Annotated in this window: 59 protein-coding genes (1 of these 59 cut by a window edge); 30 read left to right on the top strand and 29 right to left on the bottom strand. The window is 50.5% G+C overall.

The window, feature by feature from the left end:
- Together EVJ29_RS14095 and EVJ29_RS14090 are read left to right on the top strand one after the other, a co-directional pair.
- Positions 1–834 carry the 3' portion of an aldo/keto reductase gene (locus EVJ29_RS14095; RefSeq protein WP_236633558.1) on the top strand. The gene continues 111 nt to the left of window position 1, outside the view, so the window shows 834 of its 945 coding nt (coding positions 112–945); the start codon falls outside the window, past its left edge; the stop codon is at positions 832–834.
- 275 nt (positions 835–1,109) lie between these two features.
- Entirely contained in the window at positions 1,110–1,703 is a 594-nt protein-coding gene (locus EVJ29_RS14090; protein WP_236633561.1) for a DUF4230 domain-containing protein, read from the top strand.
- Positions 1,704–1,788: 85 nt separating this feature from the next.
- Here the strand turns inward: EVJ29_RS14090 and EVJ29_RS14085 are convergent, their stop codons facing one another.
- Entirely contained in the window at positions 1,789–2,154 is a 366-nt protein-coding gene (locus tag EVJ29_RS14085) for an NUDIX domain-containing protein (RefSeq protein WP_131490467.1), read from the bottom strand.
- A gap of 133 nt (positions 2,155–2,287) precedes the next feature.
- On the bottom strand, positions 2,288–2,551 hold the full coding sequence (locus EVJ29_RS14080) for a hypothetical protein (RefSeq protein WP_131490469.1): 264 nt from the start codon (positions 2,549–2,551) through the stop codon (positions 2,288–2,290).
- An 82-nt stretch (positions 2,552–2,633) separates the two neighbouring features.
- On the opposite strand from EVJ29_RS14080, the gene EVJ29_RS14075 reads away from it, so the two are divergent.
- Positions 2,634–3,104, top strand: a complete 471-nt coding sequence (locus EVJ29_RS14075) for a peptide-methionine (S)-S-oxide reductase (RefSeq protein ID WP_131490626.1) — start codon at positions 2,634–2,636, stop codon at positions 3,102–3,104.
- A gap of 33 nt (positions 3,105–3,137) precedes the next feature.
- Here EVJ29_RS14075 and EVJ29_RS14070 read toward each other — a convergent pair whose 3' ends face one another.
- A complete protein-coding gene (locus EVJ29_RS14070) occupies positions 3,138–3,380 on the bottom strand; it encodes a hypothetical protein (RefSeq protein WP_131490471.1) in 243 nt (80 codons plus the stop codon).
- Between the two features lie 18 nt (positions 3,381–3,398).
- A complete protein-coding gene (locus EVJ29_RS14065) occupies positions 3,399–4,031 on the bottom strand; it encodes an HNH endonuclease family protein (protein WP_131490473.1) in 633 nt (210 codons plus the stop codon).
- A 255-nt stretch (positions 4,032–4,286) separates the two neighbouring features.
- Between EVJ29_RS14065 and EVJ29_RS14060 the strand changes: the two genes are divergently transcribed.
- The gene (locus EVJ29_RS14060; protein ID WP_131490475.1) at positions 4,287–5,480 is read left to right on the top strand and encodes a DUF4317 domain-containing protein; all 1,194 of its coding nucleotides are present in this window, start codon (positions 4,287–4,289) and stop codon (positions 5,478–5,480) included.
- Positions 5,481–5,779: 299 nt separating this feature from the next.
- On the opposite strand, the gene EVJ29_RS14055 is transcribed toward EVJ29_RS14060, so the two are convergent.
- Complete coding sequence (locus tag EVJ29_RS14055; protein WP_131490477.1) at positions 5,780–7,225, bottom strand: DEAD/DEAH box helicase; 1,446 nt, start codon at positions 7,223–7,225, stop codon at positions 5,780–5,782.
- A gap of 290 nt (positions 7,226–7,515) precedes the next feature.
- Here EVJ29_RS14055 and EVJ29_RS14050 point away from each other — a divergent pair, with 290 nt between their 5' ends.
- Together EVJ29_RS14050 and EVJ29_RS14045 are read left to right on the top strand one after the other, a co-directional pair.
- A complete protein-coding gene (locus tag EVJ29_RS14050; protein ID WP_201739022.1) occupies positions 7,516–8,598 on the top strand; it encodes an alpha/beta hydrolase in 1,083 nt (360 codons plus the stop codon).
- Positions 8,595–11,372 carry a glycoside hydrolase family 3 C-terminal domain-containing protein gene (locus tag EVJ29_RS14045; RefSeq protein ID WP_131490480.1) on the top strand — a complete coding sequence of 926 codons (2,778 nt, stop codon included), beginning with the start codon at positions 8,595–8,597 and terminating at the stop codon, positions 11,370–11,372. Before EVJ29_RS14050 ends, EVJ29_RS14045 begins: the two co-directional genes overlap by 4 nt.
- Before the next feature lie 90 nt (positions 11,373–11,462).
- On the opposite strand, the gene hepT is transcribed toward EVJ29_RS14045, so the two are convergent.
- The gene (hepT, locus tag EVJ29_RS14040) at positions 11,463–11,870 is read right to left on the bottom strand and encodes a type VII toxin-antitoxin system HepT family RNase toxin (RefSeq protein WP_131441330.1); all 408 of its coding nucleotides are present in this window, start codon (positions 11,868–11,870) and stop codon (positions 11,463–11,465) included.
- The gene (gene mntA, locus EVJ29_RS14035) at positions 11,863–12,270 is read right to left on the bottom strand and encodes a type VII toxin-antitoxin system MntA family adenylyltransferase antitoxin (RefSeq protein WP_131441329.1); all 408 of its coding nucleotides are present in this window, start codon (positions 12,268–12,270) and stop codon (positions 11,863–11,865) included. Before mntA ends, hepT begins: the two co-directional genes overlap by 8 nt.
- Positions 12,271–12,399: 129 nt before the next feature.
- On the opposite strand from mntA, the gene EVJ29_RS14030 reads away from it, so the two are divergent.
- The 4 genes from EVJ29_RS14030 (at position 12,400) to EVJ29_RS14015 (ending at position 16,336) form a co-directional block, all read left to right on the top strand.
- Complete coding sequence (locus EVJ29_RS14030; RefSeq protein ID WP_131441328.1) at positions 12,400–12,891, top strand: LURP-one-related/scramblase family protein; 492 nt, start codon at positions 12,400–12,402, stop codon at positions 12,889–12,891.
- Between the two features lie 13 nt (positions 12,892–12,904).
- Complete coding sequence (locus EVJ29_RS14025; RefSeq protein ID WP_131441327.1) at positions 12,905–13,447, top strand: NUDIX hydrolase; 543 nt, start codon at positions 12,905–12,907, stop codon at positions 13,445–13,447.
- The gene (locus tag EVJ29_RS14020; protein WP_131441326.1) at positions 13,419–13,727 is read left to right on the top strand and encodes a DUF1349 domain-containing protein; all 309 of its coding nucleotides are present in this window, start codon (positions 13,419–13,421) and stop codon (positions 13,725–13,727) included. Before EVJ29_RS14025 ends, EVJ29_RS14020 begins: the two co-directional genes overlap by 29 nt.
- 218 nt (positions 13,728–13,945) lie before the next feature.
- Entirely contained in the window at positions 13,946–16,336 is a 2,391-nt protein-coding gene (locus EVJ29_RS14015; protein ID WP_201739021.1) for a carbohydrate binding domain-containing protein, read from the top strand.
- 47 nt (positions 16,337–16,383) lie between these two features.
- Here EVJ29_RS14015 and mprF read toward each other — a convergent pair whose 3' ends face one another.
- Positions 16,384–18,882 (bottom strand): bifunctional lysylphosphatidylglycerol flippase/synthetase MprF, encoded by a 2,499-nt coding sequence (gene mprF, locus EVJ29_RS14010; RefSeq protein WP_236633556.1) that lies wholly within the window; start codon positions 18,880–18,882, stop codon positions 16,384–16,386.
- Between the two features lie 259 nt (positions 18,883–19,141).
- On the opposite strand from mprF, the gene EVJ29_RS14005 reads away from it, so the two are divergent.
- A complete protein-coding gene (locus EVJ29_RS14005; RefSeq protein WP_070327997.1) occupies positions 19,142–20,005 on the top strand; it encodes a DegV family protein in 864 nt (287 codons plus the stop codon).
- A gap of 47 nt (positions 20,006–20,052) precedes the next feature.
- Here EVJ29_RS14005 and EVJ29_RS14000 read toward each other — a convergent pair whose 3' ends face one another.
- Positions 20,053–20,595 (bottom strand): histidine phosphatase family protein, encoded by a 543-nt coding sequence (locus EVJ29_RS14000; protein WP_070327998.1) that lies wholly within the window; start codon positions 20,593–20,595, stop codon positions 20,053–20,055.
- Between the two features lie 36 nt (positions 20,596–20,631).
- Complete coding sequence (locus tag EVJ29_RS13995; protein ID WP_131441323.1) at positions 20,632–21,093, bottom strand: DUF2691 family protein; 462 nt, start codon at positions 21,091–21,093, stop codon at positions 20,632–20,634.
- A 192-nt stretch (positions 21,094–21,285) separates the two neighbouring features.
- On the opposite strand from EVJ29_RS13995, the gene mqo reads away from it, so the two are divergent.
- The 3 genes from mqo to EVJ29_RS13980 all read left to right on the top strand — a co-directional run bounded on the left by mqo (position 21,286) and on the right by EVJ29_RS13980 (position 24,098).
- On the top strand, positions 21,286–22,785 hold the full coding sequence (gene mqo, locus EVJ29_RS13990; protein WP_131441322.1) for a malate dehydrogenase (quinone): 1,500 nt from the start codon (positions 21,286–21,288) through the stop codon (positions 22,783–22,785).
- 114 nt (positions 22,786–22,899) lie between these two features.
- Positions 22,900–23,388: a hypothetical protein gene (locus EVJ29_RS13985; RefSeq protein ID WP_131441321.1), complete on the top strand. Its 489-nt coding sequence runs from the start codon at positions 22,900–22,902 to the stop codon at positions 23,386–23,388.
- Between the two features lie 14 nt (positions 23,389–23,402).
- A complete protein-coding gene (locus EVJ29_RS13980) occupies positions 23,403–24,098 on the top strand; it encodes a hypothetical protein (RefSeq protein WP_131441320.1) in 696 nt (231 codons plus the stop codon).
- A gap of 30 nt (positions 24,099–24,128) precedes the next feature.
- On the opposite strand, the gene EVJ29_RS13975 is transcribed toward EVJ29_RS13980, so the two are convergent.
- The 3 genes from EVJ29_RS13975 to adhP all read right to left on the bottom strand — a co-directional run bounded on the left by EVJ29_RS13975 (position 24,129) and on the right by adhP (position 26,384).
- Entirely contained in the window at positions 24,129–24,653 is a 525-nt protein-coding gene (locus EVJ29_RS13975; protein ID WP_016510581.1) for a CarD family transcriptional regulator, read from the bottom strand.
- A 104-nt stretch (positions 24,654–24,757) separates the two neighbouring features.
- Positions 24,758–25,192 (bottom strand): MarR family winged helix-turn-helix transcriptional regulator, encoded by a 435-nt coding sequence (locus EVJ29_RS13970; RefSeq protein WP_070328004.1) that lies wholly within the window; start codon positions 25,190–25,192, stop codon positions 24,758–24,760.
- A gap of 160 nt (positions 25,193–25,352) precedes the next feature.
- Positions 25,353–26,384 carry an alcohol dehydrogenase AdhP gene (gene adhP / locus EVJ29_RS13965; protein ID WP_070328005.1) on the bottom strand — a complete coding sequence of 344 codons (1,032 nt, stop codon included), beginning with the start codon at positions 26,382–26,384 and terminating at the stop codon, positions 25,353–25,355.
- Between the two features lie 192 nt (positions 26,385–26,576).
- On the opposite strand from adhP, the gene EVJ29_RS13960 reads away from it, so the two are divergent.
- Positions 26,577–27,320 carry a hypothetical protein gene (locus EVJ29_RS13960; RefSeq protein WP_131441319.1) on the top strand — a complete coding sequence of 248 codons (744 nt, stop codon included), beginning with the start codon at positions 26,577–26,579 and terminating at the stop codon, positions 27,318–27,320.
- A 48-nt stretch (positions 27,321–27,368) separates the two neighbouring features.
- Here EVJ29_RS13960 and EVJ29_RS13955 read toward each other — a convergent pair whose 3' ends face one another.
- A complete protein-coding gene (locus tag EVJ29_RS13955; RefSeq protein ID WP_131505307.1) occupies positions 27,369–29,153 on the bottom strand; it encodes an SLC13 family permease in 1,785 nt (594 codons plus the stop codon).
- 190 nt (positions 29,154–29,343) lie between these two features.
- Here EVJ29_RS13955 and EVJ29_RS13950 point away from each other — a divergent pair, with 190 nt between their 5' ends.
- The 3 genes from EVJ29_RS13950 to EVJ29_RS13940 are packed head-to-tail and all read left to right on the top strand — an operon-like array spanning position 29,344 to position 31,586.
- A complete protein-coding gene (locus EVJ29_RS13950) occupies positions 29,344–30,090 on the top strand; it encodes a methionine ABC transporter ATP-binding protein (RefSeq protein ID WP_131505306.1) in 747 nt (248 codons plus the stop codon).
- The gene (locus EVJ29_RS13945) at positions 30,083–30,745 is read left to right on the top strand and encodes a methionine ABC transporter permease (RefSeq protein WP_071398721.1); all 663 of its coding nucleotides are present in this window, start codon (positions 30,083–30,085) and stop codon (positions 30,743–30,745) included. Before EVJ29_RS13950 ends, EVJ29_RS13945 begins: the two co-directional genes overlap by 8 nt.
- Before the next feature lie 25 nt (positions 30,746–30,770).
- Positions 30,771–31,586, top strand: coding sequence for a MetQ/NlpA family ABC transporter substrate-binding protein (locus EVJ29_RS13940; RefSeq protein WP_070328009.1), 816 nt, complete (start codon positions 30,771–30,773; stop codon positions 31,584–31,586).
- Between the two features lie 12 nt (positions 31,587–31,598).
- Here EVJ29_RS13940 and EVJ29_RS13935 read toward each other — a convergent pair whose 3' ends face one another.
- From EVJ29_RS13935 to EVJ29_RS13920, 4 genes are all read right to left on the bottom strand, one after another.
- Positions 31,599–32,000, bottom strand: coding sequence for a DUF4304 domain-containing protein (locus tag EVJ29_RS13935; RefSeq protein WP_161567367.1), 402 nt, complete (start codon positions 31,998–32,000; stop codon positions 31,599–31,601).
- 73 nt (positions 32,001–32,073) lie between these two features.
- Complete coding sequence (locus EVJ29_RS13930) at positions 32,074–32,910, bottom strand: aldo/keto reductase (protein WP_131505305.1); 837 nt, start codon at positions 32,908–32,910, stop codon at positions 32,074–32,076.
- Positions 32,911–33,000: 90 nt separating this feature from the next.
- Complete coding sequence (locus EVJ29_RS13925; RefSeq protein WP_131505304.1) at positions 33,001–33,963, bottom strand: HAAS signaling domain-containing protein; 963 nt, start codon at positions 33,961–33,963, stop codon at positions 33,001–33,003.
- On the bottom strand, positions 33,950–34,297 hold the full coding sequence (locus EVJ29_RS13920; protein ID WP_035386661.1) for a PadR family transcriptional regulator: 348 nt from the start codon (positions 34,295–34,297) through the stop codon (positions 33,950–33,952). The genes EVJ29_RS13925 and EVJ29_RS13920 overlap by 14 nt, the downstream gene beginning before the upstream one ends.
- A 143-nt stretch (positions 34,298–34,440) precedes the next feature.
- On the opposite strand from EVJ29_RS13920, the gene EVJ29_RS13915 reads away from it, so the two are divergent.
- The 6 genes from EVJ29_RS13915 (at position 34,441) to EVJ29_RS13890 (ending at position 39,166) form a co-directional block, all read left to right on the top strand.
- Complete coding sequence (locus EVJ29_RS13915; RefSeq protein WP_131505303.1) at positions 34,441–34,842, top strand: hypothetical protein; 402 nt, start codon at positions 34,441–34,443, stop codon at positions 34,840–34,842.
- 154 nt (positions 34,843–34,996) lie between these two features.
- A complete protein-coding gene (locus tag EVJ29_RS13910) occupies positions 34,997–36,061 on the top strand; it encodes a FecCD family ABC transporter permease (protein ID WP_131505302.1) in 1,065 nt (354 codons plus the stop codon).
- A 26-nt stretch (positions 36,062–36,087) separates the two neighbouring features.
- Positions 36,088–37,059: a FecCD family ABC transporter permease gene (locus EVJ29_RS13905; RefSeq protein WP_236633560.1), complete on the top strand. Its 972-nt coding sequence runs from the start codon at positions 36,088–36,090 to the stop codon at positions 37,057–37,059.
- A 19-nt stretch (positions 37,060–37,078) separates the two neighbouring features.
- Complete coding sequence (locus tag EVJ29_RS13900) at positions 37,079–38,032, top strand: ABC transporter substrate-binding protein (RefSeq protein WP_035386809.1); 954 nt, start codon at positions 37,079–37,081, stop codon at positions 38,030–38,032.
- A 24-nt stretch (positions 38,033–38,056) separates the two neighbouring features.
- Positions 38,057–38,761 (top strand): hypothetical protein, encoded by a 705-nt coding sequence (locus EVJ29_RS13895; protein ID WP_131505301.1) that lies wholly within the window; start codon positions 38,057–38,059, stop codon positions 38,759–38,761.
- A gap of 93 nt (positions 38,762–38,854) precedes the next feature.
- On the top strand, positions 38,855–39,166 hold the full coding sequence (locus tag EVJ29_RS13890; protein ID WP_131466070.1) for a hypothetical protein: 312 nt from the start codon (positions 38,855–38,857) through the stop codon (positions 39,164–39,166).
- 36 nt (positions 39,167–39,202) lie between these two features.
- On the opposite strand, the gene ahpF is transcribed toward EVJ29_RS13890, so the two are convergent.
- Together ahpF and ahpC are read right to left on the bottom strand one after the other, a co-directional pair.
- Complete coding sequence (ahpF, locus tag EVJ29_RS13885; RefSeq protein WP_131466072.1) at positions 39,203–40,726, bottom strand: alkyl hydroperoxide reductase subunit F; 1,524 nt, start codon at positions 40,724–40,726, stop codon at positions 39,203–39,205.
- A 12-nt stretch (positions 40,727–40,738) separates the two neighbouring features.
- On the bottom strand, positions 40,739–41,302 hold the full coding sequence (gene ahpC, locus EVJ29_RS13880; protein ID WP_016510347.1) for an alkyl hydroperoxide reductase subunit C: 564 nt from the start codon (positions 41,300–41,302) through the stop codon (positions 40,739–40,741).
- Between the two features lie 324 nt (positions 41,303–41,626).
- Here ahpC and EVJ29_RS13875 point away from each other — a divergent pair, with 324 nt between their 5' ends.
- Complete coding sequence (locus EVJ29_RS13875) at positions 41,627–42,313, top strand: BglII/BstYI family type II restriction endonuclease (protein WP_131441307.1); 687 nt, start codon at positions 41,627–41,629, stop codon at positions 42,311–42,313.
- Between the two features lie 13 nt (positions 42,314–42,326).
- On the opposite strand, the gene EVJ29_RS13870 is transcribed toward EVJ29_RS13875, so the two are convergent.
- Positions 42,327–42,773, bottom strand: coding sequence for a very short patch repair endonuclease (locus tag EVJ29_RS13870; RefSeq protein WP_131505300.1), 447 nt, complete (start codon positions 42,771–42,773; stop codon positions 42,327–42,329).
- A gap of 55 nt (positions 42,774–42,828) precedes the next feature.
- The gene (locus tag EVJ29_RS13865; RefSeq protein ID WP_131466074.1) at positions 42,829–44,199 is read right to left on the bottom strand and encodes a Sau3AI family type II restriction endonuclease; all 1,371 of its coding nucleotides are present in this window, start codon (positions 44,197–44,199) and stop codon (positions 42,829–42,831) included.
- Positions 44,200–44,342: 143 nt separating this feature from the next.
- On the opposite strand from EVJ29_RS13865, the gene dcm reads away from it, so the two are divergent.
- The 3 genes from dcm to mgtA all read left to right on the top strand — a co-directional run bounded on the left by dcm (position 44,343) and on the right by mgtA (position 48,350).
- A complete protein-coding gene (dcm, locus tag EVJ29_RS13860) occupies positions 44,343–45,677 on the top strand; it encodes a DNA (cytosine-5-)-methyltransferase (protein WP_131441304.1) in 1,335 nt (444 codons plus the stop codon).
- Positions 45,678–45,829: 152 nt separating this feature from the next.
- A complete protein-coding gene (locus EVJ29_RS15515) occupies positions 45,830–46,291 on the top strand; it encodes a cation-transporting P-type ATPase (protein ID WP_201739020.1) in 462 nt (153 codons plus the stop codon).
- Positions 46,281–48,350: a magnesium-translocating P-type ATPase gene (gene mgtA / locus EVJ29_RS13855; protein ID WP_201739019.1), complete on the top strand. Its 2,070-nt coding sequence runs from the start codon at positions 46,281–46,283 to the stop codon at positions 48,348–48,350. The genes EVJ29_RS15515 and mgtA overlap by 11 nt, the downstream gene beginning before the upstream one ends.
- 31 nt (positions 48,351–48,381) lie before the next feature.
- On the opposite strand, the gene htpG is transcribed toward mgtA, so the two are convergent.
- Together htpG and EVJ29_RS13845 are read right to left on the bottom strand one after the other, a co-directional pair.
- Positions 48,382–50,250 (bottom strand): molecular chaperone HtpG, encoded by a 1,869-nt coding sequence (gene htpG, locus EVJ29_RS13850; protein ID WP_131466076.1) that lies wholly within the window; start codon positions 50,248–50,250, stop codon positions 48,382–48,384.
- Positions 50,251–50,551: 301 nt separating this feature from the next.
- Positions 50,552–51,178: a TetR/AcrR family transcriptional regulator gene (locus EVJ29_RS13845; protein WP_131466078.1), complete on the bottom strand. Its 627-nt coding sequence runs from the start codon at positions 51,176–51,178 to the stop codon at positions 50,552–50,554.
- 122 nt (positions 51,179–51,300) lie between these two features.
- On the opposite strand from EVJ29_RS13845, the gene EVJ29_RS13840 reads away from it, so the two are divergent.
- On the top strand, positions 51,301–52,050 hold the full coding sequence (locus EVJ29_RS13840; RefSeq protein ID WP_131466080.1) for an SDR family NAD(P)-dependent oxidoreductase: 750 nt from the start codon (positions 51,301–51,303) through the stop codon (positions 52,048–52,050).
- A 33-nt stretch (positions 52,051–52,083) separates the two neighbouring features.
- On the opposite strand, the gene EVJ29_RS13835 is transcribed toward EVJ29_RS13840, so the two are convergent.
- The 4 genes from EVJ29_RS13835 to EVJ29_RS13820 all read right to left on the bottom strand — a co-directional run bounded on the left by EVJ29_RS13835 (position 52,084) and on the right by EVJ29_RS13820 (position 55,448).
- Positions 52,084–52,410, bottom strand: coding sequence for a hypothetical protein (locus tag EVJ29_RS13835; protein WP_131466081.1), 327 nt, complete (start codon positions 52,408–52,410; stop codon positions 52,084–52,086).
- A gap of 168 nt (positions 52,411–52,578) precedes the next feature.
- Entirely contained in the window at positions 52,579–53,289 is a 711-nt protein-coding gene (gene rluF / locus EVJ29_RS13830; RefSeq protein ID WP_071398733.1) for a 23S rRNA pseudouridine(2604) synthase RluF, read from the bottom strand.
- 59 nt (positions 53,290–53,348) lie between these two features.
- Positions 53,349–53,996, bottom strand: coding sequence for a C39 family peptidase (locus EVJ29_RS13825; RefSeq protein ID WP_131466083.1), 648 nt, complete (start codon positions 53,994–53,996; stop codon positions 53,349–53,351).
- Positions 53,997–54,071: 75 nt separating this feature from the next.
- Positions 54,072–55,448, bottom strand: a complete 1,377-nt coding sequence (locus EVJ29_RS13820; RefSeq protein ID WP_131466085.1) for a YjiH family protein — start codon at positions 55,446–55,448, stop codon at positions 54,072–54,074.
- 275 nt (positions 55,449–55,723) lie between these two features.
- On the opposite strand from EVJ29_RS13820, the gene EVJ29_RS13815 reads away from it, so the two are divergent.
- Positions 55,724–56,716 carry an MsnO8 family LLM class oxidoreductase gene (locus EVJ29_RS13815; RefSeq protein WP_131466087.1) on the top strand — a complete coding sequence of 331 codons (993 nt, stop codon included), beginning with the start codon at positions 55,724–55,726 and terminating at the stop codon, positions 56,714–56,716.
- 66 nt (positions 56,717–56,782) lie between these two features.
- Here the strand turns inward: EVJ29_RS13815 and EVJ29_RS15705 are convergent.
- The coding region (locus tag EVJ29_RS15705; RefSeq protein ID WP_131440828.1) for an IS3 family transposase at positions 56,783–56,863 on the bottom strand (81 nt) is incomplete at its 5' end.

Here is a 56,863-nt window from a genome sequence, read left to right as displayed (position 1 = left end):
GAAGAAGCGATCCATTTAGTGGAACAAGCAATGGATGAAGATTGCACGTTTTTTGATACGGCACCAAACTATGGAACCGGGAAAAGTGAAGAGTTGATCGGAAAAGCCGTTAGAGGAAAACGAGATCAAGTCGTCATTAGTAGTAAGGGCGGCCATCATTCAAATGGAGAGCTGAACTTTGAACCAGAGCAGTTACGGTTATCTGTCGAAAGTAGTTTACGCAGATTACAGACCGATTATTTAGACTGCCTCTTACTACATAATCCTCCGTTCTCAGCGCTAACTAGTGAATCTCCGCAGTTTGAGTTACTAGAACAGCTAAAAGCTGAAGGGGAAATTAAAGCGTATGGGGCTTCGGTTGATACGGGAAAAGAAATGACCGAATTAATCAAGCATACCGACAGTCAGGTGATTGAGGTCATGTTCAATATGTTTCATCAGGAACCAGCCGAGTCAATCAAGCTGGCATACCAACAAGGCGTCGGAATCATTGCCAAGATTCCACTCGATTCAGGTTGGCTAACTGGAAAGTATGATCGTCATAGTAAATTTAGCGGGATTCGGGACAGATGGAGTGAAGAAGAAATTCAGAGAAGAGCTCGATTGGTAGAAAAAGTTCGTCTCATTCTTGGAGAAGAACGCTCGATGGTACAAGCGGCACTCCAATATGTTCTCTCTTTCGAAGAAGTGTCTACCACCATTCCTGGGGCGAGAAATATTGCACAACTGCAACACAATATTTCTGCATCAGAAGGTGAGCTGTCGATGAAGGTGTTAAATGAGCTCCATAAACTATGGGAAGAAGAAATAAGTGGTTCGAAGCTGCCGTGGTAATTGAAGAAGGTCGGCGGATGTGTCGGTCATATCGGATCAATCGGAATGAATCATAGCATAAATAAACGAAATGGCGGACAGATTTACAATTACGATATCGTAGATCTGTTTTGGCTGTTTTTAGCTAAAGAATAATTCTGCATTGATTTAAACAAACCTCATAAAATCTATTTTAACTTATTAAAATTTGTATTTATTTATAAAAGATAAAAAATGTATACTTGATATAAGGATAAAAATTACATATTTTATGAGGAGATATGAACGTGAAAAAAATGATGGTAACGAGTCTGGTTTTAGTGCTGATTATTGTAATAGCCGGTTCGATTATTCTATTCCAATTTAAACCGTTTGAACTCACAACGAATAAGAGCTCTGATACATCTTTAGTTCAGGACAAAATCGTAGAATTGTCAGAACTGGCAACATTGAAATATGAATATAGCCAAGTCATTGTGAGTCGAACTAATAGAGAGGTTTCTCTTGTGGGATTATCGGACATAAAATTTGCTGAAGCAATTAGGCTAATTGAGTATTCTGGGTATTTGAAAGCAGGGACTGATTTCTCCAATATTCAATTGTCATACGACGATGCAGATGACCGCATGTTAGTACGAGTTCCAAAATCTAAAATTCTTGATAACGTTGCCGAAACTGAGAAAGCTAAAGTAGAAGATGTAAAAGGTAATATTTTTTCAGACTATCCTACTCAGACGATATTTGATGAGATCAATGCTGAGAAAGAAAAGGTTGAAAAGAAAAAGGTTGATCAGGGATTCTTAGAAGAGGCAGACAAAGCAGCGGAAAAATTATTGACTTCTTTTTTGAACTCTAACGGATATGAGAATGTTACGGTTAAGTTTTATTAAAATACAAACTAACTTCATAAATGTATTAATGCTCACGCTAAAAGGGAAATCTACGTTGTAAGTGTAGATTTCCCTTTTTTATCTATCATTTTTCATCTACTAAGAGCGCCAACAATGGAGCTGTAAAGTTATCAAATTTAGCCTTGTCATTAAGTGAAATCCAGGCTACATCAATAATGTCGTTATTAACTTCATTATCCAAGTCAATGCAAAGGTCTCCGCTAATAATTTCCGCAACGAAAGTGTATTTGCTTGAGTTTTTAAATAGTAGTCTATTTATTTTCACATCGTATCCTGTTTCTTCTTTTACTTCTCTGATACAAGCTTGTTCATGAGTTTCAGTTCGTTCAACACCACCGCCAGGAAAATTCCAAACAATATCTCCTCTTTGAACGTATTGCTTGACCATCAAAACTCTATTTTCTTGTATTACAACGGCTTGAGCAATCATCATATTATCTCCTTTTGGCGAGCAAGTTTTAACCGATTTACAGTTGTATAACTTGATTTTTGACATGCTGAAATAAGATTTTCTCGACTTTTCTTTAATTAAGTAGCACAGTTCTTCCATATTTATTTGATGTTTAACGGACTCGTCGGATGTTTTGAACCGTAATCAATCCAAGTACTATGATGGCAGTGAGACCGAAAAACGTTAACATGAAATAGAGAGGAGCTCCCGTCGTTCCGATAACGACCTCGTTTTGAAGCATTTCGACGTTGTTCGCTTGTGACACGATGTCAGGCTCATACCGGGCCGTCCGAATGAGTCCGATTGTGAACGTTCCAACGAAGTAAAGCAGGTGGAGCAGGGTAGATATGAGAACCCCAAGTTTGATTGTTTTCAAAAGGACACTCCTTTTTGTAAAATCATGTATAACGATAGTATAGCGAGGATTTCCTGAAACTTACAGATGGGGAGTGAGGACAATCGAGACGATTTACTTAGCAGGAGGTTGCCTATGGGGCGTCCAGGCGTTCATCAAGACGCTACCTGGTGTCATTGAAACGGAAGCTGGACGTGCGAACGGGACGACGAACACGCTTGATGGGGACTATGATGGCTACGCCGAATGCGTCAAAACAACGTTTGACCCAGAAGTCGTTACGATGGATGAATTGATGGATTACTTGTTTGAGATCATCGACCCGTATAGCGTCAATCGTCAAGGCGAGGACGTCGGGGAGAAGTATCGGACCGGTGTCTATAGCGAGGATCTTCGGCATGTGGATGCGGCCCGTGCGTTTATCCACAGACGGCGTGATGTCGACCGGATTGCGCTCGAGGTGTTGCCGCTCACGAACTACGTACGGAGTGCGGACGAGCATCAAGACCGGTTAGAACGCTGTCCGGACGATTATTGCCATATCCCGCAAACGTTGCTCGATAAATACAAATAAGAGCCGACACAGCGTTGTGTCGGCTCTGTTTCGTTAATCGCGTGTGAGGACGTTGACGAGCAACTGATGCACGACGTCATGGTCGCGCACGTCATGCAGTTTGTAGTCTTTCCCGGGCAATGTGTACCATTCGGCCGCCCCGACGTATGTGATGGCGAGTTCGAGCGTGCCGTCTTCCTGACACGTCGTCCGTAATTCGAGTTCGCCGCTGATGACGCCGACTTCTTCAGTCATAACGCCATGTGAGGCTTTAAATGTAGAGGAATGTTGATTCATAGCAGACTCCTTTCTGAATCAGTAAATGCAAGCGTTGATGGCGGTTTGAAGGGCCGCTTTCTCCGACGACTGCAGGCTTAGTCCCCAACGGCTCTTCGTCTCGACCCACATCTTCGCATAAGCGCAGCGTGCCCCGGTCCGTGTCGGCTGCCATGTTGACGGATCTTGGTCACCTTTTGAGCGGTTCGAGCTAGCTGAGACGGCAATGAGCTGCGGGCCAGTTAAATCGTTGGCGAAACTTTGACGTTTCGTCGTCGTCCAACTGTTCGCGCCTGAACGCCATGCTTCAGCCAAAGGTACGACGTGGTCGACATCGAGGCTAGATGGCGACGTGAATGTCACCCCATCATAGTAACTGTACCATGACCCTGACGTGACCGGGCAGTCGCCGACGTAGGAGTCCGCGTCGCGTTTCAAGACGATTTGACGTGTATCACAACCGTTGCCTTGACCGCTCCAGTGCGGGAACAAGTCACGGCTATAACCGGTCATCGTACCTTCAGTCTTGACCGTTAACGCGTTCAGCTTCGTGAGGGCGTTCGACTTCGACGGGATGCCCGGCGGGAGCGCCGAAGCGGTCGGTGTGGTTAAGTGAAGCGACGTGACGACTAGAACGATGGCGAACAAAGAACTGATGCATTTTTTGAGCATGTTTGTGCCTCCTAGTATGTATGACGACTGGGTGAATCACATCCAGAATTGCTTGATGCACATCGAATATACATGGCGAAACATGAAGAAATACTGAAATTTACAAAAATGAATCAAAAGATTAGAAAAGTTGAGGTTTTAGACATAAGACATGACATCAGACGTCCCGGCTTTAGAACTACTGACATACGCGCGAGCAACAACTATTGGTATAATGAAGTCGGTTTGTAGTCAAGAACGAAGGAGTTGGGACAGATGAATCAAAAAGATATCGCGGCAATCCGCAAGCATTTCAAGTTGAATGCGGAAGCGGTCAAAATCGCTGAAATTTATAATATTTATATCCGCCAAGACAGTAACGAGATCTTTCACGAAGAGATGCGTTCGTTCCCGTTTTTGGAGCAAGAGCATCAGGAACTGTTTTTGACGAGTTTTAAGAAAGTACTCGGCGGCAAGCTCGACGAGAAGCTGTTTGAAGTGAAGTTCCAGACGCCGGAAGCGGGGCAGACGGACCATACGCAAACGTTGTTGTACAAAGGATTGAAAACGGAAGACACAGAAGACTGGGCAGCCTCGATGCAGAAAGTCGCATTAAAGATGGTCCAAGACGCTCCGTTTGAGAAAGATGTCGTCGTCACGTTTATTCGCTTCCAATACAATAAACCGACACGTCGTCATTCCGAAGAGACGGAAATCGACATGCGCGACGAAGTATACACGTCGCGGTTCATCCTCGGCAGCATCAACCAGACCGAACTGCCGAAACAGTCGCTCGTGTTCGACTTTATCGAGCGGGAGTACAAATCGAACGTCTTCATCAATCCTGTCATCAAACTCGACGCACCCGTCGGCGGTTTCTTGTTCCCGTGTTTCACCGACAACGCGGCCGACGTCAACCATATCTTGTATGCGGCCCAGAAGGCGCACCAACCGGACTTCCGTTTCATCGAGAATGTGTTGAACGGCACCGAGATCGTGACGGCCGTCGAAGAGAAGGCGATGTTCGAAGAAGTCGTCAAAGCTGTCATCGGCGAAGAAGTCAACTTGGCGACGCTTGCGACGGTGTATGACGAGATCAATCAAATCATCGTCGCCGAAGCCGAGCGCGAAGAGGAAGACCAGACGGTGCCGATGATGGATGCCCGCACGGTCGAGATCGTGTTGAAAGCGAGCGGCGTCGAGGACGTAACGACAGAAAAAGTCGAAGCGGCGTTCCAGCAAGTCGTCGACGACCGGCAGTACGAGATGAAGGCGAGTAGCGTCATCCCGAAATACACGTCGAAATCGATCAAAATCAATACGAAAGTGGCCAACATCGCCATTAGTCCGCAAGACTTGAAATATGTGAAGCAAGTGAACTATAAAGGGAGACCGTGTCTATTGATCGAAGTAGAAGACGACACGGAGATTGAGGGGTTCAAGTTGATCTCTGAAGAACTGCTCGACTAATTCATTCTGGTTGAAGGAAATCGATGGCTCCCGACAGATCGGATTGAACATAGGCTGGTAGCGTTCAATAGATGGATGTTCTACATTAGAGAAGATAAAGGCTCAGGCGCAATCGCCTGAGCTATTTTTATGACAATCAGGTGAGGAAGGTTGAATTCAAGACGTGTTATCGGTATGATTCTGTTGAAAGCGTTCTCTCGAAACCGTTATTTTTTTACTGTTTTCCGAAAGCGCTTTCGATAACGTGGTCAAAACACAAAAAGGCCCGGAGAAATCAAACTCTCCGAGACCTGGATTGGTTATTTATGTGCTTTACTCACTTTTAGCTTTTTGCCTTTAATCGGTGTCGACTCCATCGCCTGGAGGACGACTGAGCCTTTCCCGTTTAAGATGTCGACGTACGTCATCTGATCGGTGATCGTAATGATGCCGATGTCTTCAACGGTCACACCTGGGATTTTGGCGATCGTGCCGACGAAGTCGATGGCACGGAGTTTTTTCTTCTTCCCGCCGCTGAAGTGAAGCTTCAGGATGTCTTGGTTGATGCGCGCTGTCTTGTTGTTACGGACGACGCGTCGACCGCTCAACTTCTCTTCGAACGCCGCTTTGCCGCGAGCGACTTGTGCTTCGGTCGGGGCGTCCATCGTCGGAATCTCGAACTTGATGAACGCTTCGATGGCGCGAACGAATTTACCTTCATAAGGAGTCGCGAGCGTAAGGGCTTTCCCTTTGTTACCGGCGCGGCCTGTCCGTCCGGTCCGGTGCACGTAGCTCTCTTTTTCCATCGGGACGTCATAGTTGATGACGAGATTGACGTTATCGATATCGATGCCGCGTGCCGCGACGTCTGTCGCTACGAGATAACGGAAGTTGCCCGTCTTGAACCCTTCCATGACGGCGAACCGGTCTTCTTGCTCAAGTCCACCGTGGAGCCGTTCACAAGAATAGCCGGCCTTATCGAGCTCGCCATACACGGTGTCGACATGTTCTTTCGTCCGGCAGAAGATGAGACAGCTGTCAGGATTTTCGACGACAGTGATGTTTTGTAACACCGACAACTTGTCTTCATTGCGGACTTCGATCAAGCCGTGCTCGATCGTCGAGGCCGTGACGCCAGCAGACTCGATCGAGATGCGGGTCGGCTCGTTCATGTGTTGTTTGCACAGACGCTCGATGTCGTTCGGGAACGTGGCCGAGAACACCATCGTCACGCGGTCGGTCGGTAGCTTTTGAATGATGGCTTCGACGTCGGCGAGGAAGCCGCGGTTCAACATCTCGTCCGCCTCATCGATGATCAAGTACTTGATCTGGTCCAAGACGAGCGTTTCGCGTTCGATATGGTCCATGACGCGTCCCGGTGTCCCGACGACGATATGCGTCTTCTGTTTCAAGTCTTCACGTTGTTTTGAGAACGGTTCTTTCCCGTAAACGGCAGTCGCCTTGATTCGTTTGAAGCGGCCGATGTTCGTCATGTCTTCCCGGACTTGGACGGCGAGCTCGCGTGTCGGTGTGAGAATTAACACTTGTGGTTTGTTTTCTTCCCACGCGATCATTTCAGTGATAGGAATGCCGAATGCGGCCGTCTTGCCGCTCCCGGTCTGCGCTTTAACGACTAAATCTTGGTGCTCAAGTGCGAGCGGGATGACTTTCTGTTGCACTTCTGTCGGTGCCACGTACTTCATGATACCGAGTGCGCGTTGGATGTCTTCACTTAAGCGGTAGTCCGCAAAGTTTGGTTGATTCATATGTTTACCTCGTTTTCGTGTAAGAAACTTCTGTTGTAGAAATTTTCATTAGCAATTTAGTTTACGTCTCATTATACACGAAAGGGAGCGGTTCGTCGTTCATCCGTGAAATCGAGCGAGAGCGAAGGGGGAGAGGTCGAACTGACTTTTACCGTCTAACGCTAGTTACGTCAACACTTCACCGATGATACTGTCGAATTTGAAGCCGTGTCTGAAAAAGTAAGATTTAAGTCAACAGGTAAAGTTGTCATCAGCAAGGTAGCGGTGATTGAGAAAGGAGCATTCAGTTCATGTCGACTCAAAGTAACTCATACGAACGGTTAGTTGACGAGTTAAGTGCAGTACATATTCGTGAGACGATTGATGGCGTCGAGACGACAATCAAACCGATCCCGGACTTAAACAAACAAGGCGACCTCGACCCGCGTGTGTTGGCGAACAAAAATCAACACGTAACGGGCGATGAGACACCGGCACCGTTTGACCTTGAGGCCGTCCGCGCAAGTATGGGCTGGCCGAACCGTGACGTGACGACACGTCCGATCACGACGGAATCAATCTCGATTCCAAGTCTTGAAGGCGACATCCCGGCCCGACTCTATCGGCCCGAGTCAGACGAGCCGTTACCGGCCGTCCTGTTCTTCCATGGCGGCGGCTTCTTTGGCGGGACACTCGATACGGTCGAGAACCCGTGCAAAGCGCTCGCTGAGAAAGCGAACGCGGTCGTCGTCTCGGTCGACTATCGGCTCGCGCCGGAGCATCCGTTCCCGGCTGGCTTACATGATTGCTTTCAAGCGGTCAAATGGGTATACGACCAGGCCGATGAGCTCGGGGTGTTGCGAGACAATATCGCCGTCGCGGGCGACAGTGCCGGGGGAAATTTGGCGACCGGCTGCTGTTTACTCGATCGTGCGCAACAGACGAGCATGATCAGCTTCCAGGCACTCATCTATCCGGTCGTCAATTTAGGTTCGGTCCCGACAGATGATTACGCATGGGACATCGCACAATACGATATCCGACATCATCACGACTTGATTCGCGGGATGGTGCTAGCGTTCAGCGACGCGGATTCGATGTTCAACAACATTTATTTACAAGGTGCGACCGACGTGACGCATCCGCTCGTATCGCCCTTGTTGGCGGACGACTTGAAGAACCTCCCGCCCGCGCTTATCGTGACGGCGGAGTACGATTATTTGCGCTTAGAAGGCGAGGCGTATGCGCGGAAACTCGCGCGCGACGGCGTGAAGACGAGACTGATCCAATACCGAGGGATGGACCACGCCTTCATCGATAAAATCGGGGACTATCCGCAAGCTGAAGACTGTATGAACGAAATCGCAAACGAAATGAAGGAGCTGACAACATGAAACTTTACACTTTGAACTGGGATACGTATAAACAACTGGCGCGAACGGCGGTCGCCGAAGGGGCTGTCCTCTTAAAGAACGAACAGACGCTGCCGATCCAGGCGGGGACGACCGTGTCCGTGTTCGGCCGCAGCCAATTCAATTACTATAAGAGCGGGACCGGCTCAGGTGGGATGGTCAACGTCTCCCACGTGACGAGTCCGCTCGAGGCGCTCCAAGCGAGTGAAGGCATCCAGCTGAACGAGTCGCTCCTTCAGACGTATGAGGCGTGGGTCGAAGAAAACCCGTTCGACAAAGGTGTCGGCTGGGCCGGGGAACCGTGGTCACAGCCGGAGATGGCCGTCACGGACGCGCTCGTCGCGGAAGCGGCAGCCAAGTCAGATATGGCGCTCATCATGATCGGGCGTACGGCGGGTGAGGACCGTGACAACACGGCCGACCCGGGCAGCTACTTGTTGACCGAGATCGAGCACGAGTTGATTGAGAAAGTGTCGAAGGCGTTTACGAAGACGGCCGTCGTCTTGAACGTCGGCAACATCATCGACATGAAGTGGGCGACGGACTATGAGCCGAGCGCGATTCTTTACGCATGGCAAGGGGGATTAGAAGGCGGGACGGGACTCGTCGATGTACTCACAGGCAAAGTCAGCCCGTCCGGCAAGTTGACAGACACGATCGCCCGGTCGATTGACGACTATCCGTCGACGAAAAACTTCGGTCATGCCGACAAAGGAATTTATCAAGAAGATATTTATGTCGGCTATCGCTATTTCGAGACGTTCGCGAAAGACGAGGTGCTCTATCCATTCGGTTTCGGGTTGTCGTATACAAGTTTCAGCACGGAAGTCGTTGAAGCGAGTGAACAGAACAGTTTGATTACGATCAACGTCGCGGTGACGAACACCGGGGCAGTTGACGGGAAAGAAGTCGTGCAACTGTATGTCGAGAAGCCGCAAGGCGTCCTCGGTAACCCGGCGCGCGCCCTCGTCGCGTTCGATAAGACAGGTCTGCTTGCACCAGGAGAGCGGCAAACGCTCGAATTCTCCGTCCCGGTCACGGACTTTGCGAGCTATGACGATCGTGGCGTCACCGGACACGCATCGAGCTTTGTCTTAGAAGCAGGGACGTACCGGATTCACGCTGGGACGGACGTCCGTTCAGCTGTCGCGGTCTTCGACTATGAGCTCGCCGAACTACAAGTCGTCGAGACGCTCAGCGAGAACATGGCGCCGGTCACACCGTTTGACCGCATCAAGCCGGTCGCAAGCGGTCAAGGATATGAAGTCAGCTATGAAGAAACACCGCTGCGCCAGGTTGACGTCGAGGCACGTTATCTCGCCGAACGTCCGATGCAGCGCCATCAGACAAGCGACAACGGCTTGAAGCTGACGGACGTCTATCACGGGAAAGCCGAGCTTGAGACGTTCCTCGACCAGTTGACGGATGAGGACCTCGCCTGTATCGTCCGCGGACAAGGCATGAATTCGCCTCGCGTGACACCAGGGACGGCCGCCGCGTTCGGCGGCGTGTCGGACCGTTTGAACGAGCTCGACATTCCGGCCGCTTGTTGCGCGGACGGTCCGTCTGGTATCCGGATGGACATCGGCACGAAGGCGTTCGCGTTGCCGAACGGGACGCTGTTGGCGTCAAGCTTCAACGTGGCGTTGATCGAAGACCTGTTCGAGATGACGGGACTCGAGATGCGGAAAAACCGCGTCGACACGTTGCTCGGACCAGGGATGAACATCCATCGTAATCCGCTTAACGGACGGAACTTCGAGTACTTCTCGGAAGATCCGCACGTGACGGGCAAGATGGCGATCGCCCAGTTGAACGGGATGCACCGCGTCGGCGTGACCGGTACGCTCAAACACTTCAGCGCCAACAACCAAGAAGCGCACCGCCACGACATCGACTCGGTCGTCTCGGAACGGGCGTTACGCGAGATTTATTTGAAAGGGTTCGAGATGGCGGTCAAAGAAGGCAAGGCGACGTCGATCATGACGACGTACGGTGCCGTCAACGGCGTCTGGACGGCCGGGCTATATGATCAGAACACACGTGTCCTTCGCGACGAGTGGGGCTTTGAAGGCATCGTCATGACCGACTGGTGGGCGAAAGTGAACCACCATGAAGATGAGCCGGCGAACCGTCAGAACACGGCGGCGATGGTCCAGTCGCAGAACGACTTGTACATGGTCGTCGACCGTCCGGATACGAACTCGTTCGACGACAATACGGGAGCGGCACTCGCTGCCGGTACGTTGACGCGGGCGGAACTGTTGCGGAGTGCGGCGAACATTTGCCGCTTCGTCTTGCAGTCTCCGGCGATGGAGCGTCTGCTCGGGCTTCATGACGGTTCAGTCGAAGTGATCGGACTCGACGAAGAAGCAGGACAAACGATCGATTTCGATGTGACGTATCAGCATCTTGCGAACGGAGAGAGCGTCAGCTTGATCGACGCGGACACATCGACGGGGAACACACACGTCTTCGCCGTCTCGGTCGATGAGACGGGCACGTACGACGTGACGATCACGGCCCGTTCAGAAGCAGGAGAGCTCGCTCAAATGCCGGTGACGCTATTTGCGAACAACATCCCGGGTCCGACGTTCACGTTTAACGGAACGGGCGGGGAATGGGTGACGCAGACGAAGCAACTGTTCTTCTTGAACCAACACAACTACTTGCAACTCTACTTCACACTCGGCGGTCTCGACGTGAAAGACATCACGTTCACGCTCGCTGACTCGTTCAGCATGAAGAACGGATAATTGGAAAACGCCGTCTCGGAAACGAGGCGGCGTTTTAATATACTTTTAAGGATTACTGTGGTGATTCATGGCACTGAGAAGCCACGATTGTCACACATCCAGTTGCAGGATAATTTTTGTGAACGTTTTAAAATCATCGATGTGCTTTTCGAGAATCGCTTCAAGAATTTCGAGTTGGAGTGCTTGGTAGTCGTGGACGGCGATATTACGGAATCCGACCATGTTCATGAGCGTCTTCGCTAAGGCATTATCAATGATACCTGCTTCCTCGAGCATGATGAACCCGTCCCGGCTCGCTTTGGGTACGCCCAACTTCTTTTGACTGACTAGGTACATCGCGATATCGATACTCGCTTCACAGGCGCGTTGGATGTTGAGAATGATACTGTCTTGCTTCGTGAAATCGTTTAGGTGATCTGGATTATCGTCATACACGTCATGGATTCGCTGAAGACAGCGCTCGATTGTCGTCACTTTGTTCAACACAACATCATTCATCGAATACACTTCCTCTAGCTTTGATTTCTTTCAAGACGATGTCTCGTTGTTCGTTCAATTCGGCATACATCCGAAAGGCTTTCATCTGTTGTCGCGTAAATTCGTTCTGATCTTGAATCGATAATGGAACGCCCTCTGAGAAAATTTGCATGGCAAAGACGGTGTCGACTTCACGGATATCGATCAAGTCGACGTCTCGCCCGCATAGAAGCGCTAATTCGCTCGCCAAGGCAAAGCGATTATATGGTGAGAGTCGCTTCTGACCGAAGTATGCTAAATCGACATCACTATCCTCACGATCTGTTCCTTTGGCGAATGACCCGAACAACAAGATGAAATCCGCGTCTGTTTCACGTTGAAGCGTTTCAATGATCGTTTGTCTTACTTTTTCAGAAATCATACTCTCACCTCCTCATTTCATTATACGCTCTCGAGTATAAGCCTGAACATTTATTCAATCATAAAAAACGAACCATAATCGGGTAAAGAGCCGTATAGAGAATAACACGTAAAAAATGGAGGGATGATAATGAACACGCTTTACATGAAACAGAAAGTCTTCAGCTTGCGCGGACGGTTCACGATCAAGGACGCGGATGAAAACGATATGTATTTCGTCGAAGGGAGCTTTATGAAGCTGCCGAAGTCGTTCACCATCTCGGACAAGGATGGGCGCGAGATCACGACCATTACGAAAAAGACGTTCAGTTTCTTACCGAAGTTTTACGTCGACGTCGAGGGCGAAGAGACGATGACGATCTCAAAAGAGTTCACCTTCTTCAAACCGCGTTATACGATTGACGCAGCAGGGATTGAAATCGATGGCGACTGGTGGGATATGGACTTCGAGGTGACACAGAACGGGCAAGTCATCGGCAGCGTCCAGAAGAAATGGTTGTCATGGGGCGACACGTATGAGATTCAAGTGATCGACGAGACGATGGAGGACATGCTCATCTCAATCGTCGTTGCCATCGATTGTGTGAAATCAGATCAAGCGGCAGCGAGTGCGGCCACATAAAGGAGATTGAACGATGGAGTTTTGGGACGTCTATAACGTTGACCGAGAAAAGACAGGGCGGACGTGGCAGCGGGGCAATCGTCTCGAGAATGGCGATTACCATCTTGTCATCCACGTCTGTATCTTTAACAAGCAAGGACAGATGTTGATTCAACAGCGCCAGACGTTCAAAGACGGCTGGTCAAACATGTGGGACATCACGGTCGGCGGCAGTGCCACGGTCGGCGATACGAGTCAACAGGCGGCGATGCGCGAGCTTGAAGAAGAGATCGGTCTGACACTAGACTTAAAAGATACGCGACCACATTTGACGATCAACTTTGACGAAGGGTTCGACGACATCTATCTTGTCGAAATGGATGTCGATTTGAATAAGTTGACGCTTCAAGAATCAGAAGTGCAGGCGGTGCAGTGGGCGGATGAGGCGACCATCCTCGACATGATCCGATCAGGAGAATTCATCCCGTACCACGAACCGATGATTCCACTTTTGTTCGCGATGCGAGGCCAATGGGGAGGAATCAATCATGTGGCAGCAGTACACGTGGATCAATGAGCCGAAAGCAATAAATGTACGGGAGAGACTTACCTTCGAGACAGAAGCGGACACCGATTTTTGGCGCAATACCCACTACGGTTTCAACCGGATGACGGCGCACGTCCTGTTGACGGATGTGTCGACCGAACAGTTCACGTGTCGCGCGACTGTAGAGATGAAGCCGAGCCATACATACGAACAGGCTGGCATTTTGTTGTATGTGAATGACGACCATTGGCTCAAGACGTCGATCGAATACATTCAGGATTTTCAGTCACATTTTCAGATTGGACAGTGAGGAAAACCTAAGCATCGACCTGATTATGGGTTGGTGTTTTTTATGTGTCATTTTCATTTCACTTCAAGAAAATGGTTGAATCTAGGTAGGCGAAAAAATTATAATAGACATAACGAAAGCGCTTTCGGAAAACGCTTTCAATGTTCGTGCGTTGTTAGAGGAGAGGCAGGTACGACTGGAGTGTGTCTGCCTTCATTTATGTCAAAGGAGGAATTTTGATGAAGAAATGGGTAGCACTTGCTCTCGGTACCGGACTTGTCTTGTCAGCCGCACAAGGCGCATATGCCGAAAAGCCAGAGAAAAAAGACAATACGAAATGGAAGCTAGTCTGGGCGGATGAGTTCAGCAAGAAAGAGATCGACCAGGCAAAATGGAATTTCGATACGGGGAACTGGTTGAAAGATAACGACGGCAATCCGGTCGCACCGGGTTGGGGAAACAATGAGAAGCAATTTTATACGGACAAAAACGAAAACGCTTTCGTAAAAGACGGCAAGCTCGTCATCCGCGCCAAACGGGAACAAACGATGGATGAACTCGGGACGTATGACTTTACGTCGGCGAAGCTGACGACGAAAGGCAAGTTCAGTAAAACATACGGTCGCTATGAGATGCGGGCAAAACTACCGACAGGGAAAGGCTTGTGGCCGGCGTTTTGGATGTTGCCGGAACAAGACCGGTACGGTGCCTGGGCATCGTCTGGCGAAATCGACATCATGGAATCATGGGGCAGCCAGCCTGACAAAGTCGCTGGGACGATTCACTATGGCGAGAACTGGCCGAACAACAAATATACAGGCAAAGATTATCACTTTGAAGAAGGTGACGGCATCAATCAATGGCATACATATGCCGTCGAGTGGGAGCCTGGCGAGTTGCGCTGGTACGTTGATGGAGAGCTCTATCAGACGCAAAACGACTGGTACTCGAAAGGGTTGAACCAGGCGACGAAGTACAGCTACCCAGCGCCGTTTGACCAAAACTTCTACCTCGTGATGAACTTGGCCGTCGGCGGTTGGTTTGACGGGGATGTCGATGCGACGACACCGTTCCCGGCCGAGATGGAAGTCGATTACGTTCGTGTCTTCGATTTGAAAAACCGCGATTACCGTGAAGCAGTCGAACCAGTCTATACGGACGAAGAAATCGTATTGCCGGACGGAGCGAAACAACCGTCTGAAGACGGAAACCTCGTCTACGACCAAGATTACACGGAGCCGATCACGACCGTGACGAACGGTTCGCAAGCGCTCGATCCGACGTACTGGAACTATGTGGCCTTGCCAGACTTTGGCGGCGTCGGGACGGTTGATGTCATCGAACAAGCAGGCTCACACTTTGCCGACATCTCGATCACTCAAGCCGGCAGTCAGCCATATTCGCACCAATTGATTCAAAACGTCTCACTCGGTAAAGGCGGCCACTACAAAGTGACGTTCGACGCGAGTGCCGATTCGGCCCGTTCGATCGCCGTGAAAGTCGGCGGCGGACCAGACCGCGGCTACGCGAAATATTCGGATGAAGGTTCATTCGATTTGACGACAGACGTACAGACATATTCGATGACGTTTGATATGGCGGAAGACACGGATCTCGCGGCACGTCTCGAGTTCAATGTCGGACTCAGCACGGCCGGCGTTCAAATCGGGAACGTCCGTGTCGAACAGACCGAGCGTGCAGCGCTAGACCCGAACGCTACGAAACCAGCGCTCGGCGACGGGAACTTGGTCTACAACGGAACGTTTGACCAAGGCGCGATGGACCGCTTGACATACTGGCAGTTCGACCCGGGCGCAACGAAAGGGACGGCTACAGTTGACGAGAAGTTGCGTCACTTCAAGTTCGTGACGAACCCGAAAAAGGGCGAACCGGCAACGCTCGTCCAAAACGGGATTCAACTGACGGAAGGTCATGACTACGTGTTGCGCTTTAAAGCGAGAGCGGAACGCATCAAAGCACTTCAAGTCGGTTTGAATGGAGCGGACGGCAACGCGTATCTCCCGCTTCAAGACGTCGCGTTGACGCGCGAGTTTGAAACGATCGAGATCCCGTTCACGATGGGACAAGCGACAGACCTGTTGAGCCAGCTCCAGTTCGTGCTCGGCTCGGCGAAAGGCTCGATTGAGCTTGACGACGTCAAACTGTTCGATGTGACACCGATCGCGATCGACCCGTCTCCGCTGAAGAACGGATCGTTCACGGACGGGTTGACACATTGGGGCTCTTACGTGCACTTCGATGCGCAAGCCGCGGTTGAAGCGGTGAACGAAGCCGCTCAAATCTCGATCGGGCAAGAAGGACAGGAACCTTGGAGCGTCTTGCTTGAGCAAGGCGGTCTCGAACTGCACCAGGGACAGACGTATGTCGTCCGTTTCGATGCTTCTTCGACAGTCGCGCGCAACATGGAAGTGACGGTCGAGAACGCGGCGTACACACGTTACTTGAGCCAAATCGTTCAAGTCGGACCTGAGACGAAAACGTATGAGTTTGAGCTCACGATGGGTCAAACCGATATGACAGGATTGAAATTCTTGCTCGGACGCACGGACGGTTCGCCGCTCGGCGCGCACGATGTGAACATCGATAATGTCAGTGTGACAACGAAATAATGTAAACAAGGAGCGTCTCGACATTTTCGAGGCGCTCCTTTCGCGTGTCATTGAACGTTTTTTCGACTGATGAGCCGGGCCGTGCGCAACAAGGAAGGCAGGAGCGTCCGTCGTTGCCGGAACGCCAAGTAGCGGCCTTCCCACGTCGGTTTGAACTTGTTCTTAAATTGCCTTAACCCACTGAACGGATAAATGTAGCTGATGTTCTCGAAGATGTCCGCCGCGATCCGCTCGGGCCAGTAAGCGAACGTATGCTCACCGACCGATGCGAGTGGGGCGACTCCGAGCCCGACATCGGCATACTCATTCTCCCGCGCCCACTCGATTACGTGAAGAATCAGTACTTCGATTGAGCCGGGCGGGGCGTCACAACACGAGCGCATCAAGTCAATCGATACGGTACCATGCCCGCGGAGCAGCGTGATGAAGGCGACAATTTGCCCATCGACGTCCTTCAGCAGCGCCGTCGGATAATGGGATAGGGACTGCTCGTTGAAAAATCCGAGCGAGAAGCCTTTCTCACTGCGATTACCGATCCATTCTTCGGAAATATCTTTTAACGAGGTGATGATCGCCTCGTTCGGTCGCGTGATCACGTCCACGGTAAAGCCTTTTTTTATGAACTGGTTGTTTAGGGAGCGCATGTTCGCGCGCTTTTTACCTGTCAGTGAGAACGTATCGACATTGATCGTCGCCTCTTCGCCGAGCTTGAAAAACGTGAAGCCAGCGTCATGCAGGCGCGGCATCCAGTTCGGTGTGGCTTGATAGAACAACGGGACATAGCCGAGATGATCGGTCGCCTCAATGAACTGAATCAACAGCTCGGAGGCGGCACTCGTCTCACCTTGTATGTCTCCTAAAACGATTGCGTGATTACCAGATAACGCGAACAACAGGCAGGCGTTGTCATCAGGCCCATAATAGACGCGCTTGTCATTCATGTAAGCCAAATCAAACGTGTGTGATGTCGCATGCGTCGTCTGGAACCGTTCAAAGCGCATCGGTTCGAACGCCTCACCAAGACGGGGACGCTTCAGACGGTTAAACAAGACGAACAGGACACTCAATAGCAGGCCTGATATCATAACAGCACTCACGCTTAACAGGGCAGCTTGATCCGGTTCAAAGAAAATCGTGTCGCTTTGACTGAATGACTGGAGCAAAATCGCATGTGTCCCGACATATAGACTGACGTACAACACGTTTCGGAAGAAGCGGCTGATGGTCAGGATCGAGCGATACCGCGTGTGCTGGTTTCGGGTCAGCCAAACGAACAAGGCAAATCCGACCACGACCAACGCTTCGAACAAATTGAACCCGCGTGCGAATATACCAAGCGTCGCGAAGAAGAACGACACAGCCGTGATCCACAGCACCCGTTTCGTGCGGATATACATGCCGTAGGTGCTCACTAACGTCAGGAGTCCGGCAACGAACAGACAAAGCGTCCCGATCCATTGCATCCAAGGGGCTGTCACATAAAGCGGGGCCACACTCGGGAGCAGCGTTTGAAACCAGAGGACGAGACTCGTCATCAAAGCGATCAGACTGCCGGCGATCCGACCGGTCTTGGCGAGTGTCCGCAACACGGTGCGCCAGACGACCGTCCCGATTTCATACGATGAGCCGATGATCGGTTTGTATTCGATTTGTTTGACGACCTGGTCCCCGAAGGCGATCGCGGCTAAAAACAAACCAATCATGAACGGGACGATGAAGTAGACGAACCGATAGACGATCAAGGACGACAACACAATCTCTTGGTTGATGCCGAGCTGCGTCATCCCGACCAAATACAATAGATCAAATGAGCCGGCTCCGCCTGGGACGAGTGAAACGACCCCAACGATTGTGGCGACGATGAATACGCCCAGCATACTAGCAATCGGGGCGTCCCCGCCGAGGAGATACAAGGTGTACAAGGCGACGAGTCCTGCTGTCACCCATTCCGCGAATGATGTGGCGATGTAGCCGAGTAACGTCGACCAGCTCAAGTTCGATCGTTTGCGGGTCATATAGATGTAAAGTGGCAAGACGGCTAGCGTTGCCAGCAATATGGGCCAAATCCACTGCTTCGTCGATATCAGCGTTGTAGCCGGAAATAGGCCGGAGAGGACCCCGATCGACAGTAGAGACAGTCCGCTGATCAGCGTCGGTGTCATCCAACCGATAGCCCGGAGCAGTCGCAATGTATCCGTGTACGGACGATACAGCGAGGTCCTGAGTGCGATGCCGATGACGCCGCCGAACCCGAGCATGCCGTTCATCGAGTTGGTGATCCAAGCCGCACGAAGCAGCTTATGGACCGGGATATGAACGTTCAATGAGCGGAGTAAAAAGTAGTCGTATCCGGTCATCGTCAGGACAGCGAGCAAGCCAAGAAGGATCAAGCTGGATTGTTCGAATCCTGTCAGTTTTTCTAACGCCGAGAAGGCGGCTGCGAGCGATAAGTTTTGTAGTTCTTGCCCGCTCTGATAAAGAATCAAGCCAATCAATAGGAATGGAACCAACCATTTCAGCTGCTTCCAAGAAAGTCGTTTTTGCATCATGTCTTCTCCTTACGGCTACAAGCTTAGTGTTAGCATTATATGCTGTTTTGCATGTGAGGAATAGTGAATCCTGTAGTGTATACGACCCGAATTCGCACATCGATTCAAAAACATGAATAAGTCGCACATTGAGCCTAGTAAAAAAACATCAAACCCTCTATATTTGGTACACTAAAGGTGTCCTGTCTTGACGTCTTAATCGGCGTAGTGAACTAGGACGATTCCCGTCACCTTAGGAGACAATTTGGAGGATACTATGATTAAATTACTAGCCGACTCAACTTGCGATTTATCAGACGACATTTTAGCAAAATATGATATCGGTGTAGCTCCGCTCATCATCACGATGAACAATAAGTCGTATGAAGACCGCGTCGATATTCAGCCCGATGAGTTTTACGGAATGTTGGAAGCGCTACCGGAATTTCCGACGACGGCGATGCCGAGCCCGGCGACGTTTTTGAAGCTGATGGAAGATGCCGTCACGGCCGGCCATCACGAAATTTTATGTATCTGCATGTCGAGTGGGACGAGTGGTTCGTATCAATCGGCCGTGCTCGGCAAAGAATATTTTGAAGAGGCGCATCCGGATTCGACGGTGAAGATTCATATCGTCGATTCCCGTTCGATGAGCCACGGCAGCGGTTGGTTACTTATGAAGAGCGCACAGATGCGTGAAGCGGGTGCGACGTTCGAGGAACTCGTCGACTTCAATGAGGCGTATAAGATGAAAGTGAAACACTTCTTGTCGGTCGACGACTTGGATCATTTGATCAAGAGTGGCCGTATCTCGAACGCGAGCGCGATCATCGGCAAGCTGTTGATGGTCAAGCCGATCATGAGCATGAAGAACGGGAAAGGTGCCATCGTCGCCAAAGAACGCGGAACTCGGAAAGTGCTCAAGCACTACACGGACGAGTTCATTAAACGCTACGACAAAGACGTCACAAACTTCATCATCATCGGTTATACATCGGACCAGAAAATCGCTGAGAACTTGAAAGTGAAAATCCAAGCCGAATCGGACTTCGAAGGTGAGATTTATCTGATGCAGATGGGTGTCTCGGTCGGGACTCACGTCGGTCTAGGTGCGATCTCGATGTTCTTTGTGGAAAAGTGAAGCAGTGAAGCCGTCTCGTGATGAGACGGCTTTTTCTGTGGATAACGTTATCCACAGGCAGGGTCCGACCAGACGCGTTTGACTGAAAAAAAGTTATCCACAATTTCCAACTGATAGACGTCCGGATTACTAAGATTCCGCCACGTCTCGAAATCAAACTGGTTATCCACATGTTGTAACAAGAGCGCGAGCAGATTGCCGTGTGTCACGAGAATCGTCGGACCGTTTATTTGAGTGACGACGTCCAAAATCCGAGCAGTTGCGTCTAGGCCCGACTCAGCTTCGGGTAACTTGAACGAAGGGTCGTCGAACGAGTGGCGGAGTAGGTCGAACCAATCAGCCCGCGGTTCGAGCGAGAGGATGCGCTCACGAAGCTTCGGTTCCTGTTCAATCGTTAAGTTCCGCTCGTTAGCGACAGGTGTGATTGAAGCGACGGCCCGAGTGTAATCGCTCGAGATGATGCGCTCGATCGGGACGTCTTCGAAAAAATCGCGCAAGGCGATCGCCTGGATTTGACCGGCTTCCGTGAGCGGAGCGTCCGGCTCTTGACCGGTGGCCGAACAGTGACGGACGAGGTAGATGGTTGGCATAGTGGATTCTCCTTGATCATTTTGGGTGAGCGTATTTTACCAAATTGTTAATGTTGTTCTCATATCGTTGGCATCGGTCAGGTAGGCGACTTCTTTGAATTCACATGAGAGCGCATGGTCATAAAATGATTCAATCATTCGTTGATTTTTACAATAGATGTCGACGAACGTGCTGTCGACAATCAATAGGGCAAATTCGCAAGGGCTGTCGAGGAATGCCTCATACGTTTCGACATCCGTCACCGGTCCAGCTGGAAAAGCTTTTAGATTCAAAAAGATGAGATAGTGTTGGTCTTGGCTGATTAAATCGCCAAACGCTTCTCCATCCATCACAGTCGGTTCATGGAATAACAGCTCACTTAACTCGTCATCCCTTACCGTGTAAGATTCTTCACCGAGAATGAACCACATGTAACGGCTCAATTCGATTGGTTTCAGTATTTCTAATAAATAAGTCCCGTAGTTGTTCGGTATTTTAAAACTGACGCCTCGCCTCATGGTAATTTTCTCCCTTCACGATTAATGAGCCGAATTCTTCTTAAAAGTTTCATCTCTATTTTCACTACTTAACCCTTATCTTTCATCACAAAAGCGTTATAATCAGTATAACGATTACAAAGAAACGATCGGCGAATGGGGATTTACTGAATCGTTTCATACACAAATCCAGGGGAGAAGGATGGGGTTTTCATGAGCAGTGTCCAAAAGAGAACAGACGTCATTTTGATTGGTGCGGGAATTATGAGCGCGACGCTCGGGTCGCTCTTTAAAGAGCTCGTACCGGAGTGGGAAGTCAAAGTGTTCGAGAAGCTCGCAAGCGCAGGGGAAGAGAGCTCGAACGAGTGGAATAACGCAGGAACGGGGCATGCCGCCCTCTGCGAGTTGAACTATACGACCGAGAATTCGGACGGCACGCTCGACATCTCAAAAGCGATTAACGTCAACGAGCAGTTCCAAATCTCGCGCCAGTTTTGGGCGCATCTGGTGAACAAAGGATTGATCCAACAACCGGAAGACTTTATCCGCTCGATCCCACATATGAGCATGGTCCAAGGGGAGAAAGATATCAGCTTCTTGAAGAAACGTTTGGAAGCGCTAACAAATAATCCGTTGTTCGATGGTATGGTCTTATCGGACGATCCGGAGCAGTTGCGCGAATGGATGCCGATCGTCATGGAAGGTCGCACGATCGATGAGCCGATTGCCGCGACGAAAATTGACTCAGGGACGGACGTCAACTTTGGCGCGCTGACGCGGGTGCTGTTTGACCATTTGACGAATCATGATGTCGAGGTCAACTACAAGCATAGCGTCGAGGACGTGACACGGTTGCCAGACGGGCTATGGGAAGTGAAAGTGAAGGACATCGAGGCGAATACGATCGAGACGCATACGGCGCCGTTCCTCTTTATCGGCGGCGGTGGCGGCAGCTTGCCGTTGTTGCAAAAGACGGGTATCCCGGAGTCGAAGCATATCGGCGGATTCCCGGTGAGCGGGTTGTTCCTCGTCTGTAAAAACCGTGACGTCATCGAGCAGCACCACGCCAAAGTATACGGCAAGGCGAAAGTCGGCGCGCCGCCGATGTCGGTGCCGCATCTTGATACACGTTACATCGATGGACGGAAAGAGCTCTTGTTCGGACCGTTCGCCGGCTTTACGCCGAAGTTCTTGAAGACAGGCTCGAACCTCGACCTCATCCAATCGGTCAAACCGTACAACGTCGTGACGATGCTTGCGGCCGGGGCGAAAGAGATGCCGCTCACGAAATATTTGATCGAGCAAGTGCTCTTGTCGCACGACAAGCGGATGGACGAGCTCCGTGAGTTCATCCCGACCGCGAAAAACGAGGATTGGGAAATCGTCGCCGCTGGTCAGCGTGTGCAAGTCATCAAAGACACGCCAGCAGGCAAAGGCACGCTCCAATTCGGGACAGAAGTCGTCAGTGCGGAAGACGGTTCGGTCGCGGCGCTCCTCGGTGCGTCACCCGGTGCGTCGACTGCCGTCCACGTCATGTTGAAAGTGCTCGAGCAGTGCTTCCCTGAGCAGTTGCCGGAATGGGAGCCGAAGATCAAGGCGATGGTGCCATCGTACGGCGTCTCGCTCTCAGACCATCCTGAGCTGTTCAAGACGATCCACGAATCGACGGCAATGGCGCTCGGCTTGAAAGAAAAGGGTGTCGTGCACAATTGAATCGGTTGAAGCGAGAATGCGAAAATATTCTCGCTTTTTCTTTTGAATTGCAACATTAAAAACCATATATTGGTTATAAATAAAAGGTGAATACCATCATGTAGGAGGTAGAGGATGGATAAAATCAAGCTTACACAGTGGGAAAGAAAAAAGTATGGTGCTTATCTCGAACACCTGCGAAAATATCCGGACAGTTACGAGTATTGTGTCCTCCCTCATTACGAAGACTATATGGAGACGGCGAAGACGGAATGCGTCCAAATGGGTGATTGCTATGCTGTCCTGATGAAACAAGGGGATCATTATGTTTTGGTCGCCATATTGTTTGATGTCGAGTCGGAAGTCACAGAAATATTGGAGTGGCTAGATCATACAGAAGTCCGGTGCCTTACGCCAACAACGGAGACAGTGATCGTTCGAGACGCATCCGAGATCTTGGATGAAGTAAAGTTCAAAGGGCAGCCGCTTTTGCTGATTGAGAAAGGGACTCAAACATTTTTGATTGATCCAGAAGACTTGAACGAAGTGACGGAAGCTTATGACCAGTACAACAAGATTAACAATACAGGATTAGCTGAAGATGTGACTTTACAGACTGATTGAGAGGAGACCGGGGCATGTGTTCAGTTGAAGTGTTAAAAAGTTGGGTCGAACGTGCGCCCCATCCCTACTATTTCCGACCGTTCGTCAGTAAATCCCCGAGTTCAAAAGGCAACGTCTTCATCGTTGGCATCAATCCAGCGACGCCGATGCATAAGGACGACTTTGCAAGTGCTGAAGAGTATATCGATACATTTTGTCATCGAGAGCAGTTTTTGGAGCGCGTGAAGATGATTCGCCGTTCGCAAGGGAAGACGGACTTATCACGCACGCGGATCGGCTTGAATAAATTTGTCGAAGATTTAGAGCTGAGGGCGAATGGAGAAGTTGAAGTGATTGAGACGAATATGAACGCCTATCCGACGAGACGAGCGAAAGATTTGCTTAGCGTAAATCCTGACTTGATTCAGTATGGGAATCGAGTGTTCCGAGAATTGTTATTCACCTATCGACCGAAAGTAATTATTGTCCATAGCAAACAGGCACTCGGCGAACTGCTCGATTTGCTTGAAGAGGAGCACATGGTTCCACGTCAGACTTTCAATCGAAACCTTCGACTCTGCGACTGGATTGCAAAAGGCCCGATTCCATTTACATACCGTGACGGTGGAATCGGGACGGTGCTATGCTCGAAGCATTTTATGTACCACGGGAACTTAGGGATGAGCTTCCAACCGTTGAAGGAACAAGTGTTACAGGCGTTCAAACAATAAAAAAAGACCGCTTCATATAGAAGGGTCCAATCAAGTGGCGGCAACAGGTTCAGCGCTCAAATAAGCGGCAATCTGTTGATCGATGACTTCTTCCGACAAATGAAGCGCGAGTGAAAGTTCTTTCACAAGAATCGTTTTAGCGTTTTCTAAAATCTTACGATCCTGTTCATATAACTTTTTGTTCAACGAAACTGCTTCGGTTTGTCTCCGAGCAAGCGTGTTGATGACTTGAGCGATATCGTGACGGTTGCCCGAATGAACGACATGCAAGAATTCGCGGTTCCGGTTATTCGGATGGGGATTCCATTCGACACCAGGAGAGCGGAACGATTCGAGGATCTCTTTTGCTTCTTTAGCTTCCAAGAGTGTCAACATCATGACTTTGTCACTATCGACCGGAATACTGATCTGTAGCTTCTGCGCGTTGTTGATTGGATGGAGCGTATAGTACGACTTCGTCTCACCTGCGACCGTCATATCGGAAATTTCGTCAATGCGACAAACTCCGTGGGTCGAATAGATGATTAAATCATCAATTTTGAACAAATCGATCACCTCTTCCTAATATCCATTATAGAGGTAATTGATGTAAATTGTCAACCCGGTTGACATTGAAGGCCGCACAGACGGAAAAAACCTCTTCTTATGATGAGAAGAGATCACAGTTTCCAGTCGGTTTGGAGCAACGTCTGCAATTGATTAAACGCATCGTCGCCAAGTGTCGTGGCAATTTTTTGTTCGAGATCGGCTTTTAGCGCCTCGTTTTGTTCATAACAGCGGATACCGAGGTCGGTCAGCTGAATGCATTTGTCTTTTCGGCTCGTCGGGTGGTCGGTCACCGTGACGAGCTCTTTTGTCTTCAAGTTCTTGATCAGTTTATGGATCGCCTGGCGTGACACATGGACGTTCCGTGTCACTTCGGAGATGGTCGGATTCTTTCGGTAGATGCGGGCGAGGATGTACCATTCCGAGTTGGAGATGTAAATATCATGTTGTTCGTTCCATGCCCGTTCGCTAATGCGTCGGATTTGATCGTGGCGCTCACCGAGCAAATCCAAAAGGTGCGTTGGCGTAAGTTGTTCGTATGGAGTCAAATTGGTCACTCCTATTCTGTTTTGTCGTTCCTAACTATACAAAAGCGGATAGGGCGCGTCAATGCGCTAGTATCTCAAGTTCAACTGAACAGATGATCATGTCATACGATGACCCGGTTTAGACGCCAGTAAAAAAACGAGACCAAATGGCCTCGTTTTTTTACTGGCATTCTTTATTTTTGAAATCGATGACCATTCGTCCTTGAATTTTACCTTGTTCCATCTCTTCGAAAATATCTTGGACTTCGTGGAGGCAACGTTTCTGGACGACCGGTACGACTTTTCCTTCGGCCCCGAACTGGAAAGCCTCTTCTAAGTCTTTACGTGTACCGACGAGTGATCCGACGACTTCGATGCCATCGAGGACGAGACGTGGGATATTCAAATCCATTGTTTCAGACGGAAGTCCGACCGCGACAACTTTTCCACACGCTCTTACAGCGTCGACCGCAGAGTTGAAGGCTACTTTTGAAACGGCCGTGACGACCGCTGCATGTGCGCCCCCGAGTTGCTCTTGGATGATTTTGTCCGCAGCGCCCTCTGTCACTGGATTGATGATCATATCGGCGCCGCTGTCTTTAGCGAGTTTGAGTTTGTCGTCATTGATGTCGACTGCGACGACGTACGCATTGAACACGTGTTTGGCGTACTGAATTGCCAGGTTGCCAAGACCACCGCATCCGTAGATGACAACGATTTGACCTGGCTTCACGTCAGCCACTTTAATGGCTTTATACGTCGTGACACCGGCACACGTGATACTCGAAGCTTGTGCCGGATCGAGTCCGTCTGGTACTTTGACAGTGAAATCGGCCATTACGATACTTTGCTCGGCCATCCCGCCATCAACGCTATATCCAGCGTTTTGTACGTGGCGGCAGAACGTTTCGCGTCCGGTCGTACAGTACTCACAACGCCCGCAGGCATGATACATCCAGGCGATACTGACGCGGTCTCCGACTTTCAAACTCGTTACGTCGTCAGCAATTTTTGAAACGATCCCGATGCCTTCGTGTCCGAGTACGCGGCCTTGGACATCACCGAAATCTCCCGCGGCAACGTGTAGGTCCGTGTGACATACGCCACAATACTCGACGTCGACAAGCGCCTCTCCAGAATTTAGTGGGCGCAACTCCTTTTCAACCACTTCGATATTCGCTTTGTTAGATGAATTGACTACGACTGCTTTCACTTTATCCCACGCTCCCCATCCTAATTATAGGTAATTAAAGATATGTAATTACCAAACTGACAAGAAAAGAATAGCATAAAAAAGGGAATGAAAACGCTTAACTAACGGCGGAATCTTGTCGCTTTCATGAACTTTTTTCACATAATGATTTTGGGGAACAGGATAAGACAGAACACGAAAGGAGGATGAATCGTGCCGACACGAACCGACCTGTTTCAAGCCTATAAACAGAAAATCATTGAGCTTCCTGACATGGACGAAGCGACGTTGAAGAGCGAGACGTTCCTTCTTGAGGAAGACCCGAAGAAGCAATTGACCATTTATTATGCCCCGTTCGAATACATCAATCCGAACGCCAAAGTCGTCATTGCTGGCATCACACCGGGTCTCTATCAAATGCGACAGTCGTTCGAGGCGATCCGCGACTTGGCTGACGCTTCGGATGAAGCAGCGCTCCAGGCCGTCAAACAGCGCGGCAGCTTCTCAGGACCGATCCGCAAGAACTTGGTGACGATGCTCGACGACCTGGACTTGCATCACCATCTCCAGATCGAGTCGACGCTCGACTTGTTCGGTGAGGCGAACCATCTCGTGCAGAACACCGCTGTGTTGCCTTATCCGGTCTTTTACAAAGGAAAGAACTATAACGGTTCGAGTCCGGACATGTTAAGAACGGAGCTGTTCCGTTCATACGTCGAGGGCAGTTTCGCCGACGAGATGGCCGTCCTCGAAGATGCGCTCATTTTACCGATGGGTGTCAACGTGCGTCGGGCCGTCGAGACGCTCGTCGCCCGAGGGCTCATCGCACCAGAACGTGTCGTGAGCGGGTTTCCGCATCCGTCAGGCGGAAACGGACACCGACATCGTATCTTCGCTGAGAACCGTGATGCGATGCGGTCTCATATCGCCGACCATTTCAAGCGGCACCCGATTTAAATGCACAAAAGGCAGAAAGCGTGATCGCGCGTTCTGCCTTTTCGAATGTTACATATATAATACGTAAATCATCATAACCGAGACAACAAGGAAGAGGAGGCTCATGACTCCTCCGGCCTTCATATAGTCCGCGTTGCGGTAACCACCCGGTCCCATGATGAAGGCGTTGACTTGATGGGTCGGTAAAATGAACGAGTTCGAAGCCGATATCGCGACAAGTAGCGCGAGACCGATCGGATCGATGTTGAACGTATCGGCCATCATCAGAACGAGCGGGACGAGTAAGACGGTCGCTGCCACGTTTGACATGAAGAGTGAGAAGAACATCGTGATGATCCCGATGATGAATAGAATTGCGAGCGTGCTCCACCCGCCAACGAGATTGACGATGGCATCCGCCGTATAAGCGGCAGCGCCACTCTTTTCAAAGGCTATACCGAGCGGGATGAGCCCGGCTAGTAAGAACACGGTCTTCCAGTCAATGGCTGGGTAAATCTCATCTTTCGGGATGACACCGAGTAAAATCATCAGCAGGGCTCCCGTAAAGAAGCTGAGCGACAGTGGAAAGCCGAGAAAGACGAGACCGAGGGCGACGATGATTGAAAACAAGGCTGGCTTTTTCTTGTTCTGCTGTGGTGCGAGTTCGGGTGCTTTCACATCGCTTAAAATCGCGACTTCGCGACCGTTCCGCAAATTGATCAAATCTTTCCAACTGCCGTAGACGACGAGTTGCATGCCGGCTTCGAACGGGACGTTTTCCAGTTTTGTCTGCGCACCGTCGCTTCCGACGATGGCAAGCGGCTCAAGTCGGAAATTTTTCCTGAAGCCAATATCGCGGAGCGTCTTCCCGATGAACGGCGACGTTGGCGGGATGATGATCTCAGCGAACCCGCTCTCGTCTTCGTTTTCAAGAGAAGCGAAGTATTCGAGTTCAGGTTTGATGGTCAGTTCATAATCGGCCGCGAAGCGACTGATCGCCTCGTCCGTTCCGAGGATGGCGAGCGTCTGCCCGATGGCGAGGCGAGTCTTGCGCCAAGGGCCATAGACGTGGCTCTCACCTTCGCGAAGTGCGAGAATGTTGATCCCATACGTCGACCAAATATCGAGTTGTTCAATCGTTTGTCCGGCAAGGCGAGCGTTGACGTCGAGCTCATGGATGTCGGTCGTCAATTGATGCGTTTCCTCCATGAAAGAAGCGCTCGTCGTCTGCGTTTCCCCGGACGCTTTCGGCAAGACGAGGCCGCCCGCGAAGTAGAAGTAGAGGATGCCGGTCGCGAGCAAAACGAGACCGATTGGTGTGACAGCGAACAAGTTTAAAGCGTCAAACCCGGACTCGGTCAACAAGTCGTTCAAGATGATGAGCGGGCCCGAAGCGACCATCGTCAGTGTGCCCCCGAGAATGGCGGCGAACCCCATCGGCATGATCAGCTTGGAAGCCGGGATGTTGGCATTTTTACTGATCCGCTTCAAGGCCGGTAAAAATAAGGCGGCCGCACCGATGTTTTGCATGAACGCCGAGATGAGTCCTACGGTTGTCGATGTCGTTGCCATAACGTTCTTTTCTTTGACCCCGACTCGTTTCGTGATAAATTCTGCGACGACGGTCATGATGCCGGAACGTTCGACACCGTAACCGATCAACATAACCCCGATGACAGAAATGACAGCGTTTGACGCGAATCCAGAAAATGCCTCATTAGCCGTGATGACCCCGGTCCATGGCAAGATGACCATGATCAAGACGGCGACGAGGTCGGTCCGGAGTTTATCGGTGACGAATAAGACGATCGCTAGCGCCAAGACAGCGAAGGTCAATAATATTTCGGTAGTCATTCATATACCCCCTATGGTATTTATTAATTTTATTATAAGTGTCTAGAAGGCGGAAAGTGAAGTAAAACGTACTTCAAGCTCAGACCGAACCATTATGACGAGCCGCCTCAACTGACAATCGTCCTTTAGTTCGCTAAAATGGAGAACGGTTATCATTCCACTTTTCCAGTATGAAAGAAAGGGACGGTCTATGATCACGTTAACGAATGTAAGCAAACAGTTTGGTCGTGACGAGGCGGTCCGTGACGTCTCGCTTCAGATTGAACGAGGCGAGGTATACGGTATCATCGGTGCGAGCGGTGCCGGCAAGTCGACGCTGCTGCGCCTGATGAACTTGCTCGAGACGCCGGACGCAGGGACGGTCACGGTCGATGGGAACGAACTGACGAGTCTATCGAGCCGGCAACTCCGCGAACAGCGACACGTCATCGGGATGATCTTTCAACAGTTCAACCTCGTCGGCAACAAGACGGTATATGACAACGTGGTCGCCCCGCTCAAACTGGCCGGGCGACCAAAAGCGCAGCACGAGGAACGGGTGCTCGAATGCCTCCGCTTCGTCGGGCTCGAGTCGTTCAAGGACAAGTACCCGGCCCAGCTGAGTGGCGGGCAAAAGCAACGCGTCGCCATCGCCCGGGCGCTCGCGAACGAACCGCACGTCTTGTTGTGTGACGAGCCGACTTCGTCGCTCGACCCGAACACGACGGCCGAGATCCTCGGCGTGCTGAAGTCGATCAACGAGGCGCTCGGTGTCACGATCGTCATCGTCACCCACGAGATGGACGTCATCAAGCAAGTGTGTGACCGCGTGACCGTCATGGCGGATGGATCGGTGTATGAGACGCTCGGTCTCGTCCCGCGTGGTGTCCCGGAAATCGACAACAATCCGGCCTGGTTCGTCAACAAGTTGCGAAAGGTGGGTGAGCCGGATGCCTGACGTGCTCGTTCAATATCAGACCGAGATTTGGCGCTCGATCGGTGAGACGTTCATCATGGTCGGCGTCTCGATCCTCGCCGCCGTCCTCGTCGGCTTACCGCTCGGGACGTGGCTCTACTTGTCCCGGAAAGGGCAGTTGCTCGAGAATCGGGCCGTCTTCTCGGTGCTCAACTTGGTCGTCAACATCGTCCGCTCGTTCCCGTTCCTGCTCCTCGTCGTGTTTTTGATTCCATTTACGCGGCTCATCATCGGAACGGCGCTCGGGACGGCGGCAGCGACCGTGCCACTCGCGATCATCGCCATCGCCCACTACTCTCGTCTCGTCGAGCAGTCGCTCCTAGACGTCCCGCGTGGCGTCGTCGAGGCGGCCGTATCGATGGGGGCGTCGATCAAAGACGTCATCTTCAAGTTTCTATACGTCGAGGCCCGGTCCGGACTCGTCCTCGGGCTGACGACGTCGATCATCAGCTTCATCTCGTACTCGACCATCATGGGGGTGGTCGGGGGCGGCGGCATCGGCGACTTCGCCATCCGCTACGGCTATCAACAGTTCAAGACGGAGCTGATGCTGTATATGATCTTCATCATGCTCGTCTTCGTCCAGCTGATCCAGTTCACCGGTACGACGGTGGCCCGGGTCATCGACAAACGCTAATCATCTATAGAAAGAAGGAAAATCAATGAAAAAATTAATGGCACTCTTCGCCTCACTTACCCTCGTCCTCGCGGCGTGTGGAACTGACAACGAAACAACGACGGAAGCACCGACGAACGAGCCGCAGACGCTCAAAGTCGCCTCGCTCATCCCACCGATGACCGACATGCTCGAGATCGCAAAAGACCAGCTCGCAGAAGACAACATCGAACTCGAAATCGTCGTCCTCGGCGACAACGTGCAACCGAACACGGCGCTCGCGGCGAAAGAAGTCGATGCGAACTTCTTCCAGCACGTCCCGTACATGGAAGAGTTCAACCGCAGCAATGACGCCAACCTCGTCCCGATCGAACCGATCTATTTCGCCAACTACGGCGTCTACTCGAAAGAGTACGACAACATCGACGACATCCCAGAAGGCGCGACGATCGCGATCGCGAACGACGTCTCGAACATCGACCGCTCACTCTCGCTCCTCGCGCAACACGACGTGATCAAGCTCGGGGAGAAGAATGGCTCGTATTACACGCAAGCGGACATTACGGATAACCCGAAAAACCTTAAGTTTGAAGAAGTCGACCTTCTCATGCTCGCGCGTGCCTATGACGACGTCGACGCGGTCCTCATGACGCCGGCGTACGCGGCACCGCTCAACCTTACACCGAAGAGCGACGCGCTCTTGACGGAAGGGGTCGAGAACGACTTCGCCATCACGCTCGTCGCCCGTGAAGACAATAAGGACGATGAAGCGATCCAGAAACTCGGTGAAGCGCTCACGAGCGACGAAGTCCGTGCGTTCTTAGAAGAGAATTACGACGAAACGGCGATCCCGGCGTTTTAATTAATTTTGCGCTCAAAGTGAAATGTGTTGTTCAAATGAATCAATGACTTGTTGCGCCACGCGTATATAGTCTTGTTCCAACTGAGCTGATTCGTAAGAGAACCAAATACCGTCTTCATATGGAGAATGACTGCCTAGTCTTCGTCGCGCGTCGACGTCGACATCGTGGGCGGTCATTTTTTGTGGGCTGATTTGTTCTCCCCAAGGTGTCAGAAAAACAGTGGCTGGAGCTTGAGCCAACACGACAGTGAACGAGCCACCATGACGATTGAATTGAAAGGTGACTAAATCCATTTGGTCTGATTGAACGCGCCGAAAGTGAGGAAACGAGCCTTTGAATTGATGCGACCGTAAATAAGGAACTACCTCTCGTTTCAGGATGACAATCATGTTTTTTCGTTGTTGTGATAGCATAAGATTCTCCTTTGAGTGGTTTAGTTCGAATATATAGAAAAACAGGATTGAGCGCACGCTCAATCCTGTTTTGTTAAAACTCTTCATACTCTCTCGGGTCTTGGTTGTCGATGCGGCCATCGGGTTTCGTCAACGCATTGATGGTCTCCATCTCGTACTCGGTCAACTCGAAGTTGAAGACGTCGAGATTTTCTTGTTGGTGCAGCTCGCTCGACGAACGCGGGAGCGGGATGACGCCAAGCTGGATGTGCCAACGCAGGATGACTTGCGACACCGTCTTACCTTTTTGGTTGGCGAGCTCGGTGATCGTCTCGTCATGGATGACGGTCCGGGCCCGGCTGAGCGGGCTCCACGCCTCAGTGATGATGCCGCGCTCTTTGTCGGCTTGACGTTGCTCGACTTGGGAGAAGTAGGGATGGAGCTCGATTTGGTTGATGACTGGTGTCTCGCCCGTCTCTTCGATCAAGCGGTCGAGATGCTCGGGCATAAAGTTCGAGACGCCGATCGAGCGGATCCATCCGTTCTTTTTCGCTTGGATGAGCGCGCGCCATGCCTCGACGTATTTATCTTGCTTCGGATTCGGCCAGTGGAGTAAAAATAAGTCCCAATAGTCGAGGTTGGCCCGATAGAGCGACTCTTGAATCATATTGAGGGCCTCGTCATAGTCGAAATACTGGCCGCGCAGTTTCGACGTCAAAAACAACTGCTCACGCGGGATACCGGACTGGCGGACTGATTCCCCGAGCGCGCCTTCGTTGTCGTAGCGAATCGCTGAATCGATGAGACGATAGTCGTTACGGATCGCGCTCGTGATGGCGTCGACACCGGTCTCGCCTCGTAAGAAGACGGTACCGAGTCCGATAGCTGGAATCTCGTAACCGTCGTGTAGTTTGATGGTCGGAATGTTCATAAAATGCCTCCTCCGTGGAAATACGTTCTCTTCTCGGCTATTCCACTTTCCTGGGGAATGAAACGTTTGAATGCGAGATGAGTATTTCAATTAAGGACGAAACGCTTTATAACATCCTTCAATCAAATCGATGAGACAGACGACGACGACGGTCAGTACTATGCTCCATACACCCCATTGTGTGAGTGTCGTGAGAGCGACGCTGGTTCGTTCGGCTAGTAGAGCGAGAGCTTCCGATGAAATGAGCTCTGGTTGCAGCAGAATCAGTGCCGTCACTCCAATCCATAGAACGTTCAAGGCCACATTCCATAGGGCGAGCGGTTTCGTCCAATAACGGGCAACCCATTTATAAACTCCGATTCCGATGTCAAAGACGGCTAGCGCAATTACGAACGGGAAAAATCGATCCAATATTTCCGGGTTAATGAGGGGGAATGTCTCTCCATCAATTGATAAGCGGATCCATTGATCAGTGTTCACATAGAGCATCATCAAGACAACGACCATAACAAAATCAAATACGATTGAACTGAGGGGAATGAACTTTGTACGTGGTTTTACGTTCTTTAATTTTTCTGGTGACCATTTCGATAAAGGGACATCTCCTTCTGGGGAAGCCCGCTCGATTATAAAGAAGACAAGCGTAATCCAGAAGAAAGTCTGAATCACGACTTCGAAGATTGCGGAGCTGATTTGAACCAGTCCTTGGACGATGAATTGTACCCATGATGATTCAACATTCGCATCAGCAAGATAAGCGATAGTTGCGAGAATAATCGAGAGTGTGATAGCAATTGGCAAGACGGTCTTCAAAATACTCACATAGCCTGGGAATAGGGCTGGACCAATTAAATGGAGCGGGCGATTGGCATACCGTGCGGCCAGTATGTTCGGGTCACCTAACTGACGGAGGGCCTCCAAGAGAGCTTTCTCGGACGGATCGTCTCCCGTCATATCATCAATCGTGGACTCGAGTTCAAGCGCAACATCTTCTCGCATCGACTCAGGGATTCGAGACGTCACTTCTGCAATATACACATCACGAAGGTTCATGGTCGTTTCCTCCTTCTATCAAACGGTTTAATGTGAGCGACATCTTATTCCATTCCGCATACAACTCCTGCAACATATCCGTTCCCTCTGCGCTAAGGACGTAATATTTGCGAGGCCGGCTCTCAGTCGTATCCCACGAGCTTGTCACGAGCCCTTGCTTTTCAAGCCGCCTTAAGAGCGGATAGAGCGTGCTTTGATCGATGCTGACATCGGCATCGAGAAGCGCCTGAACGAGTGAATACCCGTACTGTGGTGTCTTCAGTTGACTCAAGACTGCAATCGTCAAGGTGCCTCGTCGTAACTCGGTCATCAATGAGGCTTTTACATCAGACATCTCTTTGCCTCCTTCGATTCTTTTTATACTGTATATTATACACTATAGTGTGATGTACAACAATTATGAATAAAAGTATTAGGAAACCGGAATTCAGTTGCCTATTTTCCTGTTTTTGGGATAATTGGAGTGAGGTGATTGGGATGAAATGGTGGTGGGCGCTCGGTTTGGCAGTGACGGTGACGTTACTTTACGTGAATGACGCGTGGTACGGAGGTGCGGCGACATTTGGTGTGCCAATCGGTTGGATGATTTCAATATTGATTTTAGTGAAGCTCACGTATCCGAGACGTAAAGTATGGTCCGCATTTGTGAGTGTGTTTTTAGTCGGCACTACGACCGTACTTTCGATTCCGACTTACTCGGTCGCTGCCGCGGAAAAAGAATTGTTCACAACGCATGGGAGTGTCACTTATACGGAAAGTGTGCGAACGAGCGGGGACGAATGGAATCCGTTCGTCCCAACTGTCGCGTATGTATTTGAAACGGAGACGGGGGAGTCGATCCTGTTCATCCCGGACTCAGGGAAGTCGTTTGAACTATAAAAAAACTCGTCCTCACGCGGAGGACGAGTTTTTTTCAGCTTGTTGACTAACACAAGCAGATTCGCTCATCCTTCCGGCGACTTCGTTCGTCAGCAGCCTGACTATTTTTATAAAAATAGCCTTGACTGATGGGGGCAGGTAGAGAATAATACATATGTTGATAATGATTATCATTATCTATGAAAAGAAGCGGAAAGGAATTGACGTGCGACTCATTCAAGCAAAATCAAATTTAATTAAATTTACGTATTGGATACTTTTTGGCTTATGTTCAATCGTGATTGTGTCAAGTTACTCAATTACAGTCGGGGCAGCCACAATCCCTATCTCTGCTATTCAAGACGCCATTTTTCATTATGATTCATCTAATGCCCAACACGTTGTGATTTGGGATTTGCGTTTGCCAAGAGTGTTTGCGGCTATACTCGTTGGAGCATCCTTTGCCGTAGCTGGAGCCATCATGCAAGGAGTGACACGAAATAGCTTAGCGGATCCGGGTATTCTTGGGATTAACGCAGGCGCTGCATTCGCATTGGCGATTTCATTCGTATTTTTCCCGAACATCTCGTTTACGCTGTTAATGTTTATTACGTTCATCGGAGCTGTAATAAGTATGGGCTTAACGTTCGGTGTGACGAGCTTATACGGTCAAGTTACCGCACTGCGTCTCGTGTTGGCTGGTTCGGCAGTCTCGGCTTTATTTTTTGCTTTAAGTGAAGCAGTCACCATCTATTTTAAAGTGTCGCAAGATGTGGCGTTTTGGTATGCCGGAGGACTCATCGGCGTTTCGTTCGAACAATTAAAAGTCGTGGCACCATGGATTGTCGTCATGTTGATGTTTGCGGTTCTATTCAGTCGCAAAGTTACGACGTTAAGTCTTGGTGAAGATGTGGCGATTGGTCTAGGAGAAGACGTTAGGAAATCAAAATTTATGCTAGCTTTAGTCGTCCTACTGTTAGCTGGTGCCTCGGTCTCGATGGTCGGTCCGATCGGCTTTATCGGTTTAGTAGTTCCTCATATGGTTCGTGGGATTGTCGGGGTTGACTATCGATATATCATTCCATGTTCTGCTGTATACGGTGCTTTGTTATTGCTTATCTCTGACCTGTTGGCCCGAACCATCAATCCCCCTTATGAAATCCCAGTGGGTGCAATTTTAGCTTTGATTGGGGTCCCGTTCTTCCTACACATCGCGCGAAAAGCGAGGCGTGAACTATGAGAAAGCCATATATTGTTTGGACCGGTATGCTCATTGTGAGTTGGTGGATAGTTGCACTGTATAGCATCAATTCAGGGTTCATATCCCTTACTCCACAAGAAGTGTTAGACACCCTCTTCGGTCAAGGGACAAGTCAACAGACAATGATCTTGTTCGATTTGAGGTTGCCGCGAATTTTCTTGGCTTCATTCATCGGCTTCGGACTTGCTATTTCAGGGGCTACTTTACAAGCGACGATGCGAAACAGCTTAGCTGAACCAGGTATATTAGGCATCAATGGCGGAGCAGGGCTATTCGTCGTATTATTCGTCACTTTGTTGCCGACCACTTCAAACGAGTGGATTCAAGCGGTCAGCTTACCGGTGGTCGCGCTAATCGGTGGGGTGCTAACCGCCTTCATCATTTATGTGTTAGCTTACAATCGGAACGAAGGAACACCGCCGATTCGGTTAATTCTAGTTGGAATCGGTGTGGCGTCTGGAATGAGTGCGTTAATGATCGTATTGACACTTGCGTTGAATCCTTTTCAGTACCAATTCACAAAACTTTGGTTGGCCGGCAGTATTTGGGGTGCTTCTTGGGAAAAAGTTGCTTCACTGCTCCCTTGGCTCTTGATCGGTGGAGGGCTCTTAATGTACCGCAGCCGCTATTTAGATGTGTTGACGTTTAAAGAAGACATGGCTGTCGGCTTAGGGGTGAAAGTGGAACAGACCCGGCTGTGGTTGAGCTGGATTGCGGTAGCGGTTGCTAGCGCTTGTGTGGCCGTCGGTGGCGGCATTAGCTTTGTCGGTTTGATCGCACCTCACTTGACGAAGCAACTGATCGGGACAAAGCATCGGTATGTTATTCCGATTTCAGGTCTAGTGGGAGCACTGCTCGTTTTGACAGCTGACACAATCGGACGCCTTATTTTACAGCCTAGTGAGATACCGGCGGGAATTGTTATCGCAATCATCGGAGCCCCTTACTTTTTACATTTGCTCGCTAAAAAAATATAAACAGAAAGCAGGATGAGATATGAAACATTTATGGCTTGCCACAATGGCGGCACTCCTTTTAGTGATCGGTGTTGGATGTGCCCAGTCAGAGACTGAGACGAAAACAGCGACGACTGAAAAACGAACGATTGAACATGCCGGAGGGACGACAGAACTTTCATCAGATGTTGAGAAGGTAGTCGTTCTTGTCCCTGGATGGGAAGATTATTTGTTGTCACTCGGCATTACGCCGGTCGGTGTCACGAATGGTTTTGAGCAAATTGGCGATGGGGTCTTGCCTTATCTACAAGAAGATTTGAAAGATGCCCAGCGTGTCGGTGACCCATATCAAGGGAATTTTGAAGCGATTATGGCGACAGAACCAGACGTTATCATCGGGGATGTCTGGTTGAAAGAATCTTATGACCAATTGAACGCGATTGCGCCGACCATATTGATTGGTTCGGAAGAGGGAGACGTGGACCCGAAAGAGTGGGAGACGAACTTTTTGAAAGTAGCAGAAGTGTTCGGTAAAGAAACAGAAGCGGAAAATATCATCCAACAGACAAATGATCGTGCGGAAGAGTTATCTGCGCAATTTGAAACTGAACTAGGGGATGAAAAAGTTGCATTCCTTCGCGTGCGCCCGAAAGATCGAGGTCTTAACATTTATGCGAAAACAGATCATCCGTTGAACACGTTGATGTATGAGAATCTGAAATTAAATGCCGCGAACATGGTACCAGCAGATGGCGGATCGAGTGAATTATCTTTCGAAAAAGTGCCTGAAATTGACGCTGACCATTTATTTTTCCAAGTCGACAATAACGGGAAAGCTCATATGGAAGAGATTAAAAACAGTAACCTTTGGCAATCCGTCCCGGCCGTGCAAGAAAATCAAGTTCATCCTGACGACTATTGGGTATACATGGCCTGGGGACCTAAAGGACGAAATGTGATCATGGATCAACTTGAAGGACATCTACTGAAATAAGCCGCACAGAAAGGAGGAGTCATGATGACTGATGAAATGCATCGCTATTTAAAAGACGAATATGGAATTGTGATCGATTCGACGTCATCACCAGACTTTGCTTACAATGAGTTGCTGACGGATGCAAGTGTGGTCTCTTCCCTTCTACGGCATCAACAAGAGCAAATGGAAAACTGTCATCCGGTCGTGGCAGGGACACTGTTTGCCAAACGCTATTCGGTTTTGTTCATGGGGTTACTCGACGCATTTAACCGATTCGATTGTCTAGTAATTCCACGTCTTAATAGCGGCGGGATTCGGTGCATCGAGGATGGTTGTATGGAATTTGTTATTCATAAATATGACGTGTTTTCGTCTCAAAACGGACACGACACGAACGAAGCCTGGGTTCGCTGGCTTACTAGTCACCTTACTCCTTTGCTAACAAAAGTTTCAGACGAAACAAAAGCAAAATTGTCTCACATGTATAGCCTGATTTCACATAATCTATTTCAAATCGATTTACAGATGGAGCAATCAGAGCCTGAACATGCAGACGAATATCGTCAGAACCTGCATACGCTGATTGATGACGGAGTGAAAAGCGCGAATCCGTTGAATATGACGTTCAAGCTAATCGATAATGGAACTGAGAGCTATTATGTGCGCAAAAATTGTTGCTTGGCGTACTTGAAACAAAATCGTGATCGTTCCTCATGTTGCGGAACGTGTCCGTTGTTGCATAATTAATTTGTTGAAACCGCTCGTGCGTTGCCGAGCGGTTTTGAATGCATTCATTTTTTTGGGATAACATGAGTGAGATGATTGAGATAAAGCTTTGGTGTGCCGATCGGTTGGATGATTTCGATATTGATTTTAGTGAAGCTCACGTATCCGAGACGTAAAGTATGGTCCGCATTTGTGAGTGTGTTTTTAGTCGGCGCTACAATCGTACTTTCGATTCCGACTTACTCGGTCGCTGCCGCGGAACAAGAACTGTTCACAACGTACGGGAGTGTCACTTATACGGAAAGTGTGCGAACGAACGGGGACGAATGGAATCCGTTCACCCCAACTGTCGCTTATGTATTTGAAACGGAAACGGGGGAGTCGATCCTGTTCATCCCGGATACTGGGAAGTCGTTTGAACTATAAAAAAAACTCGTCCCCACGTGGAGGACGAGTTTTTCGTTAGTTGCGGATCATGTAATCGAAAGCACCGAGTGCGGCTGTCGCACCAGAGCCCATCGAGATGATGATCTGTTTGTAGGCACTGTTCGTGCAGTCGCCTGCAGCGAACACGCCTGAGATGTTCGTCGAACCATGATGGTCGACGATAACCTCTCCGAAGTTGTTGCGTTCGACCGTATCGAGCCAGTCCGTGTTCGGGACGAGGCCGATCTGGACGAAGACGCCTTCAAGTTCGACGTGATGCGTTTCGTTCGTCTCACGAGACATGTACGAGATCCCGTTCACTTTGTCCGTACCTGTGATTTCAGTCGTCTGGGCGTTCGTGACGACGGTCACGTTCGGTAGACTGTGAAGACGGTTTTGAAGTACTTGGTCGGCCTTCAGTTCAGGTGCGAACTCGAGTACCGTGACGTGCTTGACGATGCCGGCGAGGTCGATGGCCGCTTCAATTCCAGAGTTACCGCCGCCGATGACCGCGACACGCTTGCCTTCGAAGAGTGGACCGTCACAGTGTGGGCAGTAGGCGACACCTTTGTTTTTAAACTCGGCTTCGCCTGGGACGTTGACGTTGCGCCAGCGTGCCCCTGTCGACAAGATGACACTCTTACTCTTCAGGATCGCGCCGTTTTCAAGTTCGACTTCGACGAGGTCTTTCTTCTCAAGGCGCTTCGCACGTTGCAGATTCATGACGTCGACGCCATATGCTTTCACATGTTCCTCTAAGCTCGCGACGAGTTTTGGACCTTCCGTGTACGACGTGCCGATGAAGTTCTCGATGCCCATCGTGTCCATCACTTGACCACCGAAGCGTTCAGCGACGATGCCGGTACGGATACCTTTACGAGCCGCGTAAACGGCCGCGCTTGCACCAGCCGGACCACCACCGATGACGAGGACGTCATACGCCTCTTTGTCTTCGAACGCCGAAGCGTCAGGACCTGTGCCGAGTTTCGCCAAGATCTCTTCGAGTGACATCCGTCCGTTACCGAACGCTTCTCCGTTCAAGAAGACGGTCGGGACGGCCATGATTTCTTTCGCTTCGACTTCTGCCTTGAACGCGCCGCCGTCGATCATCGTGTGTGAGATGTTCGGGTTGAGCACGCTCATGACGTTAAGTGCTTGGACGACGTCCGGACAGTTATGGCAGCTGAGGCTGATGTACGACTCGAAGTGGTACGTCCCTTGGATGTTTTGGATTTGCTTGATCGCATCTGCGTCTACTTTCGGCGCTCGGCCGCTCACTTGGAGCAACGCGAGGACGAGTGACGTGAACTCATGACCGAGCGGGATCCCGGCGAAGACGATGCCCGTCTCTTCAGACGGACGGTTCACGCTGAAGCTCGGTGTGCGTTCGAGCGTGACGTTTTCGACGGAGATACGTGACGACATGCTTGCGAGCTCGTTGACGAGTTCGAGCATCTCTTTAGAGACCGCGTCATCACCAGCGCTCACACGGAGGACGACGTCGCCCTCCATGAGCTGCAAGTATTGATCTAGTTGTTGTTTAATATCTGCTTCTAACATGGAATCCGCTCCTTACAACTTGCCAACGAGATCGAGGCTTGGACGAAGTGTCGCTGAGCCTTCTTCCCATTTCGCTGGGCAAACTTCGCCTGGGTTGTTGCGGACGTATTGTGCTGCTTTGACTTTGTTTACGAGCGTGCTCGCGTCACGGCCGATGCCGCCTGCGTTGATTTCAACAGTTTGGATGACGCCGTCTGGGTCGATGATGAACGTACCGCGGTCAGCAAGGCCATCTTCTTCGTTCAAGACGTCAAAGTTGCGTGAGATCGTGTGTGACGGGTCGCCGATCATGATGTATTCGATCTTGCCGATTTTCTCTGACGTTTCGTGCCAAGCTTTATGTGTGAAGTGTGTGTCTGTAGACACTGAGTAGACTTCGACGCCGAGGTCTTTCAATGTCGCGTATTCGTTTTGAAGGTCTTCAAGTTCAGTCGGGCAGACGAATGTGAAGTCAGCCGGGTAGAAGCAAACGACGCTCCATTGACCTTTAAGGTTGTTGTCTGATACTTCGAGGAATTCTCCTGTTTGGAACGCTTGTGCTGTGAATGGTAAGATTTCTTTGCCGATTAATGACATGGGGTATGTCCTCCTTGGGTTTTTACTCTAGCGGAATTGTATCTCTACTAGAATAATTATAATGTAATACTAATTTCATATAACTAGGCGAAATTGTCAAGACGTATGCATGCTGCCTAAAAGGTTGATCTATCAACGTTAAATGGAAAAAAGGCTTGATAAAGGCAAAGAAAGCGATTACAAATCAAATGTGCTTTTGTTTTCAATCATGTATCCTGATAAAGTTATTATCAGGGTCGAGAGTTCGATTTGAATGAAGAGAAGCATCTCATTCTCGCCATGAGGCATATCATTATCAATTACTAACAGAGAAGAGTGAATCAATTGAAATATAGAATCCATTCACATCGATTTGGAGAAACCATTCTAAAAAATGATGCGGCATTCACTGAAATCTGGTCAGAAATTCATGACATCATCCAGTCGATCAGTGATGATGCAATCATCAAGAAATTCGAGGAGAAGTACGCGAGCAAGAACAAAAGTCTATCCAAGGCCTTGAATGAGCTGTTCAAATCAGAGTTTTTAAAAAGGGGATGGGCGAGTGAGAGTCCGATATTTCAAGACCGTGACTATTCCGAGAATGTGTGGCGCCTCGATTTTGCCAAAGACAATATTTCGCTAGAGGTCGGATTCAACCATTCGGGTACGATTGCCTGGAATCTGTTGAAACCGGTCATTGCAAGCGAGCTGAACCATGTAGAAAAAGCAATCCAAACAAGGATTGGCGTGATCATCTGCGCGACGCAGCGACTTCAGCGTGCAGGGAATTTCGACAACGCCATCGGGACGTTTGAGAAATACGTCCACCATTTGAAGCCATTGAACACGCAACTAACTGTACCGATCGTCATCATCGGACTCGAGGCGCCTGAGACGTTTAGGATTGTTGAGTACTTGAACGAAAATGGCGAAAAAAGAGGCCGTGTAGAGGAATTCTACACGAACCTGATTGTCGATGATGCGACAGAGACCTATGATGAACCATTGTTTGACGAGGATTTAGACTGATGCGTTTGAAGCATCAACCACTTCGTCTATGTCGATTGTTTTTGGCCATATCGACGAAATGAGTGATGGTATATATCACGTGATTAAAATCTTCATTGACCTGGTGCTCCCAAAACCGGAGGATAATCCAACCTTCTTCTACATAATGTCGTGTGACGTCAGCATCTCGCTCGATGTTACGTCCAATCTTTTGGCGCCAGAATTCGGTGTTCGTCTTCGGCAGTTTGAAGTGAAGGGGACAGCCATGCCAATAACAAGAGTCCAGAAAGACGACGACGTGTAGGCCGGGGAATGAGATGTCAGGTGTCCCATAAAGCTTCCGATTGTTCTTTCGGTATCGATATCCAGCAGCCCAAAGTGCCTTCCGGACTTTCACTTCCATCTTCGTGTCCTTGCCACGGTTCCCGCTCATCGTCTTGAAGACGGCTGGACTCGAAGCCTTCGGTACGTTTCTGGCCATTCCCCCCACCTCCTTCTATTAAGAAGATTCCACTTGAGGGAGGGGAATACTCATGTTAAGCGTCCAGAATCTGCTGGATATAGTTTCTATCCAACCAAAATGATTGTTTTGTGATCCATTGACCATCTGGGAGTCTAACTTTATCTTTTCCATTGAGAGCTTTTGAGCGGACGTGTGCCACACGATTGAATTTTGGACCGGGAAGATTGTTTTTGACGCCTCGTTTCATTGGCGTCAACTGAACTCCTGCTTGAACGATATTTTTTGTCTCGAGCCACATCGACTTCAATTCTCTATCAACGGTCTCGAGCGGCATGTTCCATAAGCGTATCCCTTCAAATCGAGGGATACGTTTTTGTTTAGACACGTACTCTTCATCGTATCGGAAGACGAGGAGAAGATACTTCTGTTCAGCGAACGTGTCGTACAGGGCGGACTCTTCCCACTCATCTCGATGCAAGTCATCGAAATCGACCTTCCCGAACGACATATGTTCTCGTATAGATCTGTTGGGCTCACGACCGACCGTCTTGAACTTTATTCCGGCTTTCGCAAACTCTTCAATACTAGATAGGTCGGTTCCTCTCACGCCTAATAGTCGAGCCATCACTCTTGGGATCATCGCCTTGTTTCCTGGGTTATACCGGATGCCGGTTTCTTCACATAGTTCGAGCACTGTCTTCCCGTAATGAGGGGATAGTCGGGCCTCGAGGAGCTGCTCGAGGGACATCTCTTTCAGCTCACCATGTGAGGCGATCGATTCCATCAGCTCCGGGGTCAGGTACTGCCGGACTAGTCCAGACATATAGGATGCCTTGAGCGAGAAGGCTCGCGGTTTTGCGGGTTGTTCTGAGAACGGTTGGCTACGGACGACCGAGCCGTTCGCCCCTTTCGTGCAGGCTGACAAGTACATCGTATCTGCCTCGGAAATTAAATGGGCCTCTCCACGTTTGATTTTTGCGACAATCGTCTCCCAGTCCTGTCGCATCACATCTAAATCTTCTTCGGAGAACTCGTTCAAGAACGCCTTATAGATACGGTAGTCGTCAATCGGAATATCTGGCTCGTATTGATAAAGCATGATGAGCATGCTCGTTGCTTTCGATAGGAAGCTCGACGTCTCGAACGAATATCCGTGCTCGTTATGATAATCAATCATGTTCAAAACAAGCCGTTCTTTTGATGAATATGTACCATTCTTATTTTTCTTGAAAGGTGTGACCTTCAACTCGATACCGAGCTCTTCGAAGTCAGGCCGTGCATCCGAGTTGATTGGGTATCCGAAGTGGCTCTCCTCGATGATATGTCCGAGGGCGCCTTTCGACCGAACGTTCTTGATGCGTCCGGTCGTGTCGATTTCGCCGAAAGTCTTCCCCTCGGCCTCTCTCGCTTTATCCATAAGCTCTTGTATCGTTTCGTAGCGCAAAAAAAAGACCTCCTGAAATTTACATTTATAACCATTATAGCGTATCGGTTGATCGATTTCACCGTTCGTGATACACTAATTCCATTGAGTAAATATAAAAAATAGAGTAAATTTAAGATAGAAAATACGAAAGGGTGTTCCCATTGATTAAAGTAGTTGAGTTATTTGCCGGTGTAGGAGGTTTCCGCATCGCACTTGAAGGGATTAAAGACGTGAATGCCGAGCCTACATCTGACAAATTCGATGTGGTTTGGGGCAATCAATGGGAACCGGCGACGAAGAGTCAACCGGCCTTCGATTGCTACGCCGAACGTTTCAAAGGACGAGGCATGCATATGAACGAGGATATCGCCTTGTCTTGGATGGAGGCCGGCCCACACCATCTGTTGGTCGGTGGCTTCCCGTGCCAGGACTATAGCGTGTCGCGCAGCTTGAAGAACGAGCAAGGACTCCAAGGGAAGAAAGGCGTCCTGTTCTGGGAAATCATGAACATCATCGAGCAGGAGAAACCGCCTTATGTTCTATTGGAGAACGTGGATCGACTCATGAAATCTCCGGCCAAACAACGTGGTCGTGACTTCAGTGTCATGCTTCGGGCTTTCGCTGACCAAGGTTATACGGTCGAGTGGCGCGTCATCAATGCGGCCGATTATGGATTCGCGCAACGTCGTCGCCGCATCTTCATCTTCGCTACACGGGAAGATTTGAATCACTCGGAACGAGCAAGGAAAGCGAACCCGGAAGAATGGTTACTCGAGTCAGGATTCTTTGCACCTGCTTTCCATGTGCACGAACTGACGAGCGAGAAGCATCCGGGAGCAGATTTCCAACTGCCGGAAGATATCGTCGAGATTTCCGATACGTTCTCGGCAACATATCGCAACGCGGGAATTATGACCGGTGGTAGAGTGACGACGCTTGAGACGCTACCGAAACGAGAGACGCCTAAAACGCTCGGAGAAGTCGTAAAAGAGGTCTATGAACAGTTCGGGCCTGCACCGGAACAGTATTATTTGGACACCGAGACGATTAAAAAATCGGGTCGGAATGAGCAGGAAGAGCTTGCTTACTTGAAAGGACCGAAGAAGATCGAGCGGACCTCGGCGAGCGGGCACGTCTACATCTATGCTGAAGGTGGCATGTCTTATCCGGACTCGCTCGACCTTCCTGGACGAACGATGTTGACGAGCGAAGGGACTTGCAACCGTTCGAGCCATGTCATCGAGGACCCACAGACGAAGAAGCTTCGTTACTTGCGCCCTGAGGAGTGTGAGGGGCTAAACGGATTCCCTTATGGATGGACGGAGACGATGACCGATCGCAAACGTTACTTCACGATGGGGAACGCACTCGTCGTCGGATTGATTGAACGGATGGGCCACCGGATTGCGGAGGTTCATGAACAAGAGGACGATCAAAACATCTTGCAGGAAGCAATTCAGATGCAGTTGTTAGGAACCTATAATAATTTACGCTAATAGAAATGCGTCGACCATGCGAATGGAGGCGCATTTCTTTATTTTTTGCTTAAAGTTGAACGAAAACAAATCAAGCATCTCATCTAAAAACGGGAATACAACTCATGTAGCCACGTCCATATTCATTTTCATTATGAAAGAAGGCAACGGTCATGAGAGATGTCCAGACAGATGAATATTGGTCCCGTCCTTCTATTGACTTAATCCAAGCACTCGACTCATCAACTCACGGTCTCAGTTCTACTGAGGCCAAGCGTCGTCAAGTCGAATTTGGATTAAATGCGCTCGCCAAAGAACGCCGTTTTACCCGGCTTGCGCTATTGCTTGGACAATTTAAAAGTCCGATCATTCTCATTCTGCTCGGAGCGACGCTCATCTCGGCACTAACGGGTGACTATATCGATGCGGGCATCATTCTAACAATCATCTTGGCGAGTGCCGTCCTCAGTTATTTTCAAGAATTTCATGCGAGCAAAGCGGTTGAAGAATTGCGTGACAAAGTGAAAGTCCACGTCTTAGTTTGGCGTGATGGCAACTTGATTGACGTGCCTGCCATTGAATTAGTACCCAGGCGACGTCGTCGAACTGTCGGCAGGGAGCTTGGTGCCGGCTGATGGGATTCTTCTGACGAGCGAGCATTGTTTCGTCAATCAGTCGATGCTGACCGGGGAGTCGGGTGCGGTCAAAAAACAAGTCGGCGTGACGGCGCCTGACCAGTCGTTAGAACAACGCTTCAACTGCGTCTATATGGGAACAAGTGTCCAAAGCGGGAACGCGGCGATGCTCGTCGTTCACACGGGACGGACGACCGAATACGGTGAAATCGCGAAGCGGTTGACGCTCCGCCCTCCGGAGACGGAGTTCGAACGAGGAATCCGTCATTTCGGTTATCTGTTGACGCGCATCATGCTCGTGCTGACACTTGTCGTCTTCGCTATCAACGTTTGGTTCGAGCGGGATGTCATCGACTCGCTCTTGTTTGCTGTGGCGCTTGCGGTCGGTATCACACCGCAACTTCTCAGTGCCATCATCAGTATCACACTATCCCAAGGGTCACGAGCAATGGCGCAAGAAGGGGTCATCGTTCGCAAATTGACCGCCATCGAGAACTTTGGGGGCATGGACGTACTATGTACGGACAAGACGGGGACGCTGACGGAAGGACAAATTCGAATCGACGATGCAGTCGATTCGAGTGGGGTCTCCTCGGACGAGGTGTTCCGAGCCACCTATTTGAACGCCACGCTCCAGACGGGAATGAAGAACGACTTAGACGATATGATTCGCCGCCACCGCCAGATCGACGTGGCGGCAGTGACGCGTCTCGGGGAAGTCCCGTTCGACTTCATGCGAGAGCGCTTGAGCGTTATCGTGCAAGACGGGCAGGACGTTCGCATGCTGGCGAAAGGTGCCTTCCATAGTGTGCTCGATACGTGTGACCATGTATGGAAGCACGCGACGAGCCACCCGCTCGACTCGTTCGCGCGAATGGAGCTAGAAGTTCAATTTGAAAACTGGAGCGCCCAGGGCATCCGGGTGCTCGGGGTTGCGGAAAAACGAGTGACGATTCGTGACGAGTACAGTGTCGACGATGAGACCGGTATGACGTTCATCGGTTTCTTGCTCATATTCGACCATCCGAAAGCTGATGTCGCCGAAACGATCCGTCAACTTGTCTCACACGGTGTCGACCTCCGGATCATCACAGGCGATAACGCTTCGATCGCACTTCACACCGCTGAAGCCGTCGGTCTGCAAGTCACCGGTGTCCTGACCGGGAAAGACTTGGTTCGAATGTCGGACGAGGCATTGTGGCAAAAAATCGAGACGACGACACTCTTTGCCGAGGTCGACCCGAACCAAAAAGAACGGATTATTTTGGCGCTCAAGAAAAACGGGCACGTCGTCGGGTACATGGGTGACGGAATCAATGACGTACCGGCGCTCCATGCGGCCGACGTCAGTCTGACGGTCGAGAATGCGGTCGATATCGCCAAAGAGTCGGCTGATTTGGTACTCGTTCGAAAGAGCCTGCGCGTCTTGCTGCGCGGTATCGTCCTCGGCCGGACGACGTTTGCGAACACGCTCAAATACATTATGGTGACGACGAGCGCCAACTTCGGGAACATGTTCAGCATGGCCGGGGCCTCGTTGTTCTTACCGTTTTTGCCGCTGTTACCGAAACAGATTCTCATGATCAACTTCTTGAGCGACTTCCCGGCCCTGGCCATTTCACAAGATAGAGTCGACACCGAGGATGTGCGTGTGCCCAGACGATGGGATTTGAAAGAAGTGCGGCGCTTCATGATCGTCTTCGGACTCGTCAGTTCCTTATTCGACTACACGGTGTTTTTAGTGTTGATCGTCTTATTCAATGCGAACGAGTCCGTGTTTCAAAGCGGTTGGTTCGTCTTCTCGATTTTGACCGAGCTGCTCATCTTGATGATCATGCGGACACGCCGGATTCTGTATCACAGTCGTCCGGCTCCGATCCTCTTATTCGCGTCGATCCTTGTCGGTGCGGTCGCGATTGTCGTGCCTTATTTGCCGAACGCGTCGTTGCTCGGCCTCTATCCGTTACCGTTCCCGATTCTATTCACGTTACTCGGGCTGCTGGTCGGCTATGTCTTGCTCAACGAAGCGGTGAAACGCTGGTTTTATCGGAAAACATAAAAAGGCAGAGGTCGCCCTCTGCCTTGATTCATCATTCTGCCATTAACGCACATACTGCATTCGAATACGCTACCGGGTCTTCAAGTGGCAATCCTTCGATGAGGAGTGCTTGCTGGTAAAGAAGATCGGTATATTGTTTCGCTTTCGCCTCGTCTTCCGTATAGACGCGTTGCAACGTTTGGAAGATGGCGTGGTCGGCGTTCACTTCGAGCACTTTTTCTGCTTTCATGCCGCCGCCGTTCGGCATCGTGTTCATGATCTTCTCCATCTCGATCGAGACGTCACCTGCGACCGTCAAGCAGACCGGGTGCGACTTGAGACGAGTTGACGCGCGCACTTCTTTGACGCGATCGCCGAGCTCGGTCTTCATGAAGGCGAACAAGTCTTTATTGTCTTCATTGAGCGAATTCGCCGCCTCATCGTCGAGACCGAGGTCACCGCTCGCGACCGACTTGAACTCTTTGTCTTCATATGACTGGAGCACTTTGATAGCGAACTCGTCGATCTCTTCCGTGAGGTAGAGGATCTCGAAGCCTTCTTCTTTCAAACGTTCCGTTTGCGGAAGAAGGTCGATACGATGGATCGATTCGCCCGTCGCGTAATAGATGTACTTTTGGTCCTCTTTCATGCGCTCGACGTATTCTTTCAGCGAGACGAGCTTTTTCTCGTTCGACGAGTGGAAGAGGAGCAAGTCCTTCAACTCATCCTTCGCGGCGCCGAACTGGTCGTAGACGCCGAACTTGATTTGGCGGCCGAACGCGTCGAAGAACTTCTCATAGTCCTCGCGCTCATTCTGAAGCATCTTCTCGAGCATGCCTTTAATTTTCGACTTGACGTTCTTAGCGATGACGCGCAGTTGGCGGTCCTGCTGCAACATCTCCCGGGAAATGTTGAGCGATAGGTCTTCTGAGTCGACCATCCCTTTGACGAAACCGAAGTAGTCCGGCAATAAGTCAGGCGATTTCTCCATGATCAAGACGCCGTTCGAGTAGAGCTCGAGCCCTTTCTCGAACTCTTTCGTGTAGTAGTCGTACGGGACCGTCGATGGGATATAGAGGATCGACTGATAGCGGATCGAACCGTCGACGTTCAAGTGGAGATGTTTGAGCGGCTCGTCGAAACCGTAGCGCTTCTCGTGGTAGAACGCCGTGTAGTCCTCGTCCGTCAGTTCGTTCTTCCGCTTGCGCCAAATCGGGACCATACTGTTGATCGTCTCTTCTTCGACGTAGTCCTCGAATTCTTCCGAGTCGTCTTTTGGACGGTGTTTCGTCACGTCGAGCTTGATCGGGTAGCGGATGAAGTCCGAATGCTTCTTGATGAGCGAGCGGATCTCATATTCCTCTAAGAACGAAGAATACGTATCGTCTTCGGTGTCGGCTTTCAAGTGTAAGACGATTTCTGTTCCGATCTCTTGTTTAGACGTCGGCTCGATCGTATAGCCATCGATGCCGTCTGACTCCCAAAGATATCCTTGGTCACTATCGACTGAACGGGTCCGGACCGTCACACGGTCGGCGACCATGAACGCGGAGTAGAAACCGACGCCGAATTGACCGATCAGGCTGTGGTCTTCTTCCATCTTCGTCGCCTGCTTCATTGCGAGCGAACCGCTCTTGGCGATGATCCCGAGGTTCGATTCGAGTTCGTCTTCCGTCATCCCGATCCCGGTGTCACGGATTGTGACGGTGCGTGCGTCTTTGTCGAGTTCGACTTTGACGAAATAGTCGTCCTTGTTGAAGTCGATCGCCTCGTCCGAGAGGGCGCGGTAATACATCTTGTCGATGGCGTCACTCGCGTTCGAGATGAGCTCACGCAGGAAGATGTCCTTATGTGTATAGATTGAGTGGACCATCAACTCTAAAATTCGTTTCGATTCGGCTTGAAACTGTTTCTTTGTCATGACCGTTCTCCTTTGTCGTTCGATTTTGGCACTCTTTACATAAGAGTGCTAACACTCTTCATTATCCTAATTTTTGGAGAGATGTCAAGGTAGATGAAAACAAAAGATTGACGACGAAGCATCATTCGAGTATTGTTGAGTACATGCGATGAGCTGGTCTATGTAAGACGGCGGACATTCCTTCGGGAGCACGTTGTGGAGCGTGGTTCGACGCGGTAGACTTTTCGAGAGCACCTCTTTAGAGAGGTGCTCATTTTTTTTGCCTAAACATCAAGCCCCTTCAATTGCGAAGGGGCTTTTGTCATGCCCGCACGTAAGCGAGCAGCATCTCTTTCAAGACGCGCTGTTGGATCGTCGGGTCGATATCTTTCTCTAAATAGCTGATGTGCGACTTCAAGATGATGTTGTTGCCGAACGTGCCGAACGCGTTGATGACGGTGATGACCGTCTCTTTCACGTCGATATCGTGACGGAACGACCCGTCCGTCCGCCCGTCTTGGATGAGCGGCTCGAGCGTCGCCATGATTTGGCGCTGCAGTTCGATATAGCCGTCGATTCCAGGGAGCGGGGAGGCGACGAACGAGGCGTAGCTCTCGAACGCCTCGCGGAATCGGGAGTGGCTCGTCTGACGCAGCTGTTGCCCAAGCAAATAATCGAGTATTGCTTCTAGTCTTGAATAAGCGTCTCCAGGATGCGCCGTCAATTCCTTGAAGACATGCAGCGTCGGTGTCAAGTTATGGATGGCGGCCGCGACGATCAGTTGATCTTTTTTCGGGAAATAGCGGAACAGCGTTGCCACCCCGATGTTTGCAGCGTCGGCGATGTCCTGCATTTGGACGCGCTCAAACCCGTCTTTCAAAAAAAGTGTCTCAGCTTGATCGATGATGTGATTCAAGCGCTCTTCTTTATTTTGTTGTCGTTTGTTCATCTAATCACCTCTTTGTTGTCTCGTCATTATAACGTGTTCAGGCAGTTTCGTTGAGAATCAAATGTGCCTCGTCTATTATTATGATAGTTAGACTATCATATTTTAAGAATGGAGAGAATTTAATGCGGTTAAAGGGGAAAGTTGCGGTCATCACAGGTGCAGGCAGTGGTATGGGAGAAGCGACGGCGAAATTGTTCGCAAAAGAAGGGGCGACGGTCGTCGCGACCGATATCAATCTTGAAGCAGTAGCGAACGTCGTCGAGTCGATTCGAGCGCAGGACGGGGAGGCGCTTGCGATTCGCCATGACGTAACATCACGTACGGATTGGGAGAAGGTTTACGCAGAAGTCCAAGCAACGTGCGGCAAGCTCGACATTCTCGTCAACAACGCTGGCATCGCGCTCGCTAAACCATTTTTACAGCAGACAGAAGACGACTGGGCGCGGACGTATCGCATCAACATCGATGGCGTCATGCTCGGAACACAATATGCGATCCCGCTCATGGAGAAAAATTACGGCGGCTCGATCGTCAACATCTCATCAATTTCGGCGTTGACCGGTATGGCCGGAGCAGGAGCGTATACGGCATCGAAAGGTGCGGTCCGCTCGCTCACGAAAGCAGCAGCCGTCGATTACGGCAAACATAACATTCGCGTCAACTCGGTCCACCCGGGCTATATCGTCACGCCGATGAGCGCGCCGCATATGGAGCATCCGGACTATAAACAGCATTTCTTGAATCAAGTCGCCTTGCCGAACTTAGGGACGGCGCATGAGGTGGCGGCAGCCGTCTTGTTCCTCGCGTCAGACGAGGCGAACCATATCACCGGCATCGAGCTCCCGGTCGATGGGGGCGTCACGGCTAAATAAAAGTAGGGTCTCATCTGAGGCCCTACTTTTTCGCTACTCCAAAATCCCGACAAGTTCCATGACGAGCAGGACGAACAATCCTGAACCGAGGACGGCCGCGAAGAAGACGAGGACGGCGTACTCTTTTTGTTTCAAGATGGCCCACCAGCCGGTCACGAACGCCCCGAGTCCGAGTACGAAGAACGTGGTCATGTAGCTGAGCCGAAGCATGTGTGCGGCGTTGTCGCTCCAAAGCGTTGACGTGAACGTCGTGTCGAAGTTGTCGAGCAACAAGAACGGCACGTACATGGCGAGGAACAAGCAAATGAGAATGATCGACCACTTGCCGACCGAGGTGCGGGGGAACAAGGCGCCATTCATGACGATTCACCTCTTTTCCGTTACAAAATCATCTGTATAGAACTATTCCCGTTTTGGTGAACGTTTGACTATTTTTCGCCTAAACGACATGAGATCGTCGGAACTAGAGAAACGATTGTCTTTCTCTATGAACGCTTACAAGCCCAGACAAAAGCGTCTGGGCTTGTTTCAGTACCATTCTTTCGGTTCGTAATTCAATTCGCGGAACAACTGCTCGCGCTCTTTTTTCGATAAGTCGCGCCATTGTCCGGGCGGGAGCTTGCCGAGCGTGATGTTCATGACGCGCACGCGTTGAAGGCGGTATACCTCGTAACCGAGCGTCTCACACATACGGCGGATCTGGCGGTTCAGTCCTTGCGTGAGCGTGATGTTGAAGTCGAACTTCGACAGCGGATGAACTTTACACGGTAACGTCTTCTGGCCGAGGATTTTGACGCCCGCTTCCATCTGTTCGACGAACTCTGGTGTGATCGGCTTGTCGACCGAGACGATGTATTCCTTCTCGTGCTCGCCCTCGGCGCGAAGAATTTCGTTGACGATATCGCCGTCGTTCGTCATCAAGATGAGCCCTTCTGAGTCTTTATCGAGCCGTCCGATGTTGAAGATGCGGAGCGGGTGGTTGACGAGGTCGACGAGGTTGCCTTTGACTTTCTTCTCCGTCGTGCTCGTGACGCCGACCGGCTTGTGAACAGCGATGTAGACGTTGTTGCGGGCGACGCGGGCGGCCGAACCGTTGACGAGTACTTCGTCACCTGGGTTTACTTGGTCCCCGATTTTCGCTTTCTTCCCGTTGATCGTGACCCGTCCTTCTTCGACGAGACGATCGGCTTGGCGGCGGGACGCCTTGCCGGATTCACTAATAAATTTGTTAATACGCATGGTTACACGTCCTTATGAAATGATACTTCACTATACCGCATTTAGAGGGGGGATCACAATTACTGTCCGCTAGGAGGAAGGACGCGGGTGATGCTGCCCCAAAAGTTGAACTCGTTGAAGTCGATATAACGGATATTCTGTGAGCGATTGTCGAGCACCTCGAGCAAGACGACATCCGGGAAGCCGGGCTTTTTAAAGATCATATAGCCGATTCCCGTGACGGAATGATTTTTATAAAATCCGTTCGCCATGTTCAAAATGAACGGTCGACCGGCGGCCAGTTCCCGTTCGAACGTCGACCACTTCCATAAATAGCGGGAACTCCCGTGCCCAGCATAGCCATAACGGGACCAGAGTTTTGTGATGATCGCACTGATTCGTGTCGGCGGTGTCCCTTTCTCGTCTTTGAACTGATGGGCGAGGGCGATCTCGCGCGCGTCTTGTTGGAGTTGAAACACGTCGTCAGGGATGTTGGGATAGCCGTGGTCATGGTAATAACGGAAAATGGCCGTCATCGATGTGAGGGTACAATTATTCTTCCCACCGTTGAACGCTTTTTGAAGCAACGCCGGGACCCCGTCGACCCGTTGCTTAGATTTCACCGTCCAATGTCCATGATAGCGGTCGTTCACATACGCTTCCGGGTCGATGATGCCGGCATAGCTTTTTTTCGCAATCTCGAGCTGTCCGGCGTAATGATGTTCCATGGCGCACCCCTCCCTTTTCTCTATTATACAAACAACGCCTCTTCTCAGGGAAATATGAGAAGAGGCGTTCTGTCGTCAAAATACCAAGTGGGCGATCCCGACGACGATCGGGAGCGTGATGAACGTCCGGAGCAAGAAGATGAGGACGAGGTCGAAGAATGAAATCGGAAGTTTCGACCCGAGGAGCAGTCCCCCGACTTCCGACATGAAGATGAGCTGCGTGACCGATACAGTGGCGATGATGAACCGTGTCATCTCGCTCTCGATACCGCTGCCGAGCACGGCTGGCAAGAACATGTCGGCGAAACCGACGACCATCGTCTGAGCGGCGGCTTCCGCCTCCGGCACTTGCAACAGCATCAGAATCGGTTCGAACGGTTTGCCGAGAATCGTAAATAGCGGCGTGTACTCAGCAGTGATGAGCGCGATCGTCCCGACGGCCATGACGATCGGCAAAATACCGAGCCACATGTCGAGCACGTTTTGGAAACCGTCTTTCAACGTGGCGACGAAGCTCTTGCTTGAGCGTGACTTGAGCAACGCTTGACGGAGTGCCCATTTCGGCATCGAGACGTTGGCCGGTACCGGCTCTTCCGGTTTCAACTCGGTCTCTTCATATGGGGTGTCGGCTTTTTTCGACAACGGATAAATTCGTGGCATGATGAGTGCTGCGACGATACCTGACACGACGATGGCGCCGTAATATTGTAAGAAGTAAGCATCGAGCTCCATATACGACAAGATGACGATTGTGAACGTGATCGAGACGACCGAGAACGTCGTGGCGATGACGGCGGCCTCCCGTTTCGTGTAGTAGCCGTTCTCATATTGTTTCGTCGTCAACAGAATCCCGATCGTCGCGTCACCGACCCAAGATGCGAGCGAGTCGAGCGAGGCCCGGCCCGGCAGTTTGAAGAGCGGGCGCATCACTTTGATGAGCATCGTCCCGACGAACTCGAGCAGGCCGAAGTTCAATAGGAGCGGCAGCAACATGCCGGCAAATAAGAACGTCGCGAACAAAATCGGGATCAAATCATACAGCAACAGGCCACCCGTGAACTCGGAGGTGATCATCTCCGGCCCGATCACGAGCAGCGTCATCACCCCGGCAATCAGACCGACGACCCGCATCCCGAACCAGAACGGCGTGACGTTGAACAGTGAATTGAAGTGTGGCCGCTCAAGGACGAACGCCGGTTTGGCCATGTACGTCCAAAGCGAACCGAGCACGGAAATGCCCATCATGATGACGGCGAGTGTCGGAACGACATCACCGATCAAACCGATCAACTGGTTTGACAAGAGAGCGACCGGGATGGTGAATCCGTCATCGGTCGGGATCGGCACGATGAAAAACATGAGACCGATTAAAGAAGGAATCAAAAATTTCAAAAAGTCGTTGGTCGTGAACGATGTCCCGTCTTGGCCAGGCTTGTTTGGTGTCTGATTCATGTTAGTTACCCCATTTCCCCGAAATAGTAGTTGGCGCATATCACCCGCATGTCCCCATCATGCGTTTCGTGATTTGCTATGAAGGAATCGCATCTTCTCGTTCATTATAAAGAAGGGGTTACGTGCCTAGCAACAATCCGTTGTAATTTTCTGAAAAAAGACAGCGTCACGATGAGCGGACTATTCGTATTGTCAAGTCGACTTTAGTATGATGACGGCGAGTCTTACAAAATCGAGATGTTCAACATATATACTATAAGGAGTGGATGATAACGATGAGATTAAGCGTCCTCGATCAAGCGCCGGTGACGTCCGGCCATACGTCAGAACATGCATTACAGAGCGCCGTCGAACTCGCCCAAGTGGCAGAAGAGTTAGGGTATTACCGGATGTGGATGGCTGAACACCACGGTGGCATGTCGTTCGCGAGTTCGGCCCCGGAAGTCATCGCGGCCTATATCGCTGCGAAGACGGAACGAATTCGTCTGGGGTCGGGCGGCATCATGATGATGCACTATTCGCCGCTCAAGATGGCCGAAGTGTTCAAGACGCTGAGCGCACTCGCACCAGGTCGAATCGACTTTGGGGTCGGCCGGGCCCCGGGTGGCGACGCCAACGCCATCTACGCGATGTCGCAAGGACAGAAGCCGATGATGGACGGACTATATGAGAAATTGCAGACGACACTCCAACTGATCAACGATGAGACGCCGGAAGAACGGTGGTACAAAACGACGCCGGCCGCACCGACCGGGGTGACGCTTCCTGAGGCTTGGCTGCTCGGGTCAAGCGGCAACAGCGCCGTCCAAGCCGGCCGCATGGGCGTCGGCTACTCGTTCGCCCAATTTTTTAACGGGGAACTGAGCAAAGACACGCTCGACACGTACCGGCATCACTTCACACCGTCAGCGTTCATGGAGAAGCCTGAAATCAATGTCACGTATCTCGTGACGACGGCCGAAACGGAGGAAGAGGCGGAATATTTGGCGCGTCCGTCCGACTTGTCACGCCTATTCCTGATGAGAGGGCAGCTGCGTCAACTGCTCAGCCCGGAAGCGGCCAACGATTACCCGCTCACCGAAGTCGACAAGATCCACATCGCCAACAACCGGGCCATCCATCTCGTCGGGACGCCAAAACAGATTGCGGTGCAATTGCAGGACGAGTCCGTGCAGTATGGCTTTGACGAGGCGATGATTTGCAGTATCCAACATACACAAGCACAGCGATTGAACGTCTACCGTCTGCTCGCGAAAGAACTCCTCTAACGAAACGCTCCTTCTCATATTGAACTGCTCCCCGTCAAGTAGACAGGGTAAATAATGAAAACCAGCCTAGGCGGCTTGAGCCCTGTATTCGACAGGGCTCAAGCCGTTTAGTCGTTTCTGGAGACGATCATGGTTGTAGAACGATAT

It is taken from the genome of Exiguobacterium sp. SH4S7 (assembly GCF_004336795.1).
Taxonomy (GTDB): Bacteria; Bacillota; Bacilli; order Exiguobacteriales; family Exiguobacteriaceae; genus Exiguobacterium; species Exiguobacterium aurantiacum_A.
The sequence above is the reverse complement of the archived record's forward strand: the minus strand, read 5'-3'. Positions and strand labels throughout refer to the sequence as shown.

What these genes read in the sequence shown, in the direction of transcription:
- EVJ29_RS14090 (WP_236633561.1), top strand. Translation starts at nt 1,110, where the DNA reads ATGATGGTAACGAGTCTGGTTTTAGTGCTGATTATTGTAATAGCCGGT.
- EVJ29_RS14085 (WP_131490467.1), bottom strand. Translation starts at nt 2,154, where the DNA reads ATGATTGCTCAAGCCGTTGTAATACAAGAAAATAGAGTTTTGATGGTC.
- EVJ29_RS14070 (WP_131490471.1), bottom strand. Translation starts at nt 3,380, where the DNA reads ATGAATCAACATTCCTCTACATTTAAAGCCTCACATGGCGTTATGACT.
- EVJ29_RS14065 (WP_131490473.1), bottom strand. Translation starts at nt 4,031, where the DNA reads ATGCTCAAAAAATGCATCAGTTCTTTGTTCGCCATCGTTCTAGTCGTC.
- EVJ29_RS14060 (WP_131490475.1), top strand. Translation starts at nt 4,287, where the DNA reads ATGAATCAAAAAGATATCGCGGCAATCCGCAAGCATTTCAAGTTGAAT.
- EVJ29_RS14055 (WP_131490477.1), bottom strand. Translation starts at nt 7,225, where the DNA reads ATGAATCAACCAAACTTTGCGGACTACCGCTTAAGTGAAGACATCCAA.
- EVJ29_RS14050 (WP_201739022.1), top strand. Translation starts at nt 7,516, where the DNA reads ATGTCGACTCAAAGTAACTCATACGAACGGTTAGTTGACGAGTTAAGT.
- EVJ29_RS14045 (WP_131490480.1), top strand. Translation starts at nt 8,595, where the DNA reads ATGAAACTTTACACTTTGAACTGGGATACGTATAAACAACTGGCGCGA.
- hepT (WP_131441330.1), bottom strand. Translation starts at nt 11,870, where the DNA reads ATGAATGATGTTGTGTTGAACAAAGTGACGACAATCGAGCGCTGTCTT.
- mntA (WP_131441329.1), bottom strand. Translation starts at nt 12,270, where the DNA reads ATGATTTCTGAAAAAGTAAGACAAACGATCATTGAAACGCTTCAACGT.
- EVJ29_RS14030 (WP_131441328.1), top strand. Translation starts at nt 12,400, where the DNA reads ATGAACACGCTTTACATGAAACAGAAAGTCTTCAGCTTGCGCGGACGG.
- EVJ29_RS14025 (WP_131441327.1), top strand. Translation starts at nt 12,905, where the DNA reads ATGGAGTTTTGGGACGTCTATAACGTTGACCGAGAAAAGACAGGGCGG.
- EVJ29_RS14020 (WP_131441326.1), top strand. Translation starts at nt 13,419, where the DNA reads ATGTGGCAGCAGTACACGTGGATCAATGAGCCGAAAGCAATAAATGTA.
- EVJ29_RS14015 (WP_201739021.1), top strand. Translation starts at nt 13,946, where the DNA reads ATGAAGAAATGGGTAGCACTTGCTCTCGGTACCGGACTTGTCTTGTCA.
- mprF (WP_236633556.1), bottom strand. Translation starts at nt 18,882, where the DNA reads ATGCAAAAACGACTTTCTTGGAAGCAGCTGAAATGGTTGGTTCCATTC.
- EVJ29_RS14005 (WP_070327997.1), top strand. Translation starts at nt 19,142, where the DNA reads ATGATTAAATTACTAGCCGACTCAACTTGCGATTTATCAGACGACATT.
- EVJ29_RS14000 (WP_070327998.1), bottom strand. Translation starts at nt 20,595, where the DNA reads ATGCCAACCATCTACCTCGTCCGTCACTGTTCGGCCACCGGTCAAGAG.
- EVJ29_RS13995 (WP_131441323.1), bottom strand. Translation starts at nt 21,093, where the DNA reads ATGAGGCGAGGCGTCAGTTTTAAAATACCGAACAACTACGGGACTTAT.
- mqo (WP_131441322.1), top strand. Translation starts at nt 21,286, where the DNA reads ATGAGCAGTGTCCAAAAGAGAACAGACGTCATTTTGATTGGTGCGGGA.
- EVJ29_RS13985 (WP_131441321.1), top strand. Translation starts at nt 22,900, where the DNA reads ATGGATAAAATCAAGCTTACACAGTGGGAAAGAAAAAAGTATGGTGCT.
- EVJ29_RS13980 (WP_131441320.1), top strand. Translation starts at nt 23,403, where the DNA reads ATGTGTTCAGTTGAAGTGTTAAAAAGTTGGGTCGAACGTGCGCCCCAT.
- EVJ29_RS13955 (WP_131505307.1), bottom strand. Translation starts at nt 29,153, where the DNA reads ATGACTACCGAAATATTATTGACCTTCGCTGTCTTGGCGCTAGCGATC.
- EVJ29_RS13950 (WP_131505306.1), top strand. Translation starts at nt 29,344, where the DNA reads ATGATCACGTTAACGAATGTAAGCAAACAGTTTGGTCGTGACGAGGCG.
- EVJ29_RS13945 (WP_071398721.1), top strand. Translation starts at nt 30,083, where the DNA reads ATGCCTGACGTGCTCGTTCAATATCAGACCGAGATTTGGCGCTCGATC.
- EVJ29_RS13940 (WP_070328009.1), top strand. Translation starts at nt 30,771, where the DNA reads ATGAAAAAATTAATGGCACTCTTCGCCTCACTTACCCTCGTCCTCGCG.
- EVJ29_RS13935 (WP_161567367.1), bottom strand. Translation starts at nt 32,000, where the DNA reads ATGCTATCACAACAACGAAAAAACATGATTGTCATCCTGAAACGAGAG.
- EVJ29_RS13930 (WP_131505305.1), bottom strand. Translation starts at nt 32,910, where the DNA reads ATGAACATTCCGACCATCAAACTACACGACGGTTACGAGATTCCAGCT.
- EVJ29_RS13925 (WP_131505304.1), bottom strand. Translation starts at nt 33,963, where the DNA reads ATGAACCTTCGTGATGTGTATATTGCAGAAGTGACGTCTCGAATCCCT.
- EVJ29_RS13920 (WP_035386661.1), bottom strand. Translation starts at nt 34,297, where the DNA reads ATGTCTGATGTAAAAGCCTCATTGATGACCGAGTTACGACGAGGCACC.
- EVJ29_RS13915 (WP_131505303.1), top strand. Translation starts at nt 34,441, where the DNA reads ATGAAATGGTGGTGGGCGCTCGGTTTGGCAGTGACGGTGACGTTACTT.
- EVJ29_RS13910 (WP_131505302.1), top strand. Translation starts at nt 34,997, where the DNA reads ATGTTGATAATGATTATCATTATCTATGAAAAGAAGCGGAAAGGAATT.
- EVJ29_RS13905 (WP_236633560.1), top strand. Translation starts at nt 36,088, where the DNA reads ATGCTCATTGTGAGTTGGTGGATAGTTGCACTGTATAGCATCAATTCA.
- EVJ29_RS13900 (WP_035386809.1), top strand. Translation starts at nt 37,079, where the DNA reads ATGAAACATTTATGGCTTGCCACAATGGCGGCACTCCTTTTAGTGATC.
- EVJ29_RS13895 (WP_131505301.1), top strand. Translation starts at nt 38,057, where the DNA reads ATGACTGATGAAATGCATCGCTATTTAAAAGACGAATATGGAATTGTG.
- ahpF (WP_131466072.1), bottom strand. Translation starts at nt 40,726, where the DNA reads ATGTTAGAAGCAGATATTAAACAACAACTAGATCAATACTTGCAGCTC.
- ahpC (WP_016510347.1), bottom strand. Translation starts at nt 41,302, where the DNA reads ATGTCATTAATCGGCAAAGAAATCTTACCATTCACAGCACAAGCGTTC.
- EVJ29_RS13870 (WP_131505300.1), bottom strand. Translation starts at nt 42,773, where the DNA reads ATGGCCAGAAACGTACCGAAGGCTTCGAGTCCAGCCGTCTTCAAGACG.
- EVJ29_RS15515 (WP_201739020.1), top strand. Translation starts at nt 45,830, where the DNA reads ATGAGAGATGTCCAGACAGATGAATATTGGTCCCGTCCTTCTATTGAC.
- htpG (WP_131466076.1), bottom strand. Translation starts at nt 50,250, where the DNA reads ATGACAAAGAAACAGTTTCAAGCCGAATCGAAACGAATTTTAGAGTTG.
- EVJ29_RS13845 (WP_131466078.1), bottom strand. Translation starts at nt 51,178, where the DNA reads ATGAACAAACGACAACAAAATAAAGAAGAGCGCTTGAATCACATCATC.
- EVJ29_RS13840 (WP_131466080.1), top strand. Translation starts at nt 51,301, where the DNA reads ATGCGGTTAAAGGGGAAAGTTGCGGTCATCACAGGTGCAGGCAGTGGT.
- EVJ29_RS13835 (WP_131466081.1), bottom strand. Translation starts at nt 52,410, where the DNA reads ATGAATGGCGCCTTGTTCCCCCGCACCTCGGTCGGCAAGTGGTCGATC.
- rluF (WP_071398733.1), bottom strand. Translation starts at nt 53,289, where the DNA reads ATGCGTATTAACAAATTTATTAGTGAATCCGGCAAGGCGTCCCGCCGC.
- EVJ29_RS13825 (WP_131466083.1), bottom strand. Translation starts at nt 53,996, where the DNA reads ATGGAACATCATTACGCCGGACAGCTCGAGATTGCGAAAAAAAGCTAT.
- EVJ29_RS13820 (WP_131466085.1), bottom strand. Translation starts at nt 55,448, where the DNA reads ATGAATCAGACACCAAACAAGCCTGGCCAAGACGGGACATCGTTCACG.
- EVJ29_RS13815 (WP_131466087.1), top strand. Translation starts at nt 55,724, where the DNA reads ATGAGATTAAGCGTCCTCGATCAAGCGCCGGTGACGTCCGGCCATACG.